The sequence below is a fragment of the Neisseria sp. HMSC078C12 genome (assembly GCF_001838065.1).
Taxonomy (GTDB): Bacteria; Pseudomonadota; Gammaproteobacteria; order Burkholderiales; family Neisseriaceae; genus Neisseria.
This window is the reverse complement of the sequence record NZ_KV835599.1, coordinates 62,385-109,417: the sequence shown is the minus strand read 5'-3', so window position 1 is coordinate 109,417 and position 47,033 is coordinate 62,385. Positions and strand designations below refer to the sequence as shown.

Annotated in this window: 39 protein-coding genes and 3 pseudogenes; 25 read left to right on the top strand and 17 right to left on the bottom strand. The window is 48.8% G+C overall.

Features of this window, described 5'->3' with window-relative positions; translation table 11 throughout:
- The 10 genes and pseudogenes from HMPREF2596_RS04035 to HMPREF2596_RS03995 all read left to right on the top strand — a co-directional run.
- Positions 1-306, top strand: a pseudogene (locus HMPREF2596_RS04035) (ferredoxin--NADP reductase); the annotation flags it as partial.
- A 73-nt stretch (positions 307-379) separates the two neighbouring features.
- Positions 380-1,102: pseudogene (locus HMPREF2596_RS11565) on the top strand (uroporphyrinogen-III synthase); the annotation flags it as partial.
- A 129-nt stretch (positions 1,103-1,231) separates the two neighbouring features.
- A complete protein-coding gene (locus HMPREF2596_RS11560) occupies positions 1,232-2,503 on the top strand; it encodes a uroporphyrinogen-III C-methyltransferase (protein ID WP_283140403.1) in 1,272 nt (423 codons plus the stop codon).
- Positions 2,500-3,723 carry a heme biosynthesis protein HemY gene (locus HMPREF2596_RS04025; RefSeq protein ID WP_070849786.1) on the top strand — a complete coding sequence of 408 codons (1,224 nt, stop codon included), beginning with the start codon at positions 2,500-2,502 and terminating at the stop codon, positions 3,721-3,723. The genes HMPREF2596_RS11560 and HMPREF2596_RS04025 overlap by 4 nt, the downstream gene beginning before the upstream one ends.
- Before the next feature lie 134 nt (positions 3,724-3,857).
- Entirely contained in the window at positions 3,858-4,919 is a 1,062-nt protein-coding gene (hemE, locus tag HMPREF2596_RS04020) for a uroporphyrinogen decarboxylase (RefSeq protein ID WP_070849785.1), read from the top strand.
- 143 nt (positions 4,920-5,062) lie between these two features.
- The gene (gene cls / locus HMPREF2596_RS04015; RefSeq protein ID WP_070849784.1) at positions 5,063-6,556 is read left to right on the top strand and encodes a cardiolipin synthase; all 1,494 of its coding nucleotides are present in this window, start codon (positions 5,063-5,065) and stop codon (positions 6,554-6,556) included.
- Between the two features lie 309 nt (positions 6,557-6,865).
- Positions 6,866-8,962 carry a TonB-dependent receptor domain-containing protein gene (locus HMPREF2596_RS04010; protein ID WP_070849782.1) on the top strand — a complete coding sequence of 699 codons (2,097 nt, stop codon included), beginning with the start codon at positions 6,866-6,868 and terminating at the stop codon, positions 8,960-8,962.
- Positions 8,963-9,425: 463 nt separating this feature from the next.
- Entirely contained in the window at positions 9,426-9,620 is a 195-nt protein-coding gene (locus HMPREF2596_RS04005) for a YgaP family membrane protein (RefSeq protein WP_070849780.1), read from the top strand.
- Between the two features lie 12 nt (positions 9,621-9,632).
- Positions 9,633-10,154: a rhodanese-like domain-containing protein gene (locus HMPREF2596_RS04000; RefSeq protein ID WP_070849779.1), complete on the top strand. Its 522-nt coding sequence runs from the start codon at positions 9,633-9,635 to the stop codon at positions 10,152-10,154.
- Positions 10,155-10,233: 79 nt separating this feature from the next.
- Positions 10,234-10,536 carry an ArsR/SmtB family transcription factor gene (locus HMPREF2596_RS03995; protein WP_070849778.1) on the top strand — a complete coding sequence of 101 codons (303 nt, stop codon included), beginning with the start codon at positions 10,234-10,236 and terminating at the stop codon, positions 10,534-10,536.
- A gap of 94 nt (positions 10,537-10,630) precedes the next feature.
- Here HMPREF2596_RS03995 and HMPREF2596_RS03990 read toward each other — a convergent pair whose 3' ends face one another.
- From HMPREF2596_RS03990 to HMPREF2596_RS03975, 4 genes are all read right to left on the bottom strand, one after another.
- Positions 10,631-10,972 carry a hypothetical protein gene (locus HMPREF2596_RS03990; RefSeq protein WP_070849777.1) on the bottom strand — a complete coding sequence of 114 codons (342 nt, stop codon included), beginning with the start codon at positions 10,970-10,972 and terminating at the stop codon, positions 10,631-10,633.
- Between the two features lie 219 nt (positions 10,973-11,191).
- Entirely contained in the window at positions 11,192-12,172 is a 981-nt protein-coding gene (locus tag HMPREF2596_RS11555; protein WP_283140400.1) for a hypothetical protein, read from the bottom strand.
- Positions 12,173-12,302: 130 nt separating this feature from the next.
- Positions 12,303-15,707 carry a transcription-repair coupling factor gene (mfd, locus tag HMPREF2596_RS03980; RefSeq protein WP_070850014.1) on the bottom strand — a complete coding sequence of 1,135 codons (3,405 nt, stop codon included), beginning with the start codon at positions 15,705-15,707 and terminating at the stop codon, positions 12,303-12,305.
- Between the two features lie 131 nt (positions 15,708-15,838).
- On the bottom strand, positions 15,839-16,531 hold the full coding sequence (locus HMPREF2596_RS03975) for a VIT1/CCC1 transporter family protein (protein WP_070849776.1): 693 nt from the start codon (positions 16,529-16,531) through the stop codon (positions 15,839-15,841).
- 299 nt (positions 16,532-16,830) lie between these two features.
- Between HMPREF2596_RS03975 and HMPREF2596_RS11380 the strand changes: the two genes are divergently transcribed.
- The 4 genes from HMPREF2596_RS11380 (at position 16,831) to HMPREF2596_RS03960 (ending at position 19,754) form a co-directional block, all read left to right on the top strand.
- Positions 16,831-16,977 (top strand): hypothetical protein, encoded by a 147-nt coding sequence (locus tag HMPREF2596_RS11380; RefSeq protein WP_049322342.1) that lies wholly within the window; start codon positions 16,831-16,833, stop codon positions 16,975-16,977.
- 190 nt (positions 16,978-17,167) lie between these two features.
- Positions 17,168-17,368, top strand: coding sequence for a hypothetical protein (locus HMPREF2596_RS03970; RefSeq protein WP_003746297.1), 201 nt, complete (start codon positions 17,168-17,170; stop codon positions 17,366-17,368).
- 89 nt (positions 17,369-17,457) lie between these two features.
- Positions 17,458-18,855 (top strand): aspartate ammonia-lyase, encoded by a 1,398-nt coding sequence (gene aspA / locus HMPREF2596_RS03965; protein ID WP_070849775.1) that lies wholly within the window; start codon positions 17,458-17,460, stop codon positions 18,853-18,855.
- A gap of 236 nt (positions 18,856-19,091) precedes the next feature.
- Positions 19,092-19,754 carry an NAD(P)H-dependent oxidoreductase gene (locus tag HMPREF2596_RS03960; RefSeq protein WP_070849774.1) on the top strand — a complete coding sequence of 221 codons (663 nt, stop codon included), beginning with the start codon at positions 19,092-19,094 and terminating at the stop codon, positions 19,752-19,754.
- A 180-nt stretch (positions 19,755-19,934) separates the two neighbouring features.
- Here HMPREF2596_RS03960 and HMPREF2596_RS03955 read toward each other — a convergent pair whose 3' ends face one another.
- Both HMPREF2596_RS03955 and HMPREF2596_RS03950 read right to left on the bottom strand, forming a co-directional pair.
- The gene (locus HMPREF2596_RS03955) at positions 19,935-22,178 is read right to left on the bottom strand and encodes a FepA family TonB-dependent siderophore receptor (protein ID WP_070849772.1); all 2,244 of its coding nucleotides are present in this window, start codon (positions 22,176-22,178) and stop codon (positions 19,935-19,937) included.
- 224 nt (positions 22,179-22,402) lie between these two features.
- Complete coding sequence (locus tag HMPREF2596_RS03950; RefSeq protein WP_003746288.1) at positions 22,403-22,621, bottom strand: HP1242/YdcH family protein; 219 nt, start codon at positions 22,619-22,621, stop codon at positions 22,403-22,405.
- Positions 22,622-22,842: 221 nt separating this feature from the next.
- Between HMPREF2596_RS03950 and HMPREF2596_RS03945 the strand changes: the two genes are divergently transcribed.
- Positions 22,843-23,217 (top strand): hypothetical protein, encoded by a 375-nt coding sequence (locus HMPREF2596_RS03945; RefSeq protein ID WP_070849770.1) that lies wholly within the window; start codon positions 22,843-22,845, stop codon positions 23,215-23,217.
- Positions 23,218-23,350: 133 nt separating this feature from the next.
- Positions 23,351-24,601, top strand: coding sequence for a serine hydroxymethyltransferase (gene glyA, locus HMPREF2596_RS03940; protein WP_036491481.1), 1,251 nt, complete (start codon positions 23,351-23,353; stop codon positions 24,599-24,601).
- A gap of 71 nt (positions 24,602-24,672) precedes the next feature.
- On the opposite strand, the gene HMPREF2596_RS03935 is transcribed toward glyA, so the two are convergent.
- Positions 24,673-25,983: a sulfate adenylyltransferase subunit 1 gene (locus HMPREF2596_RS03935; RefSeq protein ID WP_070849768.1), complete on the bottom strand. Its 1,311-nt coding sequence runs from the start codon at positions 25,981-25,983 to the stop codon at positions 24,673-24,675.
- 101 nt (positions 25,984-26,084) lie between these two features.
- A complete protein-coding gene (yddG, locus tag HMPREF2596_RS03930; RefSeq protein WP_070850012.1) occupies positions 26,085-26,996 on the bottom strand; it encodes an aromatic amino acid DMT transporter YddG in 912 nt (303 codons plus the stop codon).
- Between the two features lie 182 nt (positions 26,997-27,178).
- Between yddG and HMPREF2596_RS03925 the strand changes: the two genes are divergently transcribed.
- From HMPREF2596_RS03925 to HMPREF2596_RS03900, 6 genes are all read left to right on the top strand, one after another.
- Entirely contained in the window at positions 27,179-27,631 is a 453-nt protein-coding gene (locus tag HMPREF2596_RS03925) for a MarR family winged helix-turn-helix transcriptional regulator (RefSeq protein ID WP_070849766.1), read from the top strand.
- On the top strand, positions 27,616-28,485 hold the full coding sequence (locus HMPREF2596_RS03920) for an ABC transporter six-transmembrane domain-containing protein (protein ID WP_070849764.1): 870 nt from the start codon (positions 27,616-27,618) through the stop codon (positions 28,483-28,485). The genes HMPREF2596_RS03925 and HMPREF2596_RS03920 overlap by 16 nt, the downstream gene beginning before the upstream one ends.
- A 27-nt stretch (positions 28,486-28,512) precedes the next feature.
- Positions 28,513-28,833 carry a DMT family transporter gene (locus tag HMPREF2596_RS03915; RefSeq protein ID WP_070814527.1) on the top strand — a complete coding sequence of 107 codons (321 nt, stop codon included), beginning with the start codon at positions 28,513-28,515 and terminating at the stop codon, positions 28,831-28,833.
- Positions 28,834-29,004: 171 nt separating this feature from the next.
- On the top strand, positions 29,005-30,795 hold the full coding sequence (locus HMPREF2596_RS03910) for an assimilatory sulfite reductase (NADPH) flavoprotein subunit (protein ID WP_070849762.1): 1,791 nt from the start codon (positions 29,005-29,007) through the stop codon (positions 30,793-30,795).
- 449 nt (positions 30,796-31,244) lie between these two features.
- The gene (locus HMPREF2596_RS03905) at positions 31,245-31,751 is read left to right on the top strand and encodes a hypothetical protein (protein ID WP_070849760.1); all 507 of its coding nucleotides are present in this window, start codon (positions 31,245-31,247) and stop codon (positions 31,749-31,751) included.
- 90 nt (positions 31,752-31,841) lie between these two features.
- A complete protein-coding gene (locus HMPREF2596_RS03900) occupies positions 31,842-32,414 on the top strand; it encodes a hypothetical protein (protein ID WP_070849758.1) in 573 nt (190 codons plus the stop codon).
- A gap of 137 nt (positions 32,415-32,551) precedes the next feature.
- Here HMPREF2596_RS03900 and cysI read toward each other — a convergent pair whose 3' ends face one another.
- The 4 genes from cysI to HMPREF2596_RS03880 form a co-directional block, all read right to left on the bottom strand.
- A complete protein-coding gene (cysI, locus tag HMPREF2596_RS03895) occupies positions 32,552-34,309 on the bottom strand; it encodes an assimilatory sulfite reductase (NADPH) hemoprotein subunit (RefSeq protein ID WP_070849756.1) in 1,758 nt (585 codons plus the stop codon).
- Positions 34,310-34,478: 169 nt separating this feature from the next.
- Positions 34,479-35,012 (bottom strand): inorganic diphosphatase, encoded by a 534-nt coding sequence (locus HMPREF2596_RS03890; protein WP_003678634.1) that lies wholly within the window; start codon positions 35,010-35,012, stop codon positions 34,479-34,481.
- Positions 35,013-35,096: 84 nt separating this feature from the next.
- Complete coding sequence (gene nudB, locus HMPREF2596_RS03885; protein WP_070849754.1) at positions 35,097-35,561, bottom strand: dihydroneopterin triphosphate diphosphatase; 465 nt, start codon at positions 35,559-35,561, stop codon at positions 35,097-35,099.
- A gap of 136 nt (positions 35,562-35,697) precedes the next feature.
- Positions 35,698-36,351, bottom strand: a complete 654-nt coding sequence (locus HMPREF2596_RS03880) for a metallophosphoesterase (RefSeq protein WP_070849752.1) — start codon at positions 36,349-36,351, stop codon at positions 35,698-35,700.
- 85 nt (positions 36,352-36,436) lie between these two features.
- Between HMPREF2596_RS03880 and HMPREF2596_RS03875 the strand changes: the two genes are divergently transcribed.
- Positions 36,437-36,880 carry an RpiB/LacA/LacB family sugar-phosphate isomerase gene (locus HMPREF2596_RS03875; protein ID WP_070849750.1) on the top strand — a complete coding sequence of 148 codons (444 nt, stop codon included), beginning with the start codon at positions 36,437-36,439 and terminating at the stop codon, positions 36,878-36,880.
- 32 nt (positions 36,881-36,912) lie between these two features.
- Here the strand turns inward: HMPREF2596_RS03875 and HMPREF2596_RS03870 are convergent, their stop codons facing one another.
- Positions 36,913-38,391: an RNA ligase gene (locus tag HMPREF2596_RS03870; protein ID WP_070849748.1), complete on the bottom strand. Its 1,479-nt coding sequence runs from the start codon at positions 38,389-38,391 to the stop codon at positions 36,913-36,915.
- Between the two features lie 144 nt (positions 38,392-38,535).
- Between HMPREF2596_RS03870 and HMPREF2596_RS03865 the strand changes: the two genes are divergently transcribed.
- On the top strand, positions 38,536-40,101 hold the full coding sequence (locus HMPREF2596_RS03865) for a phosphoethanolamine transferase (RefSeq protein WP_070849746.1): 1,566 nt from the start codon (positions 38,536-38,538) through the stop codon (positions 40,099-40,101).
- 65 nt (positions 40,102-40,166) lie between these two features.
- Here HMPREF2596_RS03865 and HMPREF2596_RS03860 read toward each other — a convergent pair whose 3' ends face one another.
- Positions 40,167-41,741 carry a vWA domain-containing protein gene (locus HMPREF2596_RS03860; protein ID WP_070849745.1) on the bottom strand — a complete coding sequence of 525 codons (1,575 nt, stop codon included), beginning with the start codon at positions 41,739-41,741 and terminating at the stop codon, positions 40,167-40,169.
- 1,118 nt (positions 41,742-42,859) lie between these two features.
- Here HMPREF2596_RS03860 and rtcR point away from each other — a divergent pair.
- Positions 42,860-44,488: an RNA repair transcriptional activator RtcR gene (gene rtcR / locus HMPREF2596_RS03855; RefSeq protein ID WP_070849742.1), complete on the top strand. Its 1,629-nt coding sequence runs from the start codon at positions 42,860-42,862 to the stop codon at positions 44,486-44,488.
- A 114-nt stretch (positions 44,489-44,602) separates the two neighbouring features.
- Here the strand turns inward: rtcR and fghA are convergent, their stop codons facing one another.
- The 3 genes and pseudogenes from fghA to HMPREF2596_RS10950 form a co-directional block, all read right to left on the bottom strand.
- Complete coding sequence (gene fghA, locus HMPREF2596_RS03850) at positions 44,603-45,430, bottom strand: S-formylglutathione hydrolase (RefSeq protein ID WP_070849741.1); 828 nt, start codon at positions 45,428-45,430, stop codon at positions 44,603-44,605.
- 8 nt (positions 45,431-45,438) lie between these two features.
- On the bottom strand, positions 45,439-46,548 hold the full coding sequence (locus HMPREF2596_RS03845) for an S-(hydroxymethyl)glutathione dehydrogenase/class III alcohol dehydrogenase (protein ID WP_196794543.1): 1,110 nt from the start codon (positions 46,546-46,548) through the stop codon (positions 45,439-45,441).
- Positions 46,549-46,722: 174 nt separating this feature from the next.
- A pseudogene (locus HMPREF2596_RS10950) lies at positions 46,723-46,929 on the bottom strand (hypothetical protein); the annotation flags it as partial.
- Positions 46,930-47,033: the final 104 nt, after the last annotated feature.

Sequence of the window (47,033 nt, the reverse complement as noted above, 5' to 3'; positions counted from 1 at the left end):
AAAGAATTGCCCGAACACGAATACTTGGGCGATTTGGTTAAAGAAAAATTGATTTACTACCCGATTGTTTCACGCGAAGACTATGTACACCACGGCCGTCTGACCGATTTGATGCGCAGCGGCAAACTCTTCGAAGACATCGGCCTGCCTAAAATCAATCCGCAAGACGACCGCGCCATGCTGTGCGGCAGCCCTGCCATGTTGAAAGACACCTGCAACGTCTTGGACGAATTCGGCCTGACCGTTTCTCCGAAAACCGGTGTCCGCGGCGACTACCTGATTGAGCGCGCATTCGTCGATCAATAACGTATCCCCGGCAACAGGCCGTCTGAAACCCTTCTTTCAGACGGCCTAAAACCTTAATAATTTATCTCACATTATGCCTACTCTACTCATTATCCGTCCGTCCAACCGTCCGCAACAAGATATCCAAACCTGCCATGCAGCCGGTTGGCAGGCTCAAGTATTGAGTCCGATCGAAATAGAGGCAGACCGTTCGGCACTAAACAAACTTCCCGAACAATTCAAGCAAGCCGATGTCGTGTTTTGGGTCAGCCCGACTGCTATTGAAACCGCAGCGCCGCACCTGAACTTTTCAGACGGCCCCAAAGCACACATTACCGTCGGCCAAACCAGCCAACATACTTTGGCGCAATTCTCCCCCTATCCCGTATTCTCTCCCGAAGACGGCAACGACAGCGAAGCCGTCTTGAGAATGCCTATTTGGAAAAACCTGCCGCCCAACGCCCGAGTTCTCATTATTCGAGGTCATGGCGGCCGCGATTATTTGGCAGACAAACTAAGCGCACTGGGTTTTCAAATCGACTTCGCCGAAATCTATTTCAGACGGCCACACGCCATCGATTGGCAGCGCTTTAAAACCGAAGACATCGCCGCCACCTACGTTACATCCGGCGAACTTGCACGCGAATTTTTCCATCAGATTCCGCCGCAATTTTCCCGATTCTTCGAATCCTTGCTATACTTTACCCATCATCCACGCATTGCCGATGCACTTCGCATCGTCGGCGCCAAACATGTAGAAACCGTCACTTCTTTATCCGCAGCACTTTCATCCATACCACAAAGGAACCAAGCAGTGACCCAAGTCGAAGACAATAAAGATACCCGACAAGTTGCCAATACGGCAGCTTCGGCGCCTGAACGTTCTGAAAACACCAGGCCGTCTGAACCAATCAAACCTACCCAACCTCAGCGAGTGGAGGCGAGCATGCCCGAGTCCAACAATCTCCCACAAAACAACGCCCCTGTTATCATCAAACAATCCGGCGGCAAAGCCTTGGCCGCAGGTGCAACCGTCTTGGCACTGCTTGGCTTGGGCGCGAGCGGATTCCTGTTTGTACAGGGTCAAAATGTTTTAAAAAACCAAGAGCTCGAATTCAATCAAAAAATCGACAAAGCTGCGTTGGGCGAGTCTGAAAACGCCAGCCTTTTAAAAGACAACCTCAACCGCCAAACCGCTATTCAGGCCGAGTTAGACCGCTTGAACAACGGTCAAAAAAGCAATAGCGATCAAATTCTGCAAACGCAAAAAGCTTATCAAGAGCTGCTCAAAGGCCGTGTCAACTGGCTGGTTGACGAAGCCGAATCCATGTTGAACACAGCTTCGCAACAATTGATGCTGTCAGGCAACCTCCAAGGCGCGGTCAGCGTATTGGAACACATCGACAGCCGCCTGAGCCGTTTTGACCAGCCCGAGCTAATCCCCGTCAAACAAGCCATCAGCAATGATTTGGCCGCGCTGAAAAACCGCCCTTATGTCGATATTTCCGCTACCGCCCTGCGTATCGACCGTTTGGAAACCGCCATTTCCGGCCTGCCTTTGGTCTTGGACGGCGTATTGAAACCGGGTGCCGCGCCTGTAGAAACCGCCCATTCAGGAACTTGGTGGGAAAACACATGGGAAAAATCCCTCAATGCCCTCAAAGGCTTGGTTGAAGTCCGTCATCTGGACAGCAACGACGCCATGTTGATTTCGCCCGAACAAACCTACTTCATCCGTGAAAACCTGCGCCTGCGCCTTTTGGATGCACGCATTGCCCTGTTGCAACACAACGGCGAAGTGTATCAAAGCGATTTGAACAATGTTGAAGCAACCGTGAAGCAATACTTCGACAGCAAATCCCCTGCTACCCAGTCATGGCTGAAAGAGTTGGCCGAACTCAAAGCCCTTGATGTCCGTATGATTTCAGACGACAGTCTGAAAGCCAGCTTGAGTGCCGTTCGCGCTTATCAAGAAGGTTCGCGTACACAAATGACAACCGAAGAAACTGCACAAACCCAAGCCGCCGAGAAAACCGCTTCCGCTCCGGCGGCAGCTACCGAGCAAGCCACGACTGCCGCACCGGCTGCCGCTTCTGCCCCTCAATCTCTGGAAGCGCCTGCTTTGCCGTCTGAAAACAAAAAAGAACCGGCCGCCGAAGCTGCCAAACCACAAAACCAAACCAAGCCTGCTGCCAAAATTAAAGGAGAGCAAGCATGAAAACCGTCGTTTGGATTGTCATTCTGTTTGCCGCCGCCGTCAGTTTAGCGTTGGCTTCCGGCATTTATACAGGCAACGTGTACGTCGTGGTTGAGCAAACCATGCTGCGCATCAATCTGCATGCCTTTGTTTTAGGCCTGCTGTTGAGCGTATTCGTCTTGTATTTCCTGATTAAATTCGTGTTCGGCCTCTTGAACCTTCCGGCGCGTATGCAACGCTTCGGCATTGCCCGCAAAGGCCGTCAGGCTTCTGCCTCTTTAAACAGCGCGGGTTTGGCATATTTTGAAGGCCGTTTTGAAAAAGCCGAACAAGAAGCCGCCAAAGTCTTGCAAAACAAAGAAGCCGGCGACAACCGCACCCTGGCTTTGATGTTGGGCGCGCACGCGGCCGACCAAATGGAAAACTTCGAACTGCGCGACCGCTACCTGCACGAAATCGAACACCTTCCGCAAAAACAACAGCTTTCCCGTCATCTTTTGCTGGCCGAATCTGCATTGGGCCGCCGCGATTATCCGACCGCCGCACAAAATCTTGAAGCCGCAGCCAAAATCAACGGCAACTTAAGCCGCTTGGTGCGCCTGCAATTGCGTTATGCCTTTGATCACGGCGATGCTTCAGATGTCTTGGCAAAAGCGGAAAAACTGGTCAAAGCCGGCGCCATCAACGATTACGAAGCAGAACAGTATCAAAACTGGGCATATCGCCGCCTCTTGAGCGAAGTAACCGATGCAGGCCGTCTGAAAGCCTGTTTGAAACAGATTCCCGAAAACGTGAAATCTGGCGAATTGTGCGTCGCGATTGCCGAGAAATACGAGCGTTTGGGCTTGTATGCCGAAGCGGTCAAATGGGTAAAAACCCATTATCCGCCAAACCGCCAGCCCGAGCTTTTGGAAGCATTTGTCGAATCCGTGCGTTTCCTAAGCGAGCGCGACCAGCAAAAAGCCATCGATTTGGCAGATTCTTGGTTGCAGGAACAACCAGACAATGCGCTACTATTGATGTATCTCGGCCAACTGGCTTACGGCCGCAAACTTTGGGGCAAAGCCCAAGGCTACCTCGAAGCCAGCATCGCCCTGCAACCCAGCGTATCAGCGCATTTGGTTTTGGCTCGTGTATTTGATGAAACCGATCAGCCGCAAAAAGCGCAAGAACAACGCAATCTGGTTTTGGAAAGCGTGGCCGAGGAAGAACATCCGGCAGCTCTTCCTCAACCAAATTGATGTGCCGGCTTCACATTAACAACTCATGAAATCTTTCATACCAGCTTCTATTTAATTATTTCAGACGGCCTGAATAAACAACTAAGGCCGTCTGAACTTTGTTCCAACACACCAAATCAGAAAGCCTATTTATCATGACTGCTCTGAAAAACGATACTTTCCTCCGCGCCCTGCTCAAACAGCCTGTCGAATACACGCCCATCTGGATGATGCGCCAAGCCGGACGCTATCTGCCTGAATACAAAGCCACGCGCGCACGCGCAGGCAGCTTTCTCGATTTGTGTAAAAATACCGAGCTGGCGACAGAAGTCACCATCCAGCCTTTAGACCGCTTCGATCTGGACGCGGCAATTCTGTTTTCCGACATTCTGACCGTACCCGACGCCATGGGTTTGGGTCTGTATTTTGCCGAAGGCGAAGGTCCGAAATTTGAACGCGCTTTGCAACACGAAGCCGACATTGCAAAACTGCAAGTTCCCGATATGGAAAAACTGCAATACGTCTTTAACGCGGTAACTTCCATCCGTAAAGCACTGGACGGCCGAGTTCCGCTCATCGGCTTCTCAGGCAGCCCGTTCACACTCGCCTGCTACATGGTTGAAGGCGGCAGCAGCAAAGAATTCTGCACCATCAAAACCATGATGTATTCGCGCCCTGATTTGCTGCATAAAATCCTCGACACCAATGCCCAAGCCGTTACCGCTTATCTCAATGCCCAAATCGATGCCGGCGCACAAGCCGTACAAATTTTCGACACTTGGGGCGGCGTGTTGAGCGATGCCGCATTTAAAGAATTCAGCCTGAAGTACATCCGACAAATCGTTGCCGGACTCAAACACGAAAGCGAAGGCCGCCGCGTGCCTGTTATCGTGTTTGCCAAAGGCGGTGGCTTATGGCTGGAAAGCATGGCGGAAATTGGCGTAGATGCCTTGGGTTTGGACTGGACATGCAACATTGGCGAAGCCCGCCACCGCGTTGGCAACCAAGTTGCCCTGCAAGGCAACTTCGACCCGTTTGCCCTCTTCGGTACGCCCGAATCTATCCACACCGAAGTCGCACGCATTCTTGCTGACTACGGACACGGCAGCGGCCATGTATTCAATCTCGGCCACGGCATCAACCAACACGCCGACCCCGAACACGCCAAAATTTTGGTCGATACCGTACACGAATTGTCCCGTCAGTATCACCGTTAATTAAAGCAATTCAAAGGCCGTCTGAAAGCAAAAACACAATTATCGTGTAAATTTGTTTTCAGACGGTTTTTCTATATACTTAATATTTGAAGCTTGTTGGCCCAAACCTTCAAATTGAAAAACCCAACCACTCCCCACCGAATATGAATTTCTTAAAAGACATTACCTGGACCGAGATTTTTATCTTCGCCCACACCTGCGCTGCACTCGCCTGCATGCTGCGCGTGTTGTACAAACAAAAAAACATCGGCTCAACCTTTGCCTGGCTGATTATCCTCTTCCTTTTCCCCGTATTCGGAACCATCGCCTACATCCTCATCGGCGAGCCGCGTCTCGGTACGGCCCGCGCTAAACGTACCGGCGAAATGAACCGTTTCTACCGCAACTTTGCCGCCGCCCACCTTACCGATATGTATCTCGATATTGCCGACCAAGTGAAATCGCGTTACCACGGCATCAGTAAAGTTGCCGAAAAAGGAACGGGGCTGGGTGCAACCCGAGGCAACGCCATGAGCCTGCTCTCAACCACCGACACCATCATCAACAGTATGCTTGCCGACATACGCGCCGCAGCACATTCCTGCCTGTTGGCCTTTTACATTATCGAACCCAAGGGCCGCATCGAAGAAATTCTAAATGAAATTCTTGCCGCCAAAACCAGAGGCGTAGACTGCGCCATACTGGCCGACGCCGTCGGCAGCAGGAGCTTTCTTGAAAGCGATTGGGTAGAGAAACTGCGCCAAGCAGGCGTAGAAGTACATACCTCATTACCTGTCGGCATCTGGCGTACATTATTCACGCGCACCGACCTGCGCAACCACCGTAAACTCCTCGTCATCGACAGCAAAATCGGTTACACCGGCAGCTTCAACCTCGTCGATCCGCGCTACTTCAAACAAAACTCAGGCGTCGGCGAATGGATAGATGCCATGATGCGTTGCACAGGGCCTATGGTACTGGAGCTGTCAGCCGTCTTCTTCGCCGACCTTGCCGTCGAAACCGATAAAAACCTCCAAAACGTACAAACATACCTCAACCAAGCAAAAAACCTGCTGCCCCAAATCCTTCCCGAAAAAATGCAGCAAGGCAATATTGTTGCCCAAATCATTCCCTCCGCCCCCGAGCAAAGCAGCTTCGTCATCTACGAAACCATCATCAGCGCCATCTATGCTGCTACCAAACAAATCACAATTACCACCCCCTACTTCGTCCCCGACGAGCCGCTTCTTATGGCATTAACCGTCGCCGCCAAACGCGGCGTCAAAGTAACCCTGATACTGCCTGCCAAAGTCGACTCACTGATGGTACGCTACGCCTCACGCGCCTACTACCCTATGCTGCTGGAAGCCGGTGTCAAAATCGCCATGTTTGAAGGTGGGCTTTTACATGCCAAAACCTTGACCATAGACGAAGACTACTCCCTCTTCGGTACGGTCAATATGGACATGCGCAGCTTCTTCCTCAACCTCGAAATCAGCCTCGCCATCTACGATCGTGACACCACCAAACAAATCTGCAACCTCCAACGTGACTACCTCAAAAACAGCAGCTACATTGCCATCAAATCATGGCAACAGCGCTCCAAACTCCGCGGCCTCGTAGAAAATGCCGTCCGCCTGATGAGTCCTTTGCTGTAAAAAAGTAGTGAGGCCGTCTGAAAAACACTTTTCAGACGGCCTTTTAAAACACCTATACACAATATTGATCATCGATAAATATTCAACTCATCCCTTTTCTTCAGTTTCAAAAAAGTAAGCCTCAACATATTTTCTCTCAAAATAGTTTTACAAAATTTAACCACAAATAAACCAATTGATATCTATAAAAATATTCAAACTACAAATCAAAATGAGACCAATATATTCTCTTACATTTATTTGTAGTTTGATAATCATTATTAAAATAATTAGAATAAGCGGTCAATTTTTTATTCCTTGGGAAAAATCATGAATAAAACCTCTTTTCCTGTATTCCGCCTTAGTCTCATTACACTTGCACTATCGACAGGCTTCGCCCATGCCGAAAATACGCACCCCGCAGAAACTGCCGAACTGAATGAAATTAAGGTTACCGGTACCGCCGTACCGACCCGCGTTACCCGAAACCAGCTTGACCGCGAAACTTCGACCGATTTGAAACAAGTCATGAAAGACCAAATCGGTATGGATGTCGGCGGCGGCAACGGCGTGGCACAGTTTTACAGCATCCGCGGCGTCGGCGAAGACAAGATTAATCTGGAAGTGGACGGTACCAGCCAATCCACCAAAATCTTTCACCACCAAAGCCGCTTCCAGCTTGACCCCGCTTTGGTGAAAAGCATCAACGTCGAAAAAGGCACAGGCGCAGCGAGCGCGGGCTTGGGCGCGGTCGGCGGTACCATACGCGTGACGACGGTTGACGCGAAAGACCTACTGACCGACGGCAAACCTTTCGGTTTCAAACTCGGCGCGGGCTTGAGCAGCAATAAAGGCTCAATCGGCAACGCGGCGGTTTACGGCTATCAAAACGGCTTCGATGCCTTGTTTGCAGGCAACTTTCTCAACAACCGCGACTACAAAGACGGCAACGGCAATGTCAACCGCGGCAGCCGTCTGAAACAGCACAGCTACCTCGCCAAACTCGGCTACGACTTCAACGACGACCACGGCATCCGTCTGACCTACCGTCAGGAATACCAAAAAGGCAACCGCACCGACAAAGCCGAGTTCCAAAACGTTGACAGCTATGTCGGCGTGGACGGTACTTATCAAAAAGAGCAATCCTACAATCTGGAATACCGCGGCCGCAACGTCGGCTTCCTCGACAAAATCGACGCCAACGTCTTCCAAATCAACACCGACGACACCAAGCCGCCTAAAGGCGCGCCTTCCCCGAAAGCCCACGCCTCCGGCACGGCGCAAGGCGGCGTTCCCATTGGCCAGCTTGAATTGAGCAAAATCAAAGCGACCGGTGCGAATTTAAACCTTGCCAGCTCTTTCGGCGACGGACACATGGTCAAATATGGCGTCAACTACCGCCACGAAACCTCCGAGCCGTCCGACAAAGGCGCATGGCTGAAGATTCTCGGCCTGTATGACCGCGACAAAGAGAAGAAATCCGAATACGGCGTGTACGCAGAAGGCATCTGGAACCTGCACCCCGTTACCCTGACCACCGGCCTGCGTTACGACCATTTCAAATACAACGCCGCCAGCAAACAAAGTGCGTCGCACGGCCAGCTCAACCCCAGCATCGGCGCGATTTGGGACATCAACGACAATTTCTCCCTCTTGGCAAACCTCAATCAGGCAAGCCGTGCGCCCCGCCTGAACGAAGCCCTGTTGGCTAACGAACGCGCAGGCGCCGCCGCCGATTTGGACAGTAACCTCAAAGCCGAAACCGCCCGCCGTGCCGAACTCGGCTTCAGATGGCGCAACGACAACTTCAACGTCAGCGGCAGCGTGTTCCACCAACGCATCAAAGACCTCATCGTCTACCGTTGGGCAAAAATCAACAACAACACCGCCTCCATCACCGAACGCGGCAAGATTTACAACGGCGGCACGCTCAAAACCTACGGCTACGAACTTGACGCATCCTACCGCTGGGGCGGCCTGACCGCACGCGCCGGCGTATCCTACGTCAAACCCCGTCTGAACGGCGAAATGTACTACGGCGAAAGCCCGATTCAAGCAGAAGACCACGAAAGCTCGTTCACCTTCTGGAACACCGGCCGCCAATGGCTGACCGGCCTGTCTTATCAGTTTGAAAACCCCAAACTCGAAATCGGCTGGCGCGGCCGCTACGCCCAAAGCGTGAAATACACCGACGTCGCCCGCGGACAAGGCACGATACACGGCAAGAAAGCCGGTTACGGCGTACACGACATCTACGCCAACTGGCAGCCGCTGAAAAAAGACAACCTGAACGTCAACTTCGCCGTCAACAACATCGGCAACAAGCAATACCGTTCACACAGCCAACGCTTCCCCGACGGCAACGGACGCACCCCCTTCTACGAACGCGGCCGCGAGTTCGCCTTGGGCGTGAACTATCGTTTCTAATGATACGAACGACGTTATAAAGAAGCCAAAGGCCGTCTGAGATTCAATTTTCAGACGGCCTTTTATAATTCGTAAACAATTTGATTTTAAAGTATTTCCTCTCCCTTGCTAGTTACACAACGGATTATCCAGTCTTTAAATCGTCTCCATTGGACTTCTTTTCCGAATCGGTCATGATTTGATTCTTTCTGAAAACTGACTACTCATTCTTCCAATATAAATAATATCTTACATAGATCATCTCCAGTACCTCTAAAAAATAAAGGCTGTATTTTTACATTTAACCATGACGTTGGAGATTGATTCTATTTGTGTGTTTAAAAAATACAATACAAATATTAATTACACTTTTGCTGTAAACCATTTGACAAAGTCATTTCAAAGGATATAATATTTCTTATATATGATTTTTATTATATATGTTTATTTATAGACAATTCATTCTGAAACAAGGAGCAATAAAATGAAACGAAACTTGGGTACTTTGGATCGCGTTATCCGTATTGTTATCGGTGTCGCACTGATTGCTGCAGCTGCTACCGGACAAATTGGCTGGTGGGGTTGGCTGGGCATCATCCCTCTGGCTACAGCACTGATTGGCAACTGCGCGCTGTACAGCTTATTGGGCATCAACACCTGCCACATCAACAAAAAATAACGAAGGCAAAACATGAGTACGGTCGGACAACTCCCGCGAATTACGCCTTCCGAAGCAACGGCAAAAATCCGTGACGGCGCGTTGGCAGTAGATATCCGAAGCCAAGCCGAATATCGGGGCGGACATATTGGCGGTGCATTATCCCTTCCGCCTGAACGGCAGCGAGACAAACTGCCTGATGATACAGCCTCGTGCCTGATTTTTTATTGCCTGAGTGGTAAACGTACAGCAGGGGCTGAAACAATATTGTCAGCGCTTGGCCAAGGCCGCGAATGCTATATTCTAGAAGGCGGCTTACAGGCATGGAAGGCTGCAGGGCTTCCTATTGTTGCCGACCGTGCCGCACCGGACATCATGCGGCAGGTGCAAACCATTGCGGGCAGTTTGATTCTGTTGGGCGTGCTGGCAGGTTGGCTGGTATCGCCTTGGTTTTATCTGATAGACGTGATGGTCGGCACAGGCCTGTTAACGGCGGGGTTAACCGGATTCTGCGGCATGGCACGCCTGCTGGCCAAAATGCCATGGAATCATTAAGCAAAGGCCGTCTGAAAGTTGCTGCTAAGACTATTATGACTGATAATGCGACCTCTTCATTTGCCGAAAAGCGTGAAAAATGACCATTGCAGACAATCAACCTCCCTACGAAGAAGCCACCGCTTTTCTCAAACTACTGGCCAATCCCAACCGTCTCGCCGTATTGTGCAAACTACATGAAAAGCCGCACAATGTAACCGAGTTGGCTGAATCATCCGGACTGCCGCAAGCGGCAATGTCCAGCCAATTAGCCCTATTACGTGAAGCCGGTTTGGTATCATTTGAAGTGAACCATCGGGAACGGCAATATTACATTGCCGACCCGAGGGTAACCGAGATGATACAGTTGCTGTATTCCTTTTTCTGCGCAGAAACATCTTAAAATGTTGCCGAAATAGAATAGCCAAAAAAATCTATCTATTTATAATTTTAAAGGCCGTCTGAAATTCAATTTTCAGACAGCCTTTATTGTATTTTTAGTCTTGCCATATAATCTCGTGTTTAGAACCATAAGTAATCTTCTTGATATTACTTTCAAGAGCAATTTCTTTATCTAATATTCCTGAGTATTCCGAACCTGCTAATTTTTGAAATAAAGTAATATTCAGCTCATCGTTGCGGCTAGTTGTTTTGATATCCGAAATACCCATTGCACTATTGCCTAATAAGCCTGTCAAATGAGCCAGCCTATCCTCCTTAGCTTCCTTGACAGTAATTTTAAAATTCCGAATATCATTCAACTTAATTTCATCATTAGAGAAAAAGCAACCGGATAATATCAAGCCTGCAATACTCAGTATCATTGCCCTTATTTTCATAATAATTCCCTGCTCGATTTAGTAACCTTAGGCTCAATTTTCAATCACTGACAGTTTCAGTATTTTCAGACGGCCTTTATTTCATACTGTTTCTGTATTTTCACTTAAAATCCACATGCGTGCGTACCGTACACACGCTACCGAAAGGTTTTATGCATGCTACCGCATTCTTTGTTTGACGCTACTGAAGTAATTAATTTACATTATATGACTTACTAATTACTCACCATCACATTCATATATATCTGAAGATTTCGGATATATAACTTCTAATAAATTATAAATCGACTCAACCTCATTAATATATGATATATCAGGATTATAATGTTTAATACTCTCTCTTCTGGCTGCATATAGGCTGTGATTTTTATCTTGAGTATCATTATATTTATCTTTGTACACTTCGTTATATTTTTCAATTAAGATACATGCCCCTTTTTTTACGCTATCTTGATTAGATAAATATACGTCTGAAGTTACCTGCATAATGCCAGATGTTTTAATTCTACCAGTCCCAAAAAGTAATCTTTCCATAAACCTACATAATATATGTCTATTAAAGTCTTCATAAATTAAAATCGAATATATTAATGCTTTTTGTTTTTCAATAATGCTATTATCTATATCAGTCCCAATTGCTTCTTCAATAATAGAACCATATTTATGAGAAAAACAATCGTGCTTATGCTTTACATAATTTAATTTCCTACTATTATCCAAAGATGATATTGAAATATCTTTAATAACTTTATATATATAACCAATAATCGCAAACCACAATGCTGTTGTAATTTCTTGTTCCGTTGGCAAAGGGAAGTATCTTTTTTCAATAAAATTTTTATAAACAATATATGAAATAAATATAGAAATAAAAGCTGTTAGAATATATTTTACCCAGTTTGTAATTTTTAATCTACCTATGATTAAGATAAAAATAAATCTGATTAAGAAATAAAATATTGTTGTTATATAAATATTTTTCGTCAAATAAAAAAGATTTATTTTATCTAAAAAAACTGATACTACTAATATGAAAACAACAGGAGTAAAAGATCGATATAATATATTAAATATAGGTTGTTCTTCACTACTGTCAAATGACAATTGGTGATATCCAAATTTTATTGATCTCTTACCAAACCAATTTGATATAAAGAATAATAAAAAAGAAAATAATAAATTCAGTAGCAAATTATCCATGTTACGCCCCATATGCATAAATTATAATAAAATAATTAATAATATAGCCTAGTGCAGACTACTTTTTTGCTATTTCAACGCCTTAAAAAGCAGCCTGCACCTTTTTCAGACGGCCTTTTTTCCTCCTTCCTTACTTAACCATCACCCTTTCTTTCAAAGTCTTCAATACGTTCTTCACTGTATTAATCCTCACTTCGATATTTTCCATCTCTGCGGTAAATCGCAGCTTATCCGCGCCGGCAAGGCGATATTTTTTGTCGTTCTGAATCAGCAGGATGATTTCGGTTGGATCGACATTGTTGTTTTTGCCAAAGGTTACCGTTACCGCTTCGCTGGTCGCATCAATGGCGTCAATGCCCAATTCTTTTGCTGCAAGACGTAAGTGGTGGCTTTCGATGAGGGTTTTGACGGGTTGTTCGGGCAGGCCGAAGCGGTCGACGAGTTCTTCGTGTATGGCGTTGATTTGTTGCACGGTTTCGCAGACGGCGAGGCGTTTGTAGAGGACGAGGCGCTCGTGGATGTCGGGGCAGTAGTCTTCAGGCAATAATGCCGGGCTGTGCAGTTTGATTTCAGTGGTGATGCCCAGCGGTGCGTCGAGATCGGGCTGGCGGCCTTTTTTGAGGTCGCGCACGGCTTGTTTGAGCATTTCGGTGTAGAGCGTGAAGCCGACCTGCATCATTTCGCCGGATTGCCCTTCGCCGAGGATTTCGCCTGCGCCGCGGATTTCCAAATCCTGCATGGCGAGGGTGAAACCTGCGCCGAGTTCGTCTGCCGCCGCAATGGCGTCGAGGCGTTTTTCTGCGTCTTTGGTGATGTATTCGGGCGTGAGCAAGTAGGCGTAGGCTTGGTGGTGGCTGCGGCCGACGCGCCCGCGAAGCTGGTGCAGTTGCGCCAGCCCGAATTTGTCGGCGCGGTTGATGATGATGGTGTTGGCGTTGGGGATGTCGATGCCGGTTTCGATGATGGTGGAGCAGAGCAACACGTTGAATCTTTGCTGCAAAAAGTCGCGCATGACTTGTTCCAGCTCGCGCTCGCGCAGTTGTCCGTGTGCCACGCCGATGCGGGCTTCGGGCAGCAGGGTTTCCAGCCGCTCGCGCATGTTTTCGATGGTATCCACTTCATTGTGCAGGAAAAATACCTGCCCGCCGCGTTTGAGTTCGCGTAATACGGCTTCGCGCACGCTGCCTTCGCTGAAGGGTTTGACAAAGGTTTTGACGGCGAGGCGGCGGCTGGGCGCGGTGGTAATCAGCGAGAAGTCGCGCAGGCCTTCGAGCGCCATACTGAGGGTGCGCGGAATCGGCGTGGCGGTCATGGTGAGGATGTCGACATTGGCGCGCAGGCGTTTGAGCTGCTCTTTCTGGCGCACGCCGAAACGGTGTTCTTCATCGATGATGACCAGTCCTAAATTTTTGAATTTGATGTCGTCCTGAACCAATTTGTGCGTGCCGATAACGATATCGACCGTACCGTCCGCCATGCCTTCGAGCGCGGCTTTGGTGGCTTTGCTGTTGTTGAAACGCGAAAGGCTGGCGACTTTTACGGGGAAATCGGCGAAACGGTCGGCGAAGTTTTGCGCGTGCTGCTCGACCAGAAGTGTGGTCGGGGCGAGTACGGCGACCTGTTTGCCACCCATTACCGCCACAAACGCGGCGCGTAGGGCGACTTCGGTTTTGCCGAAGCCGACATCGCCGCACACGAGGCGGTCCATCGGTTTCGCCTGCGTCAAATCTTTAATCACAGCGGCGATGGCGGCGGCCTGGTCTTCGGTTTCTTCGTAGCCGAAGCCGTCGACAAACGCCTGATAGTCCAACTCGTTGATTTCAAACTTGTGTCCCGATTGGGCGGCGCGTTGGGCGTAGAGATTGAGCAACTCGGCGGCGGTGTCGCGCGCTTTTTCGGCGGCCTTGCGTTTCGCCTTGTTCCACGCGCCGCTGCCGAGCTTGTGCAGGGCGACGTTTTCATGCGCCTGACCGGAGTAGCGGCTGATTAAATGCAGTTGCGAAACAGGTACATAAAGCTGCGCTTCGCCCGCGTATTCGAGCAACATCATTTCGTTGGTTTCGCCGCCCAAATCCATCGTTACCAAGCCCATATATCGGCCGATGCCGTGTTCTTCGTGAACGACGGGATCGCCGATATTGATTTCGGCAAGGTCGCGTAACAGGCCGTCTGAAACGGCGGCGTGTTTCTTGCGATGATGTTTGCGCGAGCGGGCGACGTATTGATAGAGATCGGATTCGGTGATGACCGCGATGTTTTGATCTTCTAATTTAAACCCGTAAGCCAACGGCGCCACTGTAATCATCAGCGGCTCGTGCGCCGATAAAAAGCCCTGCCAGTCGGACACGCTTTTGGCTTTCAAACCGTTTTGCTGCAAGAAGCCGAGCATGGTTTCGCGCCGTCCCAAACTTTCGGCACACAGCAAAATCCGTCCTTCAAAGGTCGTCTGAAAATCCTTCAATGCCTGCAAAGGCTCGTCGGATTGGCGGTTGACGGCAAGGTCGGGCAGGGTGTGTTCCTTGCCGGAAACATCGGGCAGCACTTGTCCGTAGTTTTTCAGACGGCCTGCGAATACATCGGCAGAAAGATACAAATGCTGTGGAAGCAAAGGCGGATAGGTTTCGTCGCCCTGCGCCATGGCGTAACGCGATTTGACGTCGCTCCAAAAACGGTTTGCCTCGGCGTGAACATCGCCCAAAGAGACAAACAGCGCATCTTCGCCGATATAGTCAAACAGCGTTTCCAGCTCGTTTTCAAAAAACAGCGGCAGATAATATTCCACGCCCGCGCCGAAGTGGCCGTTGCTGACGGCTTTGTACACAGCCGCATCGTTCGGATTGCCATCGACTTCCTCGCGGAAGCGACTGCGGAAAATCTTTTGCGCCTCGCTGTCGGTGGGGAACTCGTGCGCCGGCAGCAGGCGGATTTCGGAAACGGGGGAAATGGTGCGCTGCGTTTCGGTGTCAAAAGTTTTGATGCTGTCGATTTCATCGTCGAACAAATCGATGCGGTACGGCATTTCGCTGCCCATCGGGAACAAATCGACAATGCCGCCGCGCACGGCAAACTCGCCCGCCGCGACAACATGGGAAACATGGTTGTAGCCCGCATCCACCAAATCGGTTTTCAGACGGCCTATATCCAAAGTCTGCTCCGTTTTCAGCCAAAACGTGCGCCCCGCCAGAAACGGCACGGGCGGCAGCTTCTGCATCGCCGTGGCAACCGGCACGAACAACACGTCCGCCGCGCCGCTTTTAATCTGCCACAACGCCGAGAGCCGCTCCGACACCAAATCCTGATGAGGCGAAAAACGCTCGTAAGGCAGCGTTTCCCAGTCCGGCAGGAACACCGCCGTATCGTGCGGACGGAAAAACAGCCAGGCCGTCTGAAGGCGCAACGCCTGTTCCGCATCTTGGGTCAGCACGACTTTGAGCCGCTTATGCGGCAGATAACGCGCCAAAGCCAAGGGCAGCGAGCCTTGCGAAAGATTGAGCCAACGGGATTTTTCACGGGGTTTGGGAATCGGATAGGTCATGACAGAAACAGTGTGCAATAAGTCAATACAAGCACCGCAGGCCGTCTGAAAATTTTTCAGACGGCCCTTAGTAAGCAAATTAATTTTCAATTTTACTGGATACAGGTTTAAAAGAATACAAGACCTTACAATCAGACGGCCACGCCTGCCAATTTTCCAATAAACCCGGTTATCGCCAATGCCGCCACGCCCCAAAGGCACACGCGTATAACCGCAGGAACAACAGGCGCGCCGCCCAGTTTGGCGGAGACATAACCCAGTAATGCCAGGCCGAACAAAGTGGAGACTGCCAAGGCCGGAACAATGGCACCAGAAGCTGTCAATGCGACCAGTAAAGGCAAAATCGCGCCGGCACAAAATGAAGCGGCAGAAGCCAGCGCAGCCTGCATGGGACGGGCTGCCGAGGCTTCGGTAATGCCGATTTCGTCGCGCGCGTGGGCGGCAAGTGCATCGTGTTCCATCAAGGCTTGCGCGACTTCGGCGGCAAGCGCGCCGGACAAACCGCGGCGGCGGTAAATTTCAGTCAGTTCCTCCAACTCCGCATCAGGATTATTTGCCAATTCGTGGCGTTCTTTGTGCAAATCGGCTTTTTCCGTATCCGATTGGCTGGACACGGAAACGTACTCCCCCGCCGCCATCGATACCGCTCCCCCGATCAGCGCCGAAACACCGGTCAACAGCAGGGTTTGGAAATCAGGCGCGGCGGCGGCTACGCCCGTCAGCAGCGAGGCAGTGGAAATCAGGCCGTCATTGGCCCCCAATACGCTTGCCCGAAGCCAGTTGTTGCGGTCGCTGAAATGGCGTTCGCTGTGGTGTGAATACATATATGCTCCGATCAATTGGCGGTTTCCAGATGATGATAACATTGTATTGTTTTTTGAAATCCATGTCAGTTCAACCCTGAAACCCAAACATTCACAAATCTTACGGCCATCATTCCAAACCACAGAAACCAACACGCATCCTAAAGATTCCTTCAGACGGCCTTCACGCTTTTACAATCAAATTTATTGTTCCAAGTCATGGCATTATCACAAGACCGTTTTGCACTACTTGGTTTATCGCTTTAAAGATGCTATCTTTATGAATCTTTCCACTCCCTAATCCATTGAAAGGATATATCATGGCTGAAGAAAACAAAATCAAAGTAAACGATTTGCCTGAAGATAAAAAAGAGCAAACCGAAGAAACCGAGCTGCCCGTTGTCAACAACGAAGAAAAACGCGGCGGCCATGGCGAAGGCGGTTGCTGCGGCGCATGCGGCGGCTAATCTTCCCGACAAAGCCCCAAGGCCGTCTGAAAAGTCTTACTTTTCAGACGGCCTTTTCCTTTCTAAACACTTACAGGTAAATCAATGAAAGGATGCGGGAGAAGAATTTAAACCCAACCGTGTTTGTGCTACATTCATATCTTTACAAACCACAACAATCTGCACACGCAGACACACAAGGAAGAAAAAAATGTTTTGGTATATCGTTGGTTTTTTCGCCTTCATCGTTTCCCTGCTTTCCCTTTGGGTCAATGCCAGCGCATTCGGCATGGAAGAGGATGGCACGCCGCAATCCGAATATGAAAAAATGTTGGGACTGGGTGCGAAATTGAAAGATAAAGAGACAGCCGCGAAAGAGCGCGAAGCGGCACGTTTTCACCCTGACGATTAAGCCTTACCGACTGGACAATCTTGCTGAACTGGGCTAATGTTCCAAACGCATAACGCACACCAACACAACTATACGAGAAGGTAAGAGAAATGACTGTACGAATCGAACACGATTTATTGGGCGACCGCGAAATCCCCGCTGATGTTTATTGGGGTATCCACACGCTGCGCGCCATTGAAAACTTTAAAATTTCCACGCAAAAAATTTCCGACGTACCGCAATTTGTCCGCAGCATGGTGATGGTTAAAAAAGCCACCGCGCAAGCCAACGGCGCATTGGGTGCCATCAAGCCGGAAATTGCGGCCGCCATCGAAAAAGCCTGCGATGAAGTATTGGTCAAAGGCCGCTGTCTTGACCAATTCCCATCCGATGTTTATCAAGGCGGCGCCGGTACTTCGGTCAATATGAACACCAACGAAGTCATTGCCAACCTTGCGCTGGAAGTATTGGGATACGAAAAAGGCCGCTACGACATCGTCAATCCGATGGACCATGTCAATGCCAGCCAATCCACCAACGACGCCTATCCTACCGGCTTCCGCCTTGCCGTGTATTACAGCATCGGCGAATTGCTCGACAAACTGACCATCCTGAAAAACGCTTTTGCCGCCAAAGCCGAAGAGTTTAAAGACGTTTTGAAAATGGGCCGCACCCAGCTTCAAGACGCCGTGCCGATGACGGCCGGACAAGAATTCCAATCGTTCCAAGTGTTGTTGGAAGAAGAAATCCTCAACCTCGACCGCACCCGCTCCCTGCTGCTTGAAGTCAACCTCGGCGCCACCGCCATCGGCACAGGCGTGAATACACCCAAAGGCTATGCGGCTTTGGTCGTTGAGAAACTTTCCGAAGTCAGCGGCCTGCCTTGCAAACTGACTGAAAACCTGATCGAAGCGACCTCCGACTGCGGCGCATATGTGATGGTACACGGCGCATTGAAACGCACAGCCGTCAAACTGTCCAAAATCTGTAACGACTTGCGCCTGCTCTCTTCCGGCCCGCGCGCCGGTTTGAAAGAAATCAACCTGCCTGAATTGCAGGCCGGTTCTTCCATCATGCCGGCCAAAGTCAATCCCGTGATTCCCGAAGTCGTCAACCAAGTGTGCTTCAAAGTCATCGGCAACGACACCACCATCACTTTCGCAGCCGAAGCAGGTCAGTTGCAGCTGAACGTTATGGAGCCGGTCATCGCCCAATGTATGTTTGAAACCATTTCCCTCTTGGGCAATGCCGCTGTTAACTTGTCCGAAAAATGCGTCAAAGGCATTACGGTCAACCGCGAAATCTGCGAACGCTATGTTTTCAACTCCATCGGTTTGGTCACTTATCTGAATCCGTACATCGGCCACCACAACGGCGATTTGGTCGGCAAGATCTGCGCCCAAACCGGCAAAGGCGTGCGCGAAGTCGTACTGGAGCGCGGCCTGTTGAGCGAAGAAGAGCTCAACCGCATCCTCTCTCCTGAAAACCTGATGAATCCGCATCTGTAACCAGGATTTGAAATCAAAGGCCGTCTGAAACTTTACTTTTAAAATTTCAGACGGCCTTTTCACATTCATATTGATACTTAATCGATTTTTTCTGCGAAGTTCAAAATTAAAAGATAGCCTAACCGCAGGGTTTGATTTAACATGGTGCTGCCCTATCCTGTTTTCTCCTCCAATTCACGCAAACCGGATATCGGCAAAACGGTCAAAATAACATCTTCATTTATTAGGAAAAACCAATGAGTAAAATTACACGCGAACAAATGCTGCAAGTATTCGAAAATCGCCGCTCTACCCGTTATTACGATCCCAACAAAAAAATCAGCCAAGAAGATTTTGCAGCGATTTTAGAATTTGCCCGCCTCTCCCCAAGCTCTGTCGGCTCCGAGCCATGGAAATTCTTGGTGATTCAAAACAAAGCCCTGCGTGAGAAAATCAAGCCTTTCAGCTGGGGGATGCAATTCCAACTGGACGACTGCAGCCATCTGGTGATTATCCTTGCCAAGAAAAATGCCCGTTACGATACTCCGTTCTTCCGCGGTGTTGCCGAACGCATGGGCCTGCAAGGAGAGCAGCTGGAAAAAGCGTTGGCAAAATACAAAAGCTTCCAAGAAACCGACATTAAAATTGCCGACGACCAACGCGCACTCTTCGACTGGAGCGGCAAGCAGACCTATATCGCTTTGGCCAATATGCTCACAGGTGCAGCGGCCATCGGCATTGATTCCTGCCCGATCGAAGGCTTCAACTACGACAAAATGAACGAAGTATTGGCAGCAGAAGGCCTGTTTGATGCCAACGAATGGGGCGTATCCGTAGCGGCAACATTCGGCTATCGTGCCAAAGAAATTACCAAAAAAGCACGCAAACCAATTGAAGAAATGGTAACTTGGGTTGAATAAGCGGTTTGGATTTTCAGGGCGGCGAATACCGCCCTTTTATTTTTTTCTAAAAGAGAAGCAAATTCCGTAACAACAAAGACTGCTAAAAATCCAAATAAAAAGGCCGTCTGAAACCCTGTGTCAGAAATCCTAGATTTCATTTCACAACGTTTCAGACGGCCTTATTTAATATGCTTCTACTTAAAACGATACTTTCAAACTGCCGTAGAAGGCACGGCCATGCTCGTTATAAGTTTGTGCGCCGGCAGTTGTGCGGTACAGTTTTTTGTCAAACAGATTGCTGATACCGCCACGGACGGCCACGCGTTTGTTCCAGTTGTAGCCTGCATTGATGCCCCAAATGCCGTAAGAGCCGACTTGCGTTTGGTTATGTTCGGAAGTTAAAGGAGTGATACCTGCACCTGGATTACCGTTTTGCTCCAGTCTATTGATCGCTACGCCACGCGGTTTAGTGCGGCCGTAGTGGGTAAAGGTCAGGTTGGCATCAAAACGTTCGTTTGGTGTCCAAGACAGCGTGCTGTTAATGGTGTGTTTCGGCACCAAAGACAATGGATTGCCTTGATAATCTTCAGATTTGTGCATATAAGTGAAATTGTTGCTCCACTTAAGTGTGTCATGCAACGGAATCACCAAGTTGCCTTCGATACCCGAAATAGTCGCTTTCGGCGTATTTTCCCATTGCAGGAGCCAGTTGCCGATATTGCTGGTGGCAATGAGCTGGTCGCCGATCACGATTTTATTGCGGTACGCGTTGTGGAAATAAGTCGCCGAAGCTTGCCAGCCGTTTTTGTTGAACTCAAGGCCAATCTCTTTATTGATACTGGTTTCAGGTTTCAAATTGCTGTTGCCCATGTAGAAACAGCTGACACTACCCGGCGCATTGAGCGGACAGCCCTGACCGCGTGTGTACAGGATAAAGTCAGAACTAGCTTGATACAGATTTGGCGCTTTGTACGCACGGGCAACACCGCCTTTAACCAACCAGTTTTCGCCGATTTGATGCGAGAAGTTCAAAGCCGGACTCCAATTGCTGCCGCTGGCACTGTTATGGTCGAAACGAAGTGCAGGAATTAAATGAGTTTTATCGGTTAGCGAGATGTTATCTTCAACGTAGACTGCCCAGTTGCGTTGGGAAGTTTTACCGCCACGATGTTCCGATACGCCGGGGAAGGTGTTGACAATTACACGTGGCGGTTGACCAGAACGACCGGGAATAATATCTGTCAGACTTTGCGAGTTGGAGGCGGGGTCGTCCAGTTTACTGTCGGTAAATTCCGCGCCGACTGTTAGGACGTTGTCTACGCCGAGTTGGAACGGAATATTGGCTTCGCTGCTGAAACGCAGGTTTTTCAGACGGCTTTGAACAAAATCCAAGCCTGTATAACTGCCTTCGGGACCACCGGCCAAACCTTCAGGCAAGTGGCTGTTGACTGTACGCTCATAACTGATCACGTTTTTGGTATCGCCCCATTCCCATGCGCCATCATGAGTAAGCGAGAAAGCAGAACGATATAAGCGAGCAGTTTCAGCCTTAGAGTTAACCAGACCATTATATAGTGCTACTTTATCGCGTGCTGGAGGATTGCTGTTTTGCGTATCGCCGTTGTAGATATTGCCCTGACGGCTGTAGCTGCTGTCCAAAATCAGCGTTTGCGCTGGGCTGATTTTCCATTGCAGACGGCCTGCAATGTCTTTATTGCGTACGCCTTCTACACCGGCCGCGCTGTCGTTGCCGTGTCCTGCATTGATATCGGCCGCATCTGCATCCGTTTTATTCAGATTGCCGTAAATGCGGAAGCCCAAAGTATCTTGGATAATCGGGCCGCTCAAATTAAAGCCGATACGGCGGGTTGCGCCCTCTTTGCTGTCTTGCGGTTGATTGGCGTAAAGATTGACTTGGCCTTTAAATTCCTTAGACACTTTTTTGGTGACGATATTGACCACGCCGCCCATCGCACCCGACCCGTAACGGGTCGCCGCCGGACCGCGCAAGACGGTAATGGATTCGATTTCTTCAACCGGTACCCAGTTACTGTCGCCACGCGTATTGCGTTCACCGCGCATACTGATACGTTCGGACTGGCGCGAATTAACCGGCTTGCCGTCAATCAAAATCAAAGTGTTTTCAGGACCCATCCCGCGCAAGTCGATTTGGCGTTTGTTGCCACGCTGACCTGTTGCCGTATTGCCGGTCAGATTGACACCGGGCATGGTGCGGACAAATTCGGAAATATCATTGGCTGCAGGGCGTTTGTCGATGTCGTCTTTAGAAATACGCGATACACCAAGCGATTGCTGCAATTGCTTCTCGGCAGTAACGTAAACGGTATCGACTTCAGCCTGCTCAACTGCTTTCTCTTCAGCTGCGTGTGAGAATGCACTAATTAACGCCAAAGGCAAAATGGCGAGTGTGAATGTTTTCATTGCATTGTTTCTCTTGGTTTTGTTTGTTTAAAATTAAAATCATTTTGGATTTTAAATAAACTTAACAGAGTTTTCAATGCAATTAAGAGTGATTTACAATTAAAAGTTAAATTACGCCAATAAAAACAACAAATACCAAATAACTAAAAAGGCCGTCTGAACCAGTATGAAACGAAATCCAAGATTCCTATCATACCGTTCAGACGGCCTTATTCAATTTTTAATTATTTGCCTGCTGCTTTTTGCAGAAGAGCATACAATTCGTCTTTGAGTTTGAGTTTGGCTTTTTTCAGCTCTTCGATTTCTTCGGCGCCGCTGGTTACCACATTATTCACCAAACCGGTAATTTTATCGTCCAGCTCGTTGTGCTCCTCAAACAAACGGGCAAAGTGTGCATCCTCTTGTTTCAGTTTAGAAATCAGATCGCGATATTCTGGAAACATTTTGTTTTCCTCTCTTGTTAATTAAATAAAAAAGTACTGCTGCCAAAAACTAGGACGAATTAATCTTTAGCTTCATTATAACAAACACGGGCGTTTTATCCAGTCTTTTTTAAGCCGAAACTGTTTTATGTCAAAATTAATAATATCACCATCAGCCATCGCCCCAATGGAAAGAAACGGGTTTATAGACGGTTTGTCGACTTGGGCATACAATCGGACTTATGCGTTTACACAATGGCCGAACCACCCTATTCCGTCATATCAACGGCATGGACGGACAATTTATCCTGCTTGAAAACCATCCTTCATGGATGCCGGTCAATGATGCCGATTTCAACCATGCCGCGCCCCTGCCCGACGGTTTGGCCGTGCACGAAGAATCATTTTATCCATTTGAAAAAATAGATGCCGCCGAATCGGCAGACAATATCAAAATCTTCAGCGAAGAAGCCCTACGGCTGGAGAAAGAGCGTTTAAATGCGGCAGCCTTGGTAGAACTGGCAAAAAATCTTCAAGCCGCCCAAGCCGAAGCCGATTTGGCCGCGCTTTTGGAAAAAATGGATTTTCATTTAAAACAAGACGATATTTTCAAATGAATCCTTCAGATCCAGGCCGTCTGAAACCAAACGCCTGATGAAATTGTTGACAATGTGAGAAAAATAGTTCATCTTGAACCAATCCGCAGTACTCCATCCCTTATTTTCAGCCCAACACAAAGGAACCGAGAACATGTTTTCAAAAAGCGTTACCCTCGCACAATATGACCCCGATCTGGCAGCCGCCATTGCCCAAGAAGACCAACGCCAGCAAGACCATGTCGAGCTGATTGCTTCAGAAAACTACGTCAGCTGCGCCGTAATGGAAGCCCAAGGTTCGCAATTGACCAACAAATACGCCGAAGGCTATCCGGGCAAACGCTACTACGGCGGCTGCGAATACGTTGATATTGTCGAACAATTGGCGATTGACCGCGCTAAAGAGTTGTTTGGCGCAGAATATGTCAACGTCCAACCACACTCCGGCTCGCAAGCCAACCAAGCCGTATATGCTTCTGTTTTAAAACCGGGCGACACCATTTTGGGCATGTCTCTGGCGCATGGCGGCCACTTGACCCACGGTGCCAGCGTCAATATTTCCGGCAAACTCTACAACGCCATTACTTATGGTTTGGATGAAAACGAAGTTCTCGATTATGCCGAAGTCGAACGCTTGGCGCTTGAACACAAACCCAAAATGATTGTGGCCGGCGCATCTGCTTACGCGCTGCAAATCGATTGGGCGAAATTCCGAGAAATCGCCGATAAAGTCGGCGCATACCTCTTTGTCGACATGGCGCACTATGCGGGTCTGATTGCCGGCGGCGAATATCCCAACCCCGTGCCATTCTGCGACTTCGTAACCACCACCACCCACAAAACCCTGCGCGGCCCTCGCGGCGGTGTGATTTTGTGCCGTGACAATACCCACGAAAAAGCGCTGAACTCTTCCATCTTCCCAAGCCTGCAAGGCGGCCCGTTGATGCACGTCATCGCTGCCAAAGCCGTAGCGTTTAAAGAAGCGTTGCAACCTGAGTTCAAACAATACGCAAAACAAGTGAAAATCAACGCCGCAGCAATGGCGGAAGAGTTGGTTAAACGCGGTTTGCGCATCGTTTCCGGCCGCACCGAAAGCCACGTTTTCCTCGTTGACCTGCAACCGATGAAAATTACCGGCAAAGCCGCCGAAGCCGCTTTGGGCAAAGCACACATTACCGTCAACAAAAACGCCATCCCGAATGATCCGGAAAAACCGTTCGTTACCTCCGGCATCCGCATCGGCTCCGCCGCCATGACCACACGCGGCTTTAACGAAGCCGACGCGCGCGTATTGGCAAACTTGGTTGCCGACGTATTGGCCAACCCTGAAGACGAAGCCAACCTCGCCAAAGTCCGCGAACAAGTGACTGCTTTGTGCAATAAATATCCGGTTTACGGCGCATAAGCATTTCCGAATTGGATAAAATAACAGGCCGTCTGAACAACAGACGGCCTTTTTTTATTTCAACTTTTCTTTTAAATTTCAAAACTGTTTGTTTCGCTGACTTTGCGTATCATGCCTGCCGCGACAGTATGGTTGGTGGCTTCGTCAATCAAAATAAACGCGCCTTGGGCATGGTTGTCTTCGTATGCGGCAGCGGCAAGCGGCTGCTGGGTCTTGAGGCTGACGCTGCCGATGTCATTGAGCTTGAGCGTTTCGGCGGATTCGACCCGGCTGAGGGTATTGACGTCCCAAACGTAGGCAATTTCGCTGATTTTTACGGGCGTGGTTTGGGTCGTGTGTTTCAGCAAATATTTACGGCGCAGATTGAGCGGAATATCGTCAAACCAGCAAAGCGCGGCTTGAAATTGTTGTTCGGGAACAATGCCGCTGTCGGCTGAAACAATGCTGTTGCCGCGTGAAATATCGATGTCCGTATCCAAAACGACGGTCAACACTTCCCCTGCTTCGGCAGATTCGGTTTTACCGTTGGCATTATAGATTTCGGCAACCTTGGCAATATGGCCGCTGGGCAGGACTTTGACTTCATCGCCCACTTTCAGACGGCCCGCTTCCAATCTGCCTTGATAGCCGCGGAAGTCATCGCTGCTGCTGCCGTCTTGGCGCGCCACACGTTGTACAGGAAAATGCGCGGCGTGGTCGGCGGCGTTTTGACGGTTGACGGGCAGGCTTTCGAGCAAAGGCAGAAGCGGCAAACCTTGATACCACGGGGTTTGGCTGCTGGCATTGACGATGTTGTCGCCTTTTAAGGCGCTGATGGGCAGGAAGTGGATTTGGGCTTGGAGGCCGATTTGTTCCGCCAGTTTGCGGTAGGCTTCGATAATGGCTTGATATTTGGCTTCGTCAAAGTCGAGCAGGTCGAGTTTGTTGACGGCCACGATGATGTTTGGGCAGCCCAAGAGCTTCAGAATCGCGCTGTGGCGTTTGGTTTGCGGCAGGAGGACGGGCTCGCTGCCGGAAAAATCGACGCGCGTGGCATCGACTAAAATAATGGCGGCATCGGCAGTTGATGCGCCTGTAACCATATTGCGCGTGTATTGCTCGTGTCCCGGTGTGTCGGCAATAATGAATTTGCGTTTGGGCGTGGCAAAATAACGGTAGGCCACGTCAATGGTAATGCCTTGTTCGCGCTCGGCGGCAAGGCCGTCTGTCAGGCTGGCGAAGTCAGGCGTTTCGCCGTTTTCGGCAGCGCGGTTGAGCTTGTCGAGTTGGTCGGTCAGTAAGGTTTTGCTGTCGTAGAGCAGGCGGCCGATGAGGGTGGATTTGCCGTCATCGACGCTGCCGGCAGTGATGAAGCGCAAAAGCGGGGCGGTGGTTGCGGTCATGGTTCTTTCCTATTTCTCGTGATTTCTCAAACTGGTCTCTACTTTAAACAGGCCGTCTGAAAATGGGAAAGAATGTTTGGTTGTTAAAAAAGATATTTTTGTTATATCGATTTTCGGCGCGTGGCCAACCAGCAAACAACCGAACCTGCGCACACCATCCCTGCCCCCTGCCAAAACTGTACAGACAGCGGCGCACTGATGACAAACGAAGACACTAACGCGGAAAACACAGGGATAAAATAAGATGCGCCCGCCAATACCGTCATATTCCCGCGCGAAATACCGATATTCCAAACCGCATAGCCCAAACCCATGCAAGACGCGGCGGCCAGGGCATAGCCGACGGACTCCGCATCAAAATTCAGACTGTGTGTCCCGCCGATAAAATATTCCGCCCACAAAAACAGCGACACCAGCATAAAGAAAAAGCCTACGCTGCTTCCTTCCGCCTTCACGCGCGCCGTCAGCGTGCAATATGCCGCCCAAAAAAGTGCATCGGCCAATGCCATCAGATAACCGACAGGATTGGTGCGGACATTGTGATAAATCCCCGAAAGCGACAATCCGCCGTCGCCGCCCAATACCGTGGCAATCCCGAAAAACGACAATACAAAGCCTATGCCTATCCACCATTTTGCCGGCTGCCCGTTGAAACAGACCGCGCCTAAAATAGTAAACGTCGGCCACAAATAATTGACCATGCCGATCTCAACCGTCTGTCGGGCATTTTGGGCAAAACCGACCGACAACGACAAACACAGTTCGCAACCGACAAAAAAAATGCTCGCCCAAAGCAAATAGCCGCGGTTGTAATTACGCAAATGCGGCCTGCCGAAAATCAACCAAATCAACACAGTGGACAGGGTATACATCATTGCCGCACCGCCCACTGCCCCCATATGCAGGCTCAAAGAGCGTATTAGAGAAATGACGAAGCTCCACAAAGCAACGGCAAGCAACCCGATGGCAGTGGCTTGTTTGGAGGAGATGTTTTGAGATAAGAAATGAATCATGGCGTATGTGCTGAAGATGGTTTTATTAGGTTTATCGTAGTTTGAATATATCGTTTCTACATTAATTATTTTAACGGTTTCAAGGCCGTCTGAAAATGATTGTTTCAGACGGCCCTCTATTTGCAATTAGTCCTAAACATGACTATAATCCGCATCCAATTAGTCAATATTGAGACCAATTTATGAATCAACTCAACCAACTCGGCATGCGTATCAGCCACATAGACAGCGCATTTGACCAATGGATTAAACAGCAAAACACCAACTACAATACCTTCGCCGTTCTCTACACCTTGGCCACCGAAGGCAGCCGCACTCAAAAATACATAGGCGAAGAATGGAGCCTGCCCAAGCAAACCGTTTCCGGAACATGCAAAACGCTGGCGGAACAAGGCTTGCTGACATTTCACGAAAGCGAACAAGACAAACGCGAACGCTTATTGTCGCTGACCGAGCAAGGCAAGGAATCCGCCGCACCATTGGTGCAAAACATGCAGGAATTCAGCAAACGAATTTTTACCGCCTTCGGTGAAAAACGTGCAGCCCGACTGTTTGCCGATTTGGACGCGTTGGCCGAATTAATGGCGCAAACCCTCAATACTAAATATGGAGGGCAACCATGTGGAAAATGTTGAAACACATCGGTCAAACACACCGTCGCAAACTCATCACAACCTTCTCTCTCGTCGGCTTGGATAATCTGCTCTTGCTGGTATATCCCGTGTTTGGCGGCTGGGCGATTAATGCCGTTATGGAAGGCAACGTCTGGCAGGCAATGTTGTATGGTGTGGTGGTTTTATTGATGTGGATAATCGGTGCCGCCCGCAGGATAGCCGATACGCGCACATTTACCCAGATCTATACTGAGATAGCCGTCCCGGTCGTCTTGGAACAGCGCAAGCGAGAAATACCGCATTCCGCCATTACTGCACGCGTCGCCCTATCGCGTGAGTTCGTCAGTTTTTTTGAAGAACACCTACCCATCGCTGCTACTTCGCTGGTCTCCATCTTCGGTGCATGTATGATGTTACTGATATTGGAATTTTGGGTGGGCGTATTGGCTGTCGCGATACTTGCCCTGTTTTTATGGTTACTGCCACGTTTTGCCGCCATCAGCGAAAACCTATATTTCCGTTTAAACAACCGGCTTGAACGCGACAACCACCTTATCCGTGACGGCAACGAGCATCAGCTCTACCGCCACTATGGCTGGGTTGCCAAACTACGCGTGCTGATTTCCAACCGCGAAGCCTTAGGCTATCTCAGTATCGGCATGGCGATGAGCGTATTGTTCGGCTTCGCCTTTATACACATGACGCTTAAAGGCTACGGAAGCGCCGGCCATATCTATTCCGTCAGCACTTATTTATGGATGTTTGCAATGAGCTTGGACGATGTACCGCGCTTGGTCGAACAATACTCCAATCTAAAAGATATCGGACAACGCGTTGAACTCTCGGAAGAAAACAATCTTTCCAAGGCCGTCTGAAACCTTAACACACCATCAGGACACATTATGAGTTGGCTTTATCTGATACTGGCCGGAATACTGGAAATCGGCTGGCCCTTGGGGCTGAAATTGGCACAACAGGAAGGCTACCGTTGGCAGGGTATTGCTGCCGCCCTGGCCTGCATTGTCGGCAGCGGATTTTTTCTATTCCTCGCCCAAAAAAACATACCCATGGGGACGGCCTATGCCGTTTGGACAGGCATAGGCGCGGCAGGCGCATTTTTAGTGGGCGTAGCCTTTTTCAACGATGCCGCCAACTTCGGCCGCTGGCTCGGCGCATTCTTAATTATTTCAGGCGTAATCGTCATGAAACTTTCCAGCCATTAAAAAACCGCAAAGGCCGTCTGAAACTAAGACGGCCTTCTTATATTCCGAATATAACGAAATCATCTTAAATTAAAACCAAGCATTCTTTCCTTTTTTCAGACGGCCTGTTTAAAGTAGCGACTGTTCATTATTCAAACAATCGGCTATAGCCGTCCCAACAAAGGAAACAAAATGAGCCAAGCCAATCCACTGCCTGCCGAACTCTCCGCCCAACTCTCCGCCCTATCCCCCACCCAACTTGCCTGGCTCTCCGGCTATTGCTGGGCGCAAAGCCAAGGCGTATCCGGTGCAGCAGCCGAACCATCTGCCCTGCAAGCAGCCGCCCCGACAGTCAGCCGCCGCGTGTTAGTCCTCTCCGCCTCCCAAACCGGCAACGCACGCAGCGTTGCCGAATCCTTACACGCCAAACTTCAAGCCGCCGGCGTAGAAGCCCGCCTCAGCAGCGCAGGCGATTTCAAAAGCAAAACCCTGCCCGACGAAGACATCGTCCTTTTGGTTACCTCCACCCAAGGCGAAGGCGAACCGCCCGAAGAAGCCCTACCCCTGTACAAATTCATCTACGGCAAAAAGAAACCCGACCTCAGCAAACTCACCTTTGCCGTCTTAGGACTTGGCGACTCCTCCTATCCCAACTTCTGCCAAGCAGGCAAAGACTTTGATGCCAAATTTGCCGAACTGGGTGCAGGCCGTCTGAACGACTTGGGCATTTGCGACTTAGAGTTCCAAGCAAATGCCGACGCATGGGTAGCCGTCGTCGTACCCAAAGTAGCCGAATTGACCGCCCAAGCAGCAAGCCCTAGTGCAAACACCGCAGCACACAGCCCAGCCACCCCAAGCAGCGGCACCGCATACACCAAAGAAAACCCCTACACAGCCACCCTCTCCGTGCGCCAAAAAATCACCTCACGCACCGCAGAAAAAGACGTCGAACACATCGAAATTGACCTCAGCGGCTCAGGTTTGCATTATCAGGCAGGCGACGCGCTCGGCGTATGGCCACTGAATGCCGCCGGCCTCGTTCAAGAAATCCTCGACCTCAACCAACTGACCGGCAACGAAACCGTCCAACTTTCAGACGGCCGCGAAACCGACATCCGCACCGCCCTGACCGAATCCGCAGACATCACCCAAAACACACCGGCATTCGTCCAACAATACGCCGAATTAACAAACAACGAGGAACTCAAAACCATAGCCGCAGATAAAGCCCAACTGGACGCCTATCTCGCCGCCACACCGCCCGTCGGCGTATTCGCAGCCTATCCGCACCCACTGGACGCACAAACCCTATACAGCCTCTTCCGCCCACAAACCCCGCGCCTTTACTCCATCGCCTCCGCACAAGACGAAGTCGGCGAAGAAGTCCACCTCACCATCGGCGTCGTCCGTTTCGACCACCACGACCACACCTACACCGGCGCAGCATCCGGCTACTTGGGCGAACGCCTCGAAGAAGGCAGCGAAGTCCGCGTCTTTGTCGAACCCAACCCCAACTTCCGCCTGCCGCAAAACGGCGATACACCCATCATCATGATCGGCGCAGGCACAGGCGTCGCCCCCTTCCGCTCCTTCATGCAACAACGCGCCGCCAATGGCGACAGCGGCAAAAACTGGCTCTTCTTCGGCAACCAACGCCTGGCCGACGACTTCCTCTACCAACTCGAATGGAGCGATTGGCGCAAAGACGGCCTCCTCACCCGCGCCGACCTCGCATGGAGCCGCCAAGGCGAACACAAAGTCTATGTCCAACACAAAATCACCGAACGCGCCGCCGAAGTTTGGAACTGGCTGCAACAAGGCGCACACATCTACGTCTGCGGCGACGCCGCACGCATGGCGCGCGATGTCGAAAACGCCCTAATCGAAGTCATCGAAACCCAAGGCAAACTCAGCCGCGACGAAGCCGAAGACTACCTCAACGACCTGCGCGAAGACAAACGCTACCAACGCGACGTTTATTGATTGGATAAGCCAAAATAAAGGCCGTCTGAAAGCTGGATTTCAGACGGCCTTTTTAAGGAACTTGCTCGGATTGTTATCAATTTATCTTGTCTTGCATTATAATTGTGCAAATTTGACTCACTCGAAAGAAAATAAATTGGAAGGATTACAACAACTTGTAGATTTATTGGTGGGTTTTATCGATTGGATATTGAAATTACTGGCCTTCTTGTTTTAAACTACGTTCCATACTTTTATACATTAGAGACGTATTTTCATCATGCAAACCGCGCAATGCTCCGCTACTTTCTTCTATTGGTACCACACAAACGTGCGGTACTTTTTTGCGCTTGTCTGAAACAGACCAAATTGAAAATACGCAAATCAGAGCCGCCTCATTTGAGCGGCTTTTTTTATACCCACCATGGCCGCTTAAATCCACCCATTTTTAAGAAATAAGGAATACAGCCATGACCGCTTCAACTAAAATCCACAGCCAAACTCAAATGTTACACACCTGCCGCATGGTCGTTGACAGCAACAGCCACCACAGCATGCCCAACACGCTCACTTTGCCTGATACGCCCGACAACCTCATCAGTGAAGCCTTAATTCCGCAAGTGCGCACCATCGCGACTTTGATTGCCGCAGAGCGTCACGACTTCAATCAAAGCAGCCCGAATGTTTTTACTGATGAAGCGGATTTCTTCGCGGCGCGTATTTTGGTTTTGGGCGTACGCCGTTTCCATTTGGACATTACCCTGCTGCCCATGCTCAAAACCGCCAACAAACGCGCCGAAGCCTTTGCCAAACGCCATCATATGCCCTTCTCTCCCGCTGAAATGCAAATGTCCCTGCACACCCGCCGCCCTGCCAACCTGCTGATTATCGAAACCGAACACGAAATGCCTGCTCTGGGCAATCTGGCCGCCAACAGCCGTGCATTTGCCGCGCAACTTTCCAATATTATTTTGTAAAACTACTTGAAAAACAGGGAAATGGTTTAATATTAGGCAAACACACTCCGCCGAAATCTCGGCAAAGACAAACTTCTCTCAGGAAAAACAATGAAAAAACTGATTGCCTTAGCCGCCCTTTCCACTTTCGCCCTTGCTGCCTGCAAAGACAATACCCAAGCGCAACTTGAGCAGCAACAAAAACAAATCGAAGCATTGCAACAACAGTTGGCACAACAAAACGGCCAACAAGAAGACAATACGGTTTACCAGCTCACGCCCGAAGCCGTGAAAGACACTATTCCTGCCGAGGCACAAGCCAACGGCAACAACGGCCAACCGGTAACCGGTACAGACGGCCAACAATACATCTACGACCAATCCACCGGCAGCTGGCTGCTGCAAAGCTTGGTGGGTACTGCAGCCGGTGCATTTATCGGCAACGCATTGGCCAATAAATTCACACAGGCGCGCAATCAAAACAGCCCGATTGCCCGTCAAGCCCGTGCCAACTATTATCAAAGCGCACGTCCAAACGGACGCACCAGCCAACAGCTGAATACACGTACCCTGCGTGCCCAGCAGCAAAACGCCCAGCAACAACAACGATACCGCGAAACTACGCATCAGCCTTCCAACTACCGCCGCCCCAGCATGGGCCGAGGCTTTGGCCGCCGCCGCTGATTCGGTTTATATCCTATCTTTCATATAAACATCCCTGATATAAAAGGCCGTCTGAAAACCAGTTTTCCTGATTTTTCAGACGGCCTTTAGTCCTTCTCTATTTTCTTATTGCAGACTTGTGGGTCTGTCTGTATGCGTTATGCCCAGAAGTCTCGCGGTGCGTCCAATACGGGTTTGACGATACCGGTGCGGACGGCAAAATCGCCGAAGCCTTCATCATCGAGTCGGTTTTGCGCCCAATCGGCCACCCAGCCTTCGACAATTTCAAGGATTTCAGGTTCGGTAATATTTTCTTTAAACAGGCGCGGGATGCGGGTGCCTTCGCGGTTGCCGCCTGCGTAAAGGTTGTAGCGGCCGACAGCTTTGCCGACCAAACCGATTTCCGCCAGCATGGCGCGGCCGCAACCGTTGGGGCAACCGGTTACGCGCAAAACGATGTATTCGTCTTCCAAGCCGTATTTGGCGAACATTTCATCGATTTTATCGGAGAATGTCGGCAAGAAGCGTTCGGCCTCCGCCATTGCCAGCGGGCAAGTCGGCAAGGCAACGCAGGCCATGGAGTTTTCACGCTGGATGGTAATCGATTTACTGATAAGGCCATGATCTTTAGCGATTTTATCAATCATGTCTTTCAATTCGGGCGGTACATTGGCAACCACCAGATTTTGGTTGGCCGTCAGACGGAAGTCGCCGGGATGGATTTTGGCAATTTCACGTACGCCGGTTTTCAAAGGTCTGCCGGGATAATCGAGCAGGCGGCCGTTTTCAATAAACAAAGTCAAATGCCAGTTGCCTTCATGTCCTTGTACCCAGCCGATATGGTCGCCGCGGTGGGTGAATTCGTAAGGGCGGATGGGTTCAAACTTAATGCCCATGCGTCTTTCGACTTCTTCTTTGAACACATCCACGCCGACGCGTTGCAGCGTATAGCGTGTACGCGCTGCTTTGCGGTCGCTACGGTTACCCCAGTCGCGCTGGGTGCTGACGACGGCTTCGGCGGCATTGAGGGTGTATTCCAGCGGAACAAAACCGAATTCATAGGAAATATTGGGATAAGTTTTGGTATTGCCGTGTTCGCTGGATAAACCGCCGCCGACCAATACATTGAAACCCACCAACTTGCCGTTTTCTGCAATCGCCACAAAACCCAAGTCGTTGGAATGAATGTCCACATCGTTATCCGGCGGAATCACAACGGCGGTTTTGAATTTGCGCGGCAGATAGGTTTTACCCAAAATCGGCTCTACATCGTCGGCAATTTCTTTATTGCGCGGCTCGGTCGGCTCGGTTGTAAACACTTTTTCGCCGTCCAACCATACATCGGCATATGCCATGGTGCGCGGCAGGAGGTGCATACTGATGCGCGCCGCCCATTCATAGGCTTCTTGGTGCAAAGTGCTTTGTACAGGATTGCTGGTGCACAACACATTACGGTTGACATCGCTGGCTGTGGCAATGGAATCCAAACCCAGTTTGTGCAATGCCTGATGTGCCTGTTTTAAATCGGTTTTCAGAATGCCGTGGTATTGGAAGGTTTGGCGGTTGGTCAGGCGGATAGAGCCGTAAATCGTATTTTCACCGGCAAATTTGTCGATACCCAGCCACTGCTTCGGCGTAATGATGCCGCCGGGCAAACGGCAACGCAACATCATGTTTTTTAAAGGCTCAAGCTTTTGTTCGGTACGCTCGGCACGGATATCGCGGTTGTCCTGTTCGTACATGCCGTGGAAGCGGATAAGTTGAAAGTTGTCGGCGGTAAAGCCGCCGGTAAAGTCGTCTTTCAACTCTTCTTTAATGGTGCCGTGCAGATAATCGCTGCGTTCTTTCAAGGCTTCGTTGCCGGAAAGCGGTGTATCAGGCAGCTTGGCGCGCGGGTCGGTCGTGGTAGCAGTCATTGAAGTACTCCTTATTTTTGGTATAGGCGTTACTTTAATGAGGCCGTCTGAAAATGGGAAAGAATGGTTTGTTTGTTTTAAAGACGATTTTGTTATATTGGTTGAAAACATAAAAAGGCCGTCTGAACTTTGCTTTCAGACGGCCTTGATATTGAGTGGAACAAAACGATTAGGCTTGTTTGTTCCAACGTTCGATAGATTCTTTGATAACTTGTTTCGCTTCTTCTACATCGCCCCAAGATTCAACTTTAGTGGTACCTGCTTTTTTCAGGTCTTTGTAGTGGTTGAAGTGGAACTCGATTTGTTTGATCAGTTGTTGCGGCAAATCGGCCAAAGTTTTGTAGGCGTTACCGTTGTTGCGGTCGTCGGCCGGAACGCAGACGATTTTGTCGTCCACTTCGCCGTCGTCAACGAATTTCATCACGCCGATAACGCGTGCTTCCAGGAAAATACCGGTTGCCAAAGGCTGTTCGGTAACCAGCAATACGTCCAATTCGTCGCCGTCTTCGTCCAAAGTTTGCGGAATGAAGCCGTAGTTGGTCGGTTTGGCGAAAATTGCCGGTTCAACGCGGTCGAGTTGGAAGGCGGCCAGTTTGCGGTTCCATTCGATTTTGTGGTTGCTGCCTGCTGGGATTTCGTTGACAACGTTGATGATGCCGCCGTCCACGTCGCCCGGGGTCAGGATTTTGTTGAAGTCTGCCATGATGGTTTCCTTTGATTTTAAAGAGAGTCAAACGGCGAAAGTATAGCAAACCCAAGGCCGTCTGAAAATGTGAAACTGTCGTATTCAGACGGCCTTTTTGGCATTCAGCCTTTTGACCAATTCTAAAATTGCGCGTTTATTGGAAGGGGAAAACACTTTTTCCGCCGCTTCTTCCGCACCAAACCAACCATAGGCAACGTGTTCGTCCGGTTGCAGGACGATGGGCGTATCGCGTGGAATTTGGGCGGAGAAGATGTGTTCGCGGTTTTCAAAAACGCCTTTGGGATAGCGATGGCGCCAGTGATGATAGATTTCATAAACGGTGCTGTCGTGCCAGTTTTCCAACTGTCCGTCTGCAAGGCGGATACCGGTTTCCTCCCACACTTCGCGCCATGCGGTTTCTTCGATACGCTCGCCTTCTTCCAAGCTGCCGGTAACCGACTGCCAAAAACCTTGCGGCGCCGTGCGTTCAATCAGCAGGATATTGCCGTCTTCATCATGCAAAACGACCAAAGCGGAAACAGGATACTTCAAAGGCTTGCCGCTCATGGCTTATCCTTGCCGGATTGATTGGGGAGGCTGATTTTTTGTAGTAAGTAAGCCGAAAGGTTTTCCATGTCTCACTCAAAAATGGGAAATTGATATTCAGACGGCCTTTGCCGGAATCCGCAAAGGCCGTCTGAAATTATACCTGATTTAACTGCGCCAGTTTCCAAGACACTAGCTCTGCTGCTTCTTCCGGCGAGTTGGCCTTCAATCCTGCTTCGCCAAAATACGAAATTTTAGGCAAATCACACAAAAACTTATCGATGTCTTCTGCCGTCAAAAAACGGCCGTGCAAATCAAATCCGACGTTTAAAGCACGCCCTTTGATTTCCGCCATCCTGTCATGCAAATGGCCGTACAAGTGATACCAGCCCTGATAGCAGCCGTCCCATTCCTGAATCGGATAGTGAAAGAGAACCAGCGTATTCTTAATTTCCGGCAATTTGAGTTTCATATACGGCCGTATGGACGACAGCAGCGGATGACCGTCATGCTTGGTTTGACTGCGGAAAAAATCGGCATGCTGCCGAATCACATGATCATGATTGCCATAAATCAAGTGATGTTGCCCGTTTAAACGCGACAAAACGCGCTCTATCTGCTTATGGTCGTGGGCAAAGGAAAAATCGCCCAAGTTGTATACCGTATCTTCAGACATAACGGTTTCATTCCATGTCTGAATTAAAAATTCATCCATCTGCTCCACGTTATCGAACGGTCGAAATTGCGGGCAAAATTTGGCGATGTTTTTATGTGAGAAATGTAGGTCTGATGTGAAGTAGATTTTGCTCATACCGTGCTTTCTGCGTTGCAGGCTTGAATCGTATCACGCGCGGGCGTATGCTGAGTAATGTTTTTATGTGCTTCAAGGAGTTCATATGCGTTTGATTATTGCCGCGCCGGCCAACGGCGCAATATTGAAGGACGCGCTCAAAGCGCATCTGCAAAACGACCCGCGCGTCAGCAGCTTGGTCGATTTATCCTCGCCCGAAGGAACCTATCCACAACTCTCGTTTGCCGCGGCCGAAGAAGTCGCGGCAGGACGCGCCGACCGTGCGCTGTTGATTTGCGGCACAGGCGTGGGCACGGCAATCGCCGCCAATAAAGTGCGCGGCATACGGGCGGCGACGGCACATGATTTGCTTACCGTCCGCGGCTCGGTGGAGAACTATAACGCGCAGGTTTTATGTATGGGGCAAAACGTCATCGCCGCGCCTGCCGCTTGGGCATTAGTCGATATCTGGTTGGATTTGCACCATGACACAAGCAGCGGCTATGCGCCTAAAGTCGGCGAAATCGAAGCGTATGAGCGCGAAAAATAAATACGCATTGCTCCCTATATTTTCAGACGGCCTTACAACTGTCTTAAAAATGCTTGGATAAACGCGATCTTATCCAATTCCGGCATAGCGTTGAATGCTTCCTGATGCTCGTGGATGTAGTCGATTAAAGGATAAAATTCTTCATCGACGTGGCGTTTGTCCAGCTTACGGCCGATATTGCCTTCGTTGCTTCGTCCTAAAAACTTAGAAATCAGGTAATAGGGCGATTTGAGTTTGAACAGCATTTCGCCGTTTTGTGCATCAAATACCATAAAGCCTTCGTGTTCCACATTTTTCAGACGGCCTTTCAGCTCGCCGAACGTGATGTTTTTCAGCATTTCGGGACGGCGGATGCCGTATTGTTTGCCGATTTCGTCCAATTCAGCTTCAGTAAACTGACGGCCTGTCGCCACGTCGATGCAGCCGATTAAGGTTTCGCCCAATTCTTCGCGGATAATGTGCACGTCTTTCGCGTCTGTGATTTCGAACAAAAAAGTATGATTCGGATAAGCACGGAACAGGGTTTCGTATTGCGCGCAGTGTGCGGCGGTCATGTCTGCAAACGCGCTATCAAGCGAACCGGTGGTCGAATACAGCACTTTGCCGTCAAAAGAAGCGCCTTTAGACGGATGGTCATCTGAAAGCGAGACGAAAGTGCAGCAGCCGAGGAAGCCGTTTACTTTTACGACCGCATCTACCAATCTATCGTCGCTGATTCGGAGCGGATAACGGCTGCCTTTGGCAATACGCTCCGAATAATTGAACACTTTTTTAAACGGGCGCACGATGATTCGATTATGCGTATCGATAATCAAACCGCGCATTTCCAGCAAAGCATCATCAAATCGGTTGTTATAGAACACGCTGCGGGCGTATTTCAACACGCGCAATTCAGGGTAACGCTTGGACGCTTTGGCGGTAAAGTTGCGGCTGCCGTGTTGCAGATAATGATCGGTCACAAAGGTTTGCTGCGCCTCATCAAATACCAGCGGCTTATGCTCGATAGCCTGCATCTGCTCGATTTTTTCTAACTGCTCCGCATTTGCCGGCTGCACGGCCTCGATGTGGATTTCGTTTGACACTCGGTTTTGGTTCAACTTGATATACGCCGCCAACACGTCATGCTCTTTTACGCCGTGCAGGTTGGGATAGAAATTATGCAGTCGATAAATTTCTGTTTCAAAACCGCTTTTCTCCGCCTGATCCAATAAATGACGGCAACGTGAAGCTTTTTGGTTGGTATTGGAATTAATGATCAAAATATTTCGATTCGGATTTTGACGTCCAAGTCTCAATGTTTCAGTCATCAAAGCATTACCGCGTTTTTGCGCCTTATCCACCGCTTCGCCCGACCAACGATATTCACCATATTCATCGGTAATGAACAAATCGTTTTCAATACGAACCACTTCAGCATCCGGATACTGCGCTTTAAATTCGGCGGCTTTTTGTTCGGCAAAAGTCGATTTTCCCGAACCTTGATGACCGCGGATTAAGATAAATTTTTGCATGGTTTTAGTTTCCTTATTTGGGTTTTCAGACGACGTTTGGTAGAAAAGCTATCTGAAACTGTAAGTTTTTTGTTTTTTATGTGTAAAGTTATGTTGGGTTGAGTATAATAACGCCCTAGTTATTTACTAAGTTCAGGATTTAAGATGAAGGTTTTTTTTCAGAAATATAGCCTGCCGCTATCAATAATAGTATTTTCTTTAGTATCAAACTTTGGATTAGGATATTTAGTAAGTGTCTACACACTTGCAATGTTCTTTTTCTGGTATGGTCTATTCTTATTTAATAAAAAAATATTTAGTATTTTGTTTTTAATAAATCTAATCGTATGTGTTTTATTTGCTCCAATTGCTTATTTATATGGCCGCATCAATATTGGTTTGATCGCATCTTTGTTCGAAACCAATCTCCATGAATCTACTGAATTTATCAATTTGATTACATGGCAAGCATGGGCAACAGGGCTATTAGTTCTTATAAGTGGATTTGGTGTAATTTATATAGGTAGATACACAAATAAAAACTATAGTTTGCAAAGACATAAATATATTGTAATTGTTTTTTTCAGTATTTTTTTACTATTCTCTCTACACAAACCAACGACGAATACACTAAAAAGACATCAACCATTTAAGTTAGTTAATACAGAAGTTGGGAATATTAATTTTTATTTCAGGATATTTCAGGCAGTAGAGCAATATTATGATGAAAGAATCCAGTCGGAACAAATTCTTTCAAATAAACCTGTTTGGGAAATTATAGGCTCCCACCCCAAATATAAAAATTATGTATTAGTTATTGGTGAAAGCATGAGGGCAGATTACATGTCTTTATATGGTTTTCCAATTGATACAACTCCTTATTTAAGAAGATCCAATGGGTTAGTTATAGATGAATTTATAGCTCCTGCCCCAAATACCCAAACGTCTTTGACTAGAATGCTTCACCTTACTCAAGGTAACATAATAAGTTACCCTAATAATCTTATTTCGCTTGCTAAAGCAGCAGGATTTAAAACTTATTGGCTATCCACCCAGCCAACTTCCGATGATGCGGATACTGCTGCAGCCCGAGTGGGTATTCAGGCAGATTATTCACATTTCTATGATCCTAATTCATCCAGAGATGGTAAAAACAGTATTAGTGATTTTATATTACTGGAAGGAGTGGCAGAACAGTTAAAACAGATGAAAAATGCGCATAATTCATTATTTGTATTGCATATAAATGGTTCTCATCCTGATTTTTGTAAACGTTTGATACAGCCTGTATCAGAAAGATTTAAAAGTGAAAAAATGTCGTGTTATTTGGAAACACTAAAGCAAACCGATCAATTATTACAACGTCTTGAAGTAGAGATGAAATCCTATGGTAGCTATTCAATAATGTATTTATCTGATCATGGGTTAGCTCATATAGATAAAAATACTGATCATGTTAGTTTATTAAATTCTACAAAAGACAAACAGGCTTATCATGTTCCATTTATTAAAATTTCAAGTGATGATACAAAACAAGTACACTTAAAAGTTAGAAGAAGCGGGTTTGATTTTATTTATGCTTTTTCAGAATGGCTTGGTATTGATGAAAAAAAACTGAAATTGCCATATCGCTTCTTTTCTGAGGATAAGGTGGATTCCGTGAAAATATTTAACTGGGAAGGAGTTGTTCCTTATGAAACTTTACATGATGATCCTGCATTGCAACCATAATTATTTAGATTAAGAGAGCGGATCGTCTAAAAACGTTGACACCTTATTTTCAGACGACCCCTTGGCTAATTTACCGCCGCAAGCTCGGTTTTCTCAATCTCTTCTACCCAGAAATCTGTACCCATGCCTCGTTCAGCAAAGGAACCGATGAGCGTGAACACTTGATCGGAGAAGCCGCCGATGTTCAAGATATCGTGACGGTTTCGTGCTTGAGCCTGGACGTAGGGCTGGATATCCAGACAAACGAGTTTGGCTTCCGGACAACGTCTTTTCAGAATATCCCACTCTTTCATCAGGCTGGTTGTTGCGCCCCACTGTTGGCTGTCATCTGCCCAACTTTCGTTGTCTGACACGATGACGACCAAATCCACGTCGGCTTTTTCGCGGTTCAACATGGCGAGCGGTGCGCTGCAAGCCGTTCCGCCGCCGCCGATATTGGCGAGTTTTTCGGCGTTGGTCATGATGCTGTCGCGCGGATTGAGCTGCACGTTTACCGTGATTTGTTCAAACGGTATCACGCGGGCTTGCGGGTTGGTACGCAACATGGCGGCGGATACGAGTGCGGCAATATCGATGCAGCGGGTTTTGCTGGTTGCGCTGCCGCGATGGCCGGTAACCGAGCTGTGCATAGAGCCGGAGACGTCCGGGCAAACCACGACTTTGCCTTGGATGGCCGGTACGTTTTGTACGGCGGTTTCCATCGCGTCTTGCAGCGCTTCGCGGATTTCAAACGGCATTTGATTAGATGTTGCCTGATACGCGGTCAGCAATTGGTAAGGCAGGACGCGGGCGCGGGCAATGGCGGTTTCGTCACGCAGTTTTTCTGCCACCATTTTGATGTTTTTGCTTTTGGCAAACACTTCGTGGCGCAGGAAAGTATTCAGGTTTTGACGAACCTGCTGCCATGAGCCGTTGCGGGCAATCTCTGCCCAGTCGCCGCTGTTCAAGTCTAAAGCGGTGAGCATTTGGAAGGGAACATTGGGCAATTCGCCTTCTCGGCTTTGTTTGTAGTCTTCAAAAGCGCGGGTAATGGGCGGCAATGCTTCGCGGTCGTACGGTTTACCGATCAGCCATGCAAACCAGGCGGCACGCCATGCTTCACGCGGTTTTGGGTGCACCATTTTGACCACATCTGCCAGCGACGGCGAATTGCCGACGGCGGCGTTAAGCAGTTGTTTTTCGGTGGCGGTCAAAAGCCAGGTCTGCATCAGTTTTTTCGGACGGTTGCCGAAGGATTTTCTGCCGACTGCGCCGCTGCGAATGATTTGTGCGAAGTTACGCAACATTTTACCGTTGTCCACTACTTGGTCGAATACGCGGGCGAGCATGTTCACGTCTTTTTGTGCCAACACGGCAAGCAACAGCGCAGGCATATCTTTCATGAAACCTTTTTGACGGGAATACACAGCGGTTTTGGCGATAAACTCGGCATCCAGGTTTTCTGCCAATTTCAACACTTGGTCAAGCTGACTTTGGGCATCCGCATAGTAGGTATTGTTCAGACATCCGGTAGCGGCAAGCTGGGCTAGCTGTTGTTTGGGCGTCAGCGTGTAGGCGATGCCGCCGGCTTCGTTATAAGTGTCGGTTTTAGTTAAACGGTTTTTAATAGATTGAAACAAGGTAGTATTAGCCATTTTCATTTTCTTTCATATTGTTGGTTTGAGGTCGTCTGAACTTGTTTTAGCTTTATTTTTCAGACGGTCTTGAATGGGTGGCAGTGTGGCGGCTAAAGATGAAGAGAAGCGGTTTTAACTGAAAGCTAATGTATTCTCTTCCGGGCATCCGCCTACTGCCGTAGGGCGACTAGTTTAATTAGGATCATTCAGGTTTGTAGCAAGAAAGGAATGTAATCCTAATGGCATTCACCCATAAGGGGTGGTACATTGGGCAACAAAGAGTGGAGAAATTTTTACGCGCTCTATCCACTGAGCTACTCTGCCATTGTTGGCGGCAGAGGCGGGACTCGAACCCGCGACCTCGAGCTTAGCAGGCTGTAATTCCTCCGGCATTTGCCGTTTGCACCGAAAACGGTTTTTATATCGGCCCGCCTGAATATTTCAGACGGCCTAGAATAGGTGGCAGCGTAGCGGCTAAAGATGAAGAGAAACGGTTTTAACTGAAAGCTAATGTACTCTCTTCCGGGCATCCGCCTGCTGCCGTAAAAATAATATGGCACGCAACAAGTTTTTCAGGGAAACATGCCTTGGCTCTACCAACTGAGCTACTCTGCTATTTTAGATAACAGAGACAGGACTCGAACCTGCGACATAAGGATATCCATGTTGTAGTTTCCCTAGGCATTTGCCTGCCATATTGGAAAAGGGTGGGCGACTAAATAAACAAGACGTTCAACGTCTATCAGACGAGACAGGGCTCGAACCTGTTAATCCAAATGTAGTCTTGTCGGCATTCGCCCTGTAACCACACCGCAACTAAATTTACGGAAAATTTTTCTCCGGTAACTGTATTTCCCGAAGCATCTGCTGTATCGTTACATTCACAACATAGCCAACAGCGTGCCAAGAATAAAATTTTTATAAAAATAATTTTTAATTGATTGAATATAAAGATAATATATTTTAAAGTAGCTTTTATCGGCAAGAAGCGTAGAATAGTAAAAAATATATTTATAGATAGTTATATAGAAAATAAGATATAAGAGGATATATGATGCGATTTGATGATTTGGACAAACGCCTGCGGCTAAGTAAACGGCAAATTTGTCTTGGAAAAAAATAATTTAAAGGCCGTCTGAAACATGAATACCCATCCTAAAAAACAAGTCGCCGTCAGCTTTCTCGGTACGGTATTAGACAGCGGTTTCGGTCAAGGGCGTTGGCAGAAATGGCGGCCGAATGTCGCCATGAATCAGCGTCAGGATTTTCATCTTGACCGCATGGAACTGTTTTATGCGGAAAAATACCGCGAGCTGGCAGATCATGTAAAAGCTGATATTCAGCAGGTGTCGCCGCACACGGTCGTCAATCTCGTGCCTATGGAGCTGGCAAACCCGTGGGATTTCTCTGAGGTTTATACCAAACTGCACGATTGGGCGGCGAGCTATCCATTTGATACGGAAGAAGAAACCTATCTCACCCACATCACGACAGGTACACACGTTGCCCAAATCTGCCTGTTTTTATTGGTGGAATCGCGTCAAATCCCCGGCGTTCTGTTACAAACCGCACCTCCCAAAAACCAAAGACGCAGTATGGAGGACGGCAATGTCGGCAGTTATGAAATCATCGATTTAGACTTGGCCCGTTACGACGTACTGGCTGAACGCCTTGCCGCCGTACGCGATGACGCAGTGCGCTACCTGAAAAGCGGCATTTCCACCCAAAACGCCGCCTTCAACCGCATGATTGCCGAAATCGAACAAGTCGCGCTCAACTCTCCTTCCCCCATTCTGCTTTCCGGTCCGACAGGCGCGGGCAAATCTATGCTGGCACGCAGGATTTTTGAATTGAAAAAAGCGCGCCACCTGATTAAAGGCACATTTGTCGATGTAAACTGCGCCACCCTTCGCGGCGACGGCGCAGCATCTGCCCTGTTTGGCCACAAAAAAGGCGCCTTTACCGGCGCAGCAGAAAAGCGTGAAGGCTATCTAAAAACTGCCGATGGCGGCGTATTGTTTTTGGACGAAATCGGCGAATTGGGTTTAGATGAGCAAGCCATGTTACTCAAAGCCATTGAAGAAAAACATTTTTATCCCGTCGGTAGCGACAGCGAAGTCAAAAGCGACTTCCAACTCATCGCCGGCACCAACCGCGACCTACGTCATGAAATCCGCGCCGGACGCTTCCGCGAAGACCTGTTCGCCCGCATCAATATTTGGAACTATCCGCTGCCCGCACTCGCCAACCGCCTCGAAGACATCGAGCCCAACGTCGAACACCAGCTCGCCCTAGCTTCGCAAGAACTCGGCCGAACCACCCGCTTCAACAAAGAAGCCCTGGCCGCCTATCTCGACTTCGCCCATTCCAACCAAGCGCCATGGCGCGGCAACTTCCGCGACCTCGCCGCCAGTATCATGCGCCTGGCCACACTCGCGCCGCAAGGCAGGATACAGGTAGAACAAGTCCAAGCCGAAATCGAACGCCTAAAATGGTTATGGTCGGAAGAACCCTTTTCAGACGGCCTCCTACATAATAGGCCGTCTGAAAAAACACAAGACTACCCCGATAAAATCGATTGGGACGCATTGGATTTGTTCGACAAACTGCAACTGCAACACGTCATCGACGAATGCCGCAAACACCCCAACATGGCCGCCGCCGGCCGTGCATTGTTCAACGTCTCCCGAACAGAAAGGGCAAAAGTCAATGACAGCGACCGATTGAGAAAGTATTTGCAACGGTTTGGACTGGAATGGGGGGATATTTAAATGAGAGTGGGCGAGCTAACTCATTTTAATCGCATTATTTTTTATCATTTATAAAAAATAAAAGGCATCAATCCGATGCCTTTTTAATTTATTAACACAACTTACTTCTTTGGTTTACTTCAAAAATGCCGCATGATAGGCAATATGCTCACCAATAAAACTGGCGATGAAGTAATAGCTATGATCGTAGCCTTTATGGAAGCGCACATCGACCGGTTGGTTTGCCGCACGACAGGTTTCAATAAAATCTTCGGTACGCAATTGTGTTGGCAAAAACTCATCTTCCAAGCCCTGATCAATGCGCATACCTTGCACTTTATAGCCTTGTTGGATCAGCGAGCTGGCATCATATTGCTGCCATTTTTCACGATCTTTCCCTAAATAGGCAGAAAAGGCTTTTTCTCCCCAAGGCACGAGGCTTGGCGACAAAATGGGTGAAAAGGCAGAGACACTTTGATAACGTTCTCGATTTCGCAATGCCAATACCAATGCGCCGTGTCCGCCCATTGAATGTCCCATAATGGAACGTTTGCCGTTGGTAGGGAAATTTGCTTCAATCAGACGGGACAACTCGTTCAAAATATAATCATACATTTGATAATTCGTCGCCCAAGGCTGCTCGGTCGCATTCAAATAAAAGCCCGCACCTTGCCCTAAATCGTAAGCCGCATCGTTCGGCACTTGCTCTCCGCGAGGGCTGGTATCGGGGGCAACCACAATTACTTGATGTTCTGCTGCATAACGCTGAAAGCCTGATTTGGTAATGAAATTTTGTTCCGTACACGTTAACCCGGAAAGCCAATAAATCACGCCAAGCGGTCGATTTTCCGGATTATTTGGCAAATAGACGGCAAATTTCATTTCGCATTGCAACGTTTGGGCATGGTGTGCCCAAACTTGTTGCGAACCGTCAAAAATTTGATGTTGTTCAATCAGTTTCATCGCGTACCTTAGTAATGAATAACAGCGCGGATCGATTTACCTTCGTGCATTAACTCAAAGGCTTCATTGATTTGATCGAGTGTCATTGTGTGGGTCACAAACGGTTCTAACTCGATGTCGCCTTTCATTGAATCTTCCACCATTTTCGGAAGTTCAGAGCGGCCTTTCACGCCGCCAAATGCCGTGCCTTTCCAAACACGGCCGGTTACCAACTGGAACGGACGCGTTGAAATTTCTTGGCCAGCACCCGCTACGCCGATAATAATGGATTGTCCCCAGCCACGGTGTGCGCTTTCTAATGCTTGACGCATTACATTTACATTGCCGATACATTCAAAGGTATGGTCAATGCCCCATTTGTTGATGTCTAACAACACATCTTTGATCGGTTTATCGTAATCGTTCGGGTTTAAACAATCCGTTGCACCAAACTGTTTTGCCAACTCGAATTTTGCAGGATTGGTATCAATGGCGATAATGCGGCCGGCTTTGGCTTGGCGCGCACCTTGCACCACTGCCAAACCAATCGCCCCCAAGCCAAACACGGCCACAGAGTCGCCTTCTTGCACTTTTGCCGTATTATGTACCGCACCAATACCTGTGGTCACGCCGCAACCGAGCAAACATACATGTTCGTGGTTGGCTTCCGGGTTGATTTTCGCCAATGAAACTTCGGCAACAACAGAGTATTCGCTGAAAGTCGAACAGCCCATATAGTGATAGATCGGCTGACCTTGATAAGAAAAACGCGTCGTGCCGTCCGGCATTAAGCCTTTACCTTGCGTATCACGCACTGAGACGCATAAGTTGGTTTTACCCGAACGACAAAACTCACATTCGCCACATTCAGCGGTATAAAGAGGAATAACGTGATCACCTGGTTTTACGCTTGACACACCTTCGCCCACAGCAACAACCACACCCGCACCTTCGTGTCCAAGCACCACAGGGAATACGCCTTCAGGATCGCTTCCTGATAACGTAAACGCATCAGTATGGCACACGCCCGTGTGAGTATTGCGGATTAACACCTCGCCTTTACGCGGCATTTCTACATCGATTTCCACAATTTGTAAGGGTTGATTTGGAGCGAATGCCACCGCCGCACGCGATTTGATGGTTGAATTGGTTTGTTTCGTTTCCATTATTTTTGCCTTTTAATTCATTAATAAAGTTATCTAGCCTAAGAAAGATAACCACAGTTTATACTTTGGAACCCACCCTGAAGCAAGCATTTTTGCAATTTTGACTCCGGCAGTAGCATGATCAACTGAAGAGCCACCATGCAATCAGTGATTAAAGAGTTCCGAATATTTCCCTAAGTCATGAAGCTGTCCCATCTGGCAGGCAATTTCCTGCGCATCAAATACCCGGGCAAACTCCGCCGCCATTTCCCCAACATTTACCGAATGACTTTGCAAGGTTTGCCAGTGTTCGTAAGGCAAGAGATTGCCGAGTTCATCTTGCGCGGAATGGGCGTAGTAAATTAGGGGTTTCATATTAAAATTCTAAAAAATTCAGACTGATATCATGCAATGATAATATGATATTAAATTTAATATGTAAATAGAAAAAATGCCGTCTGAAACTTTTTCAGACGGCA

Bases quoted from the DNA above. Each gene is read 5' to 3' on its own strand.
- HMPREF2596_RS03910 (WP_070849762.1), top strand. From the start codon at position 29,005: ATGAGCCAAGCCAATCCACTGCCTGCCGAACTCTCCGCCCAACTCTCC.
- HMPREF2596_RS03875 (WP_070849750.1), top strand. From the start codon at position 36,437: ATGCGTTTGATTATTGCCGCGCCGGCCAACGGCGCAATATTGAAGGAC.
- HMPREF2596_RS03950 (WP_003746288.1), bottom strand. From the start codon at position 22,621: ATGTTTCCAGAATATCGCGATCTGATTTCTAAACTGAAACAAGAGGAT.
- HMPREF2596_RS03865 (WP_070849746.1), top strand. From the start codon at position 38,536: ATGAAGGTTTTTTTTCAGAAATATAGCCTGCCGCTATCAATAATAGTA.
- fghA (WP_070849741.1), bottom strand. From the start codon at position 45,430: ATGAAACTGATTGAACAACATCAAATTTTTGACGGTTCGCAACAAGTT.
- HMPREF2596_RS03925 (WP_070849766.1), top strand. From the start codon at position 27,179: ATGAATCAACTCAACCAACTCGGCATGCGTATCAGCCACATAGACAGC.
- rtcR (WP_070849742.1), top strand. From the start codon at position 42,860: ATGAATACCCATCCTAAAAAACAAGTCGCCGTCAGCTTTCTCGGTACG.
- HMPREF2596_RS03945 (WP_070849770.1), top strand. From the start codon at position 22,843: ATGCGTTTACACAATGGCCGAACCACCCTATTCCGTCATATCAACGGC.
- HMPREF2596_RS03970 (WP_003746297.1), top strand. From the start codon at position 17,168: ATGTTTTGGTATATCGTTGGTTTTTTCGCCTTCATCGTTTCCCTGCTT.
- HMPREF2596_RS03995 (WP_070849778.1), top strand. From the start codon at position 10,234: ATGACCATTGCAGACAATCAACCTCCCTACGAAGAAGCCACCGCTTTT.
- HMPREF2596_RS11560 (WP_283140403.1), top strand. From the start codon at position 1,232: ATGCCCGAGTCCAACAATCTCCCACAAAACAACGCCCCTGTTATCATC.
- mfd (WP_070850014.1), bottom strand. From the start codon at position 15,707: ATGACCTATCCGATTCCCAAACCCCGTGAAAAATCCCGTTGGCTCAAT.
- HMPREF2596_RS04005 (WP_070849780.1), top strand. From the start codon at position 9,426: ATGAAACGAAACTTGGGTACTTTGGATCGCGTTATCCGTATTGTTATC.
- HMPREF2596_RS04000 (WP_070849779.1), top strand. From the start codon at position 9,633: ATGAGTACGGTCGGACAACTCCCGCGAATTACGCCTTCCGAAGCAACG.
- HMPREF2596_RS03890 (WP_003678634.1), bottom strand. From the start codon at position 35,012: ATGGCAGACTTCAACAAAATCCTGACCCCGGGCGACGTGGACGGCGGC.
- cls (WP_070849784.1), top strand. From the start codon at position 5,063: ATGAATTTCTTAAAAGACATTACCTGGACCGAGATTTTTATCTTCGCC.
- HMPREF2596_RS03905 (WP_070849760.1), top strand. From the start codon at position 31,245: ATGACCGCTTCAACTAAAATCCACAGCCAAACTCAAATGTTACACACC.
- cysI (WP_070849756.1), bottom strand. From the start codon at position 34,309: ATGACTGCTACCACGACCGACCCGCGCGCCAAGCTGCCTGATACACCG.
- HMPREF2596_RS03900 (WP_070849758.1), top strand. From the start codon at position 31,842: ATGAAAAAACTGATTGCCTTAGCCGCCCTTTCCACTTTCGCCCTTGCT.
- HMPREF2596_RS03860 (WP_070849745.1), bottom strand. From the start codon at position 41,741: ATGAAAATGGCTAATACTACCTTGTTTCAATCTATTAAAAACCGTTTA.
- HMPREF2596_RS03935 (WP_070849768.1), bottom strand. From the start codon at position 25,983: ATGACCGCAACCACCGCCCCGCTTTTGCGCTTCATCACTGCCGGCAGC.
- aspA (WP_070849775.1), top strand. From the start codon at position 17,458: ATGACTGTACGAATCGAACACGATTTATTGGGCGACCGCGAAATCCCC.
- HMPREF2596_RS03990 (WP_070849777.1), bottom strand. From the start codon at position 10,972: ATGAAAATAAGGGCAATGATACTGAGTATTGCAGGCTTGATATTATCC.
- HMPREF2596_RS03975 (WP_070849776.1), bottom strand. From the start codon at position 16,531: ATGTATTCACACCACAGCGAACGCCATTTCAGCGACCGCAACAACTGG.
- HMPREF2596_RS11555 (WP_283140400.1), bottom strand. From the start codon at position 12,172: ATGGATAATTTGCTACTGAATTTATTATTTTCTTTTTTATTATTCTTT.
- HMPREF2596_RS03960 (WP_070849774.1), top strand. From the start codon at position 19,092: ATGAGTAAAATTACACGCGAACAAATGCTGCAAGTATTCGAAAATCGC.
- HMPREF2596_RS11380 (WP_049322342.1), top strand. From the start codon at position 16,831: ATGGCTGAAGAAAACAAAATCAAAGTAAACGATTTGCCTGAAGATAAA.
- HMPREF2596_RS03870 (WP_070849748.1), bottom strand. From the start codon at position 38,391: ATGCAAAAATTTATCTTAATCCGCGGTCATCAAGGTTCGGGAAAATCG.
- HMPREF2596_RS04010 (WP_070849782.1), top strand. From the start codon at position 6,866: ATGAATAAAACCTCTTTTCCTGTATTCCGCCTTAGTCTCATTACACTT.
- hemE (WP_070849785.1), top strand. From the start codon at position 3,858: ATGACTGCTCTGAAAAACGATACTTTCCTCCGCGCCCTGCTCAAACAG.
- HMPREF2596_RS03920 (WP_070849764.1), top strand. From the start codon at position 27,616: ATGTGGAAAATGTTGAAACACATCGGTCAAACACACCGTCGCAAACTC.
- HMPREF2596_RS03880 (WP_070849752.1), bottom strand. From the start codon at position 36,351: ATGAGCAAAATCTACTTCACATCAGACCTACATTTCTCACATAAAAAC.
- HMPREF2596_RS03915 (WP_070814527.1), top strand. From the start codon at position 28,513: ATGAGTTGGCTTTATCTGATACTGGCCGGAATACTGGAAATCGGCTGG.
- glyA (WP_036491481.1), top strand. From the start codon at position 23,351: ATGTTTTCAAAAAGCGTTACCCTCGCACAATATGACCCCGATCTGGCA.
- HMPREF2596_RS04025 (WP_070849786.1), top strand. From the start codon at position 2,500: ATGAAAACCGTCGTTTGGATTGTCATTCTGTTTGCCGCCGCCGTCAGT.
- yddG (WP_070850012.1), bottom strand. From the start codon at position 26,996: ATGATTCATTTCTTATCTCAAAACATCTCCTCCAAACAAGCCACTGCC.
- HMPREF2596_RS03955 (WP_070849772.1), bottom strand. From the start codon at position 22,178: ATGAAAACATTCACACTCGCCATTTTGCCTTTGGCGTTAATTAGTGCA.
- nudB (WP_070849754.1), bottom strand. From the start codon at position 35,561: ATGAGCGGCAAGCCTTTGAAGTATCCTGTTTCCGCTTTGGTCGTTTTG.